Raw genomic sequence first — 56,259 nt, forward strand, 5'->3', positions numbered from 1 at the left:
CTGATGGAACGCTCCTTCGAGCTGGTGAAGACCACCTCGCTCGCCGCGACCCTCACCTATGGCGAGCTGGTCTACAAGGCGATGGTGCTGACGACCCAGACCTACCGGCCGATGGAGATCTATTCCACCGTCGCGGTGATGTTCTTCTCGGTCCTGTTCCTTGCGAGCCTCGGCATGCGCATGGTCGAGGCCCGGCTCGCCCGCCGGCAGGTGCGCTGACCATGAGCTACTCCTTCCAGTTCGGCGAGATCCTGGCCAATAGCGACCTGCTGCTGCGCGGCCTCAAGCTCACCCTGGCTCTGTTCGCCCTCGCCTTTTCCGGCGCGCTGGTGGCCGGGTTGTTCATAGGGCTCGGCCGCGCCTCGACGCGCCGCCTGCCCAATCTCGCCGCCACCGCCTATATCGAGCTGTTCCGCAACACGCCGGTGCTGGTGCAGCTGATCTGGTTCTACTACGCCCTGCCGGCGCTTTCCGGCTGGCAGCCGACCGCCTTCACCGCCGCGGCACTCGGCCTGTTCCTCAACACCTCCGCCTATTGCGCCGAGATCTGGCGGGCGGGCATCCAGTCGCTGCCGACCGGCCAGTGGGAGGCAGGGCGCGCCATCGGCATGAGCGAGAGCGAGCTGCTGCGCCGCATCGTGGTGCCGCAGGCGGTGGCACGGATGGTGCCGGCCTTCACCAATCGCGGCGTCGAGCTCGCCAAGATGACCTCCATCGCCTCGGCCATCACCGTGCAGGAACTGATGTACGAGGCCAAGATGCTGAGCACCCAGACCTTCCTGCCGCTCGAGACCTTCTCGATCGTCGCGGTCATCTATTTCTGCGTCATCTATCCGGGAACGCTGGCCGCCTATGCGCTGGAGCGGCGCCTGACTTCAAAAGGGACCTGAGCGCCATGGCAGTTGCAAATCCGGCCGCGATCCTCGCCGTCGAGGGCCTGCGCAAGAGTTTCGGGCCGCATGAGGTGCTGAAGGGCATCGACCTCAGCGTCGGCGCCGGCGAGCGCATCGCCATTCTCGGCTCGTCCGGCTCGGGCAAGAGCACCCTCCTGCGCTGCGTCAACTTCATGGAGGTGCCGAGCGCCGGTCGCATCGTGCTCGACGGCCAGCCGGTAGGCCGGCCCGGACGCGGCGGCACCATCGAGGCGAGCGGGCGCGAACTGCGCCAGCTACGGGCCCGCGTCGGCATGATCTTCCAGCAGTTCAACCTGTTCCCGCACATGACGGTGATCGAGAACGTCATGGAGGGCCCGGTGACGGTGAAGGGGATGAACAAGACCGAGGCCCGGCAGAAGGCGCAGGACTATCTGCGGCGCGTCGGCCTCGCCGAGAAGGCCGATCAATATCCACAGCGTCTCTCCGGCGGCCAGCAGCAGCGCGTGGCGATCGCCCGGGCGCTGGCCATGGAGCCGGAAATCCTGCTGTTCGACGAGCCCACATCCTCGCTCGACCCCGAACTGGTCGGCGAGGTGCTGGACGTCATCCTCGGCCTGTCCAGGGAAGGGCGCACCATGCTGCTCGTCACCCACGAGGTCGGCTTCGCCTACCATTTCGCCACGCGCGTGCTGTTCCTGCACGACGGCCTGATCCACGAGCAGGGAACGCCCGACGAAGTGCTGAAGAACCCGCGCGAGGAACGCACGCAGGGATTCCTCAAGCGCTTCACCTCGTTTCATTTCTAGCAGGGACTGCCCGTCATGGTCGAAGAGAAGGGCGCGCAGACCCCTGTCGAGGATCCGCGCAACCGCGATCTGTGGATTTGGCTGAACGGCCGGCTGGTCAAGCGCGCGCAGGCGCTGGTGTCGATCTTCGACGCCGGCTTCGGCCTCGGGGACGGCGTGTGGGAAGGCATCCGCATGGCCCGCGGCCGGCTGGTGCTGGTGCAGGACCATCTCGACCGCCTTTTCGAGGGCGCCAATACCATCGCCATCGACATCGGCATGACGAAGGCCGAGCTGCTCGGCGCGCTGGAAGAGCTCTGCGCCGCCAACGACATGGCCGATGGCGGCCATCTGCGCCTCATGGTGACGCGCGGCGAGAAGCACACCATTCACCAGGACCCGCGCAACGCGCTGGGCCGGGCAACCATTGCCATCACCGCCGAATTCAAGCTACCGGACCCCGAGATCAAAAAAGCCGGCATCAAGCTGTTCACCTCCACCTTCCGCTCGTCGGCGCCGGACAGTTTCGACCTGCATCTCAATTCCCACAGCCGCCTGAACTTCATCCAGCCGCTGCTGCAGGCCATCGCCGCCGGCGCCCACGAGGCGCTGATGCTGGATCCGCATGGTTTCGTGGCGAGCTGCAACTCCACCAATTTCTTCATCGTCCGACGCGGCGAGGTGCTCACCTCCAGCGGGCGGTTCTGCTTCAAGGGCATCACCCGCCGCAAGGTGATCGAACTGTGCCGGCAGGAGGGCATCGCCTGCCGCGAGACCGATTTCACCCTCGCCGAGGCCTATAATGCCGATGGCGCCTTCGTCACCGGCACGTTCGGCGGCATCACCCCGGTGCGCAGCCTCGATGGCCGCGGCATCGGCACCGAACGCCCCTGCCCGCTCACCCGCCACCTGTCCGACCTCTATGACCGGACGTTCCTCAATGGCTGACGACGTGGTCACCGCCGCGATCAGCCGGTTCGCCGCCGAATTCGACGGCGGGGCGATCCCGGCCGAGACTCGCCGCAAGGCGCAGGACCACATCATCGACAGCATCGGCTGCGGCCTCGCCGGCATCCCGACCGACGTGGTGCGGCGCGTCCTCGCCGCCACCGCGGCGGAGGCCCGGCCCGGCCCCTGCCTCGTGCTGGGCAGCGAGCATGGCTTCGGGCCGGTCGCCGCCGCCTTCGCCAACGCGACCGCGATGAACGCGCTCGATTTCGACGACGGGCTGGAGGACGAGACCGGCAAAGGCATGGGTCATCCCGGCTCCTCCATCGTGGCGGCGGCGCTCAGCGCCTGTTTCGAGCGCCCGGTGTCCGGTGCCGACTTCATCACGGCGGTCGCCATCGCCTATGAGATCAACAACCGGCTGATCCGCGCCATCCAGCCGAGTATGGAACGGTTCCGGCAGGTCTATGGCGTCTGCCAGCACCAGTCGATCGGCGCCGCCGTCGCCTATGGCCGGCTCTGCGGCCTCGACGGCGCGGGCATGGAGAATGCGCTCGGCTTCGCCGGCACCTTCGCGACCGTGCCGAGCCTGCATAAATATAACTGGCAATGTCGGCCGCTCATCACCTTCAAGGACTTCGTCGCCCCGGCGGCGGAGGCCGGGGTCCGCGGCGTGAGCCTGCATCGCGCCGGACTGGTCGGGGCGAAGGCCGTGCTCGACGGGCCGTCCGGCCTTTGGCGCATGCTGGGATCGGATCGTTTCGAGCCGGAGCGGTTGACGGGCGAGCTCGGGACGCGATGGACGCTCGGCTTCAACACCATCAAGCCCTATCCCGCCTGCCGCTGGATGCATGCGACGCTCAGCGCCTTTGAAGCGCTTGTGGATATACACGCCGTCGAGGCCGACCGGATCGAGGCGATCACGGTGCTGACCGACGCCGCGCTGCTGCGCGACTTCATGGATGCGCGGCCGCTCAGCATCAACGACGCGCAATTCTCCTTCCCCTATGCCCTGGCATCGCTTGCGCTACGCACCGACCGCGCGCGCTGGTACGACGATGACCGGATGGCCTGCGCCACCCGCGACGCCCTCGCGGCACGGGTGACCGGCGCCGTCGATGCCGAAGCGAGCGCGCTGATGAGCGGTGCGCGCCGGCCGGCGGGAAGGATCGAGATCCGGCTCTCCGACGGCACGGTGCTGCGCTCGAAGCTCGCCGTCGATGCGCCGGGCGGCGTGAAGCTGCCGCTCGCCCCACCGGCGCTTGCCGGCAAGTTCCTCGGCAATGCCGCCGTGGTGCTGGATGGCGAGGGCGCACGCGCCCTGCTCTCACGAATGCAGGAACTCGAGAACCTCGCCGATGTCGGTGCCGCGCTTACTCGATCGGCACCGGGCCTGCATGGGTGCGCAGCGGCCGCTCCTCCATGAACACGAGGCCGACAAGGCCGATGGCAAGTGCCAAGGCCGCGGCACCGAACACGAAGCGGAACGCCTGGGTGAGCGCCGCCGCATCGATGGTGCCCTGCCGGAAGCCGTCCAGCAATTGATGGCCGGTAAGGCCGGAGGCGCCGAGCACGATGGCGCCGAAGGCGGCGGCAAGGACGACGCCGCCCAGCGAGCGGAAGAAATTCATCACCCCGGTCGCCGTGCCGATCTGCTGCAGCGGCACCGCGTTCTGCACGCTGACCGTCACCACCGGCAGAACCGTGCCGAGCCCGACCCCGGTGATCGCGGTGAGGCCGGCGAGCATGGCGATGCCCATGCCGCGCGGGAAAATCGCCAGCACGGTCAGCGCCACCACGGCGCTCGACAGCCCGGCCAACGGCACGCGCTTGTAATGGCGCAGGCGACCCATCACCCGGCCGGTGCTGGTCGCTCCCACCACCACGCCGGCGAGCAGCGGAATGAGCGCGACGCCGGATTCGCTCGCCGTGAAGCCCAGCACGCCCTCGAAATAGAAGGGCAGCTCGACCGACAGGCCGATCATGGTGCCGATCGCCACCGCCGCCGCGGTCACGCCAGGTCCGACGACGCGGTTAAACAACAGGGAGAGCGGGATCAGCGGCTCGCGGGCCAGGGCGAGCCGCAGGCCGAGCAGCACCCACAGCAGCAGCGAACCGCCGAGCAGGCCGAGGATGGGCGTCGAGCCCCAGCCATAGAGCTGACCGCCCCAGCTCAGCGCCAGCATCAACGCCATGGCGGCAGCGCAGAGCAGCAGCGCGCCGACCATGTCGAGCCGGTGCGGGTGGTGATGGGCCGGCAGGCGACGCAGCACGCCGTCGCTCATATAGGCGGCGCCGAGGCCGAGCGGCACGTTGATCCAGAAGATCAGCGACCAGTGCAGGTGCTCGGCGAAGAAGCCGCCCAGCACCGGCCCGGCGACGCTGGAGGTGATGAAGACGGTGGCGAAATAGCCCTGATAACGGCCGCGGTCGCGCGGGGCGACCATCAGGCCGATGATGGTCTGGGCGAGCGCGATCAGCCCGCCGCCGCCCAGCCCCTGCACCGCCCGGCCGAGAATCAGCCAGATCATGCCGGGGGCCAGCGCGCACAATACCGATCCGCCGAGGAACAAGCCGATGCTGGCGATCAAAACCGGCCGAGGCCCGTACATGTCGGCGAATTTGCCGACCAGCGGCGTCACCGCCGTGCCGGTCAGCAGATAGGCGGTGACGATCCAGGGCACGTTTTCCATGTCGCCGAACGCCAGCCCGATGGTCGGCAGGGCGGAGGCGACGATGGTCTGCTCCAGCGCACTGAGAAACATCGCCAGCATGACGCCGACGAGAATCGTCCGGATTTCGGCATGGCTGAGGCGCGCCGGCTCCTGGTCCGGCGAACGGGCATCCATCATCTGCGTCCTTCGCTGCTCCCCTGTCGGGGCGCGGCAAGATGGTCGCCGCAACGGCGATTGACAAGGGAGCAGCCACTGACCGTCGTCACACCATCGCGATCAAAGGTCGACGCGGCCCGGCTCAGCGTTTAGCGTCGCCTTTCCCGTTCCGGATGCGAGAATCGTGCGCAAACCCACCAAGCCGAAGATCCGCAAGCCAGCCCAGCCCCGCCTGCCCAGGGGCCTGCCGAGCAAGGAAGACCTCACCGCCTTCATCGCCTCTCATGGCGGCGAGGTCGGCAAGCGCGAGATTTCGCGCGCTTTCGGCCTCGACGGCAGCGACCGCATCGCGTTGAAGGACATGCTGCGCGAACTCGCCGAGGAGGGCGTCATCGGCAAGAGCCGGCGCAAGCTGCATGTGCCCGGCGCCCTGCCCGCCGTGGTGATGGCCGAAGTGGTGGAGCGCGACGAGGACGGCGAGCTCGTCGCCGAGCCGGTGGACTGGGACGAGGAAGAGAACGGAAGGCCGCCGCGCATTCTGGTGAAGCTCGCCCGGCGCGGACGCCTCGCCGGCCCGGCGCCGACCATCGGCGACCGGGTGTTGCTCAAGACCGATGAGATTCCCGAGGCCGAGGGGCGCATCCGCCATACCGGCCGGGTACTGAAGCTGATCGAGAAGGCACGCGCGCAGGTCCTCGGCATCTACCGCGCCGACCGTTCGCGGCCCGACAATGGCGGGCGCATCATTCCCGTCGACAAGCGCAACATGGGCCGCGAGCTCGCCGTGCCGCCCGGCGCGGAGGGCGAGGCGCAGGACGGCGACCTCGTCTCGGTCGAGATCACCCGCCACCACGCCTATGGCCTGCCTACCGCCAAGGTGAAGGAGCGGCTGGGTTCGCTGGCAACCGAGAAGGCGATCAGCCTCATCGCCATCCACGCCCACGGCATTCCAAGCGTGTTCCGCCGCGAGGCGCTCGCCGAGGCCGAGAGCGCCAAGCCGGCGACGCTGAAGGGCCGCGAGGACTGGCGCGAGCTGCCGCTCGTCACCATCGACCCGCCGGACGCCAAGGACCATGACGACGCCGTCCATGCCGAGCCGGACGAGGATCCGGCCAATGAAGGCGGCTTCATCGTCACCGTCGCCATCGCCGACGTCGCCCATTATGTGCACCCCGGCAGCGGGCTCGACCGCGAGGCGCTGGCGCGCGGCAATTCGGTCTATTTCCCCGACCGCGTCGTGCCGATGCTGCCGGAGCGCATCTCCAACGACCTGTGCTCGCTAAGGCCGCTGGAAGACCGCCCGGCACTCGCCGTGCGTCTCGTCATCGGTCCGAACGGCCGCAAGAAGACCCACGGCTTCCACCGGGTGATGATGCGCTCGGCCGCCAAGCTCGCCTATGCGCAGGCGCAGGCGGCCATCGAGGGACACACCGACGACGTCACCGCGCCGCTGGTGGAGCCGATCCTGCGGCCGCTCTATGCCGCCTATGCACTGGTGAAGAAGGCGCGCGACGCCCGCAACCCGCTGGAGCTCGACCTGCCGGAGCGCAAGATCCAGCTGAAGCCCGACGGCACGGTCGACAAGGTCCTGGTGCCGGAGCGGCTCGACGCCCACCGGCTGATCGAGGAATTCATGATCCTCGCCAATGTCGCCGCCGCCGAGACGCTGGAGGAACAGCGCATCCCGCTGGTCTACCGCGTGCACGACCAGCCCTCGCTGGAGAAGGTCTCGGCACTGCGCGAATTCCTGAAGACGCTCGACATCGCGCTGCCCAAGACCGAGACGGTGCGCCCGGCGCATTTCAACGACATTCTGGCCCGCGTCGTCGACACCGAACTGGCGCCGCTGGTCAATCAGGTGATCCTGCGCAGCCAGGCGCAGGCGGAATACGCCAACGAGAATTACGGCCATTTCGGCCTGCATCTGCGCCGCTACGCGCATTTCACCTCGCCGATCCGCCGCTATGCCGACCTGATCGTGCACCGGGCGCTCATCCGCGCCCTCGGCCTCGGGTCGGACGGCCTGCCGGAGAACACGACGCCGGAGCAGCTCGCCGAGATCGCCGCCCGCATCTCCGCCTGCGAACGGCGCGCAATGACCGCCGAGCGCGAGACCATCGACCGGCTGATCGCCCACCATATGGCGGAGCAGATCGGCGCCACCTTCAAGGGGCGGATCGCCGGCGTCACCAAGTCGGGGCTTTTCGTCGCGCTCGACGATACCGGCGCCGACGGCTTCATTCCGGCGGCGACGCTCGGGCAGGACTATTACTGGTATGATGAGGCCCGCCACGCGCTGATCGGCGAGCGAACCGGCGAAATGCACCGGCTCGGCGACCGCGTCGAGGTCAAGCTGGTCGAAGCGGCCCCGGTGGCGGGCGCATTGCGATTTGAGCTTCTGAGCAAGGGTGACTATGTAAAGCCCGGCAAGGGCGGCCCGCCCCGCAACGGCCCGCGCGGCATACGCCGTGGAGCGGCTCCCGTGCGGCGTGGTCCGCCAAAGTTCAGCAAGCGCAGATAGCGCCCAAGGGCACGGCAAGGAGCGCGCACCGCATGAGCTTTCAGCCAGTCCGGCCGGTCGGCCCGGCGATGAGGAACGGCTTTCGCATGCGCTGCCCCAATTGCGGCGTGGGCCCGCTGTTCCAGGGCTATCTGAAGGTCAACGAGCGCTGCGCCGCCTGTGGCGAGGAGCTCTGGCACCATCGCGCCGACGACGCCCCGCCCTACATGGTGATCACCATCGTCGGCCACATCATCGTGCCGGCGGTGCTGGCGGTGGAGATTGCCTGGCATCCCTCGCAATGGATCCATATGGCGATCTGGCTGCCGCTCACCCTCATCCTCAGCCTCGTCCTGCTGCCGCCGGTCAAGGGCGCTCTGGTCGGCTATCAATGGGCGCTACGCATGCACGGCTTCGATCCGACCAGCGAGGAACACGACGGCGTACCCCCGAGCCAGCGTGCCGCCGGACTCGTGCGCCCGACATGACAGTCCTCGACGTTTCCGCGCGGTTCCCGGACAAGCGAGCCGACGCCACCCATCCCAATCGGCGTCCGGTCGATGCGGCGACGCTGATCCTCATCGACCGCTCCGGCCGCAAGCCGCGCGTGCTGCTGGGCCGCCGGCATCCGGGCCAGAAATTCATGCCCGGCAAGCTGGTATTCCCCGGCGGACGTGTCGACCCGCAGGACCGCAACGTACCGGTCTACGGCATGCTCGACGCCCATTCCGAGCGCCGGCTGCAGGAACGGGTGGTGCGCCCCAGTTCCGCGCGCGCGCGCGCCCTTGCCCTCGCGGCCATACGCGAGACCTGCGAGGAGACCGGGCTCGTCCTCGGATCGCGCGAGGCCGGGGAGCCGGACGCCATGCCCGCCGGTTGGGACGCGTTCGGGCAGGCGGGGGCGTTTCCCAATCTCGAAGCGCTGACCTTCGTCGCCCGCGCCATCACCCCGCCGCGGCTGTCGCGCCGCTTCGATACGCGCTTCTTCATGGCCGACGCCGCCGAGGTCGCGCATCGGGTGCCGGACGTCGTCGGACCGGATTCGGAGCTGGTCGAACTCGCCTGGCTGAGCTTCGAGGAGGCGAAGAAGGCCGAGGTGCCGGTGATCACCCACGCCATCCTCGAAGAGGTCGAGACCCGCCTCGCCGCCGGCAATTCACCGCGCCTGCCCGTGCCCTTCTATGCGAGCCGCCATGGCCGGATGATGCGCGAGATGCTGGACTAAGACGGCGCGAAGCCCTAGACGCGACGGCCCGGTCCTCGCTGAGCCGCCCGTCCCATGCATGCCCACCTGCCCGCCGCCCGTACCAATTTCGCTTCCATCGCCGCGGCGATCGCCGCCATTTCGGTGGTCGGGCTCGGTCTCGCGCTGTCCATCCCCCTGCTCGCCTTCGAGCTCGACGCGCGTGGCATCTCCAGCACATGGATCGGCCTGAACACCGCGGTCGGCGGCCTCGCCACCATCCTGTGTGCGCCGTTCCTGCCGGATCTCGTGCGCCGCTTCGGCGCCGGCCCGATGATGATGGGCGCGGTGCTGCTCGGGGCGGCGAGCCTGCTGGCCTTCAAGGTCACCGATGCCTTCATCCTGTGGTTCCCGCTTCGCTTCCTGTTCGGCGCGTCGCTCTGCGTGCTGTTCGTGGTGAGCGAATTCTGGATCAATGCCGCCTCCCCCAGCGACAAGCGCGGCCTCGTCATCGGCATCTACGCGACGACGCTTTCGGCGGGCTTCGCCGGCGGCCCGGCGATCCTGTCGCTGGTCGGCACCAGCGGCTGGCCGCCATACCTGATCGGCGCCGCCTTCTTCGTGCTGGCCGCGATCCCGGTGATGATCGGCGCCGCGCAGGCGCCGGTGATCGAGAAGGAGAGCTCGCGCGGCATGGTGAGCCTGCTGTGCCTCGCGCCGGCCGCCACCCTGGCCGCCTTCATCTTCGGAGCGGTGGAGACGGGGCTCGTCAATTTCCTGCCGCTCTACGGCCTGCGTCGCGGCCTCGGCGATGGTGAGGCCGCGATACTCCTTACCATCGCCGAACTGGGGAATGTGGCCCTGCAGATCCCGATGGGCCTGATCAGCGATCGCATGGACCGTCGCAAGCTGCTGCTCGTCTGCGGTCTGATCGGGCTCGCCGGCGCGATGCTGATTCCCTTTCTCGCCATCGATGGAATCGCCATGATGGCGACGGTGTTCGTGATGACCGGCATCGTTGCCGGCCTCTACACGGTCGGCCTCACCCTGCTGGGCGCCCGATTCGATGGCGCAGCGCTGGCAACGGCCAATGCCGCCTTCGTCATGCTCTATTCCATCGGGCTGATCGTCGGCCCGGTATCGGTCGGCGCCGGCATGGGACTGCTGGGGCCGCACGGCTTTGCCGTCGTCCTCGCCGCTTTCCTCGCCTTCTACGTGCTGGTGGTGGCGTTTCAGGTCGCCCGCGATCGCTGAAGCGCCATGCCTTTCTTGACAATCGGGCGCCGATCAAGGATACGGACGGCCAACGAGCGGCGTCGCTGCCGCGCGAACCCGATAATTTCGACGCTGCCTTGCCGAACGGGGCGGCGTGCCACCTTTCCAGGAGACCGGTCATGGCCAAGGCGACGACCATCAAGATCAAGCTCGTGTCGAGCGCCGACACCGGCTTCTTCTACGTGACGAAGAAGAACTCCCGCACCATGACCGACAAGCTGGTCGTGAAGAAGTACGACCCCGTCGCGAAGAAGCACGTCGAATTCCGCGAAGGCAAGATCAAGTGATTTCGATCACCTGATCCGCCATCCTGACGGATGCGGCAGATATGAAGGGCGCCTCGCGGCGCCCTTTTTGTTTTGAGAACGGCCGTGATTCCCCCCGCTGATCGAAGCCTCAGCCCCTCGCACGCCAGGCGGCGCTCAGTTCACGCAGGCGTGGCCCGTCGCCGGCGAGCCTTTCCACCTCGATCCAGCGGTTCCATTCTTCCGCGAGGCTCCAGGCCGGATCGCCCACGTGGGCCAGCGGCAGCCGGTAATGCAGCGCGAAGCGTGGCTTGACCTTGCTGAGCATGCGCGTGCGGGTGCGATCCGGCGCCAAGGCGACCAGCAACGGGAGCAGGTCGAGCCCGCGGTGCCGGCTCGGATTGGCGGCAACATAATCGTCGCAAAAGGCCGCCAGGTCCGGCACATAGCCCGGATCGAGGATCCGCTTCACATAGGTCACCGGAAAGGACGGCGGCGCGTGCAGCCGCGTCGCCCATGTCGGGCGGCATCGGGCGCGCAGCGACGGCTCGAGCAGAACGTAGGCGCGCAGGATCGGCAGCAGCGCCTCCGCAGCGATGGCCGGCGGCTCGATATTGAAATGCAGCCCGAGGGCGTCGAACGGCGTCACCCCTCGCCCCGCCGCGCCGGCCTGCCGCAATATCCCAACCACGTGGTCGACCAGAGGCAAACGCCCGACCGCGACCGGCTCGGTCACAAGCTCCCGCGGAACGAACGGGTTCAGCGCGTGGCCGAGCCAGGTCGACAGCGGCGGCTGTATCCACGGCCGGGGATGGTCCTGGAGACGCAGCGGATGAACGTGGCGGATATCGAGCTCAATGCCGATCCTGCCGAGTTCGGCCGTCTCGACGTGGAACGCATAGGGATCCTCGCAGCGGGTGGTGCCGACCATGGCGGCGGCGAGCGCCTTCGCCGCTGCGCCCACGCCAAGGCGGGTAAACTCGACCTCCACCCCGACGCGGCGCGGCGTGCCGTCCTCCTTGGCGGGGACAGGCAGGGAGGCGAACGCGGCGTGGGTACGGGTCATGGATCCGGTCATTCCCTAAAGGCATGACCCACCCATTCTGGCATGAGCATGACGGCGGTGGAGGCGACGGCGGCAGGCTCAGGGATCGGACATCATCTTGGGCGTTCCGCAGGCCGGCGGCGCGCAATTGGGCACCGGCATCTCCGATACCGACCCGGAAGGCTGAGCCGCGTTCGGCACCGGCGTGCTGGGCCGCGGAGCCGCCACCGGCGGCGGTGCCGCCTGGAAGCCGGGAACGGGCTCGTTTGCGGCGGGGTTTCGCAACGCCGGATTGCCGGTGATCGGTACCGGGAGGATCGGCGCGGCGCCGCCAGTGCCGGTCTGCGCCGATACGGCGCCGGCCATTGCGAGCACCAGGACAGCGGATGCGGCGGCCAGGATGCGGGCGGGCGCTGTCGACGGCATGGCTTCCTCCTGTTTCGGAGCCAACGCCTCTCAGCCATATGCGTTCCGGTCCGCCAGGCCGCCGGCCGCTACGTCGTGCCGAACAGCTTCCCGAGATCGACGCTTCGGCGGGTATCCCGATCCAGATCAAGCCGATGCTCCACATTCGCCAGATGCTCATCCATCAGTGCGGCCGCCCGCGAACCGTCGCCGGCGGCCAAGGCATCGAGGATCATCTGGTGCTCGTGATGGGAGCAGCTCGGCTTGCCCGGTTTCTCGTAGACCAGGATCACCAGGGCCTCGCGGGTGATGAGTTCGCGCAGGAAGCGGAGCAGGATGGCGTTGCCGGCGATTTCGGCGAGGCGCAGGTGAAATTCGCCGGATAGCCGCACCATTTCCGGCCAGTTGCGCCCGACCTCCGCGGCGATCTCGGCTCGGATGTGATCTTCGAGCGCCGCCCGGTCGGAGCCGGCGAGGCGACCGGCGAGCAGGCGTATGATGGTGTCCTCGATGCCACGGCGGGCGGCAAAGATCTCCCGCGCCTCCCTCGGCGTCGGCTGGAACACCGAGGCGCCCTTGTTCGGCTCGATGGTGAGGAGCCCGGCATAGGCGAGGCGGGTGAACACCTTGCGGATCCGGGCGCGGCTGACGCCGAAGATCTCCCGCATCTCATCCTCCCGCAGCCTCGTGCCGGGCGGCAGGTCCTGTGCCGCGATGGCGGCGTGGATGCGGTCGTAAATGACGTCGTCCGACGTCGCGCCGAGATCGGCTTCGTTTTCTCCCATCTCGGTCCCGCTCATCATCGCTCCGCCGCCTATCGTACGCCGCCGGATGATGTAGACATTCCGAGCATTGCTTGTCGAGAAAGATGCTCAATTTTCTGGCAAATGGCGACAGTTATTGTACATATTATGATCTTGAATTGTCGACAATATTAAATACGATTATCGACATATTGGATGCAATAACGGCCTCGGCGCCGAATTCGGCGCTCGCGAACGAAGCGTCGGCCCGGCCGTCGATCCCCGGTGATGCAGGCTTCCCCAACGACAGAAGCAGCATCGGGGCCAATTGCCCATGTGGAGATCGCCGTGACCACCCTGTTCAGGAACGTCCATCTTCTGCAGCGCGGCGACGGCAAGGGCCTGTCGGCCCCCGTGGACGTGCGGGTGGAAGATGGACGCATCGCGGCGATGGGTAACGACCTCGATGCACCGGACGGCACGCGCATGGTCGACGGCCACGACAAGCTGCTGCTGCCGGGCCTGATCAACGGACATTTCCATTCCCCGGTCAGCCATATGAAGGGCCGGCTCGACAGCCTGCCGCTCGAGATCTTCATGCTCTATGAGAGCCCGTCGCTGGAGGCGTTGCGCCCGAGCCCGCGGGAAGCCTATCTGCGCACCCTGCTCGCCTGCGCCGAAATGCTGCGCAATGGCATCACCTCGGTGCAGGACGATGCCTTTTTCCTGCCCGAACCCACGGCCGACATTATCGACGCGGTGATGCAGGCCTATGCCGACAGCGGCATGCGCGTGAACCTCGCGCTCGACGAGCCTGAACTCGCCGAACTCGACAAGCTGCCCTTCCTGCGCGACCTGGTTCCCCCCGATCTGTGCGCCGACCTCTCGGTGCCGCGCGATACCGCCTTCCTGCTCGACGCCTATCGCCACCTGCTCGGCCGCTGGCACGGTGCGGAAGGCGGCAGGCTACGCGCCGCCGTCTCGTGCTCGGCGCCCCAACGCGTGTCGCCACACTATATGCGGACCCTCGACGAGATCAGCCGGACGCACGGGATTCCCTATTTCGCCCACATGCTGGAAACCAAGCTCCAGCGCGTGCTGGGCGAGGAACGTTTCGGTGGACGATCGCTGATCCGCTACGCGGCGGACGAGGGAATCCTGTCCGATCGCCTCAACGTCATCCACGCCATCTGGGTCGACGACGCCGATCTCGATCTCCTGGCCGAAGCCGGCTGCACGGTCGCCCACAACCCGATCAGCAATCTTCGGCTCGGCAGCGGCGTCATGCCGTTCCGGCGCCTGCGCGCACGCGGCATCCCGATCTGCCTCGGCACCGACGAAGCGATCGCCGACGACAGCGTCAACATGTGGCCGGTCGCCAAGATGGCTGGCCTGATCCACAACATCGCCTCCCCCGACTGCGCACAATGGCCGAAGGCGTGGGAAGTGCTCGACTGCCTGTTCGCCGGTGGCGCGCGGGCCATGGGCCTGGAGCATGAGCTTGGTGCCGTCGAGCCGGGCCGCCTTGCCGATCTCACGCTGATCGACCTGCACACCCTCGCCTTCACACCGCTCAACGATCTCGCGCGGCAGCTCGTCTATTGCGAGGACGGCCGTTCGGTGGTGGCGACCATGGTAGCCGGGCGCTTCGTGTTCGAAGCCGGACGTTGCAGCACCATCGACGAGGCCGATCTGCTCGCGGAAGCGGGCGAGTTGTTCGCCCGCCGTCACCGGGCGCTCGAAGAGGCGGCCCATGCCGCCGGACGCCTGCGCCCCTATTACGAAGCCATGGTCGCCAAGGCCGCCAGCCGCGATGTCGGCATGAACCGCTGGGTGTCGGACACGAGGACGGCGGCATGAGGATGGACGCGATGCCGGCCCGCCACGGACGCTACGACCTCTCTCCCATCACGCGGCGGCCGGATTATTGCTGGCCGAACGGCGCGCGCCTCGCGCTCTATGTCGCGGTGGGCATCGAGGATTATGCCTTCGGCACCGGCCGCAGCGAGGACATCCTGCCGGGCGCCGCGCCCCCCGACCTCGTCAACGCCTCCTGGCGCGACTATGGCAACCGGGTCGGCGCGTTCCGGCTGTTCGACGCCCTCGCCGGCTATGGCATTCGTCCGGCGGTACTGCTGAACACGGCGGTCTATGACACCGCGCCAGCGGTGATCGCGGCGGCGCGCGATGTCGGCGCCGAGTTCGTCGCCCATGGCTGGGCCAATTCAGACTGCCTCGCCGGCATGACGCCCGCCGAGGAGGCGGATTATATCGCCGCCGTCCGCCTGCGGATCGCCCATGAGGAAGGCGCCCCGCCCACCGGCTGGTCGAGCCCATGGCTGGCGCACAGCCCGCAGACGCTGGACATCCTCGCCGCACAGGGCTTCCGCTACCTCGCCGACCTGCGCGCCGACGACCAGCCGATGCGGCTGAATACGCGAACGGGGTCGTTGCTCGCCCTGCCCTATGCACTGGAGCTGAACGACAGCACGACGCTGATCGGCCGCCAGCACAGCGCGCGCGAGTTCGCCGACATGATCGTCGACGAGTTCGACGAGATGCTCGACGCCTCGGCCCGCCAACCGCTGGTGATGAGCATCGTGCTGCACTCCTTCATCACCGGCCAGCCGTTCCGGCTGCGGGCGCTGCGGCGGGCGCTCGATCATATCGCGGCGCGGCGCGAAGGCCTCTGGATCACCACGCCCGGCGACATCGCCGCCCGCGTCTGCGCCAGCGAGGAGCAGCCGGTGCCATGACACGCATCCTTCTCGTCAACCCCAATACGACCCAGGCGGTCACCGACACCGTGCTCATCGAGGCCCGGCGTTGCGCCGGGCCATCGACCATTGTCGAGGGCATCACGTCGGAATTCGGCGCGGCCATCGTCTCCACAGAAGCGGAAAACACTATCGCGGCGCATGCCGCGCTGGACCTGCTGGCCCGCCACCATGCGGGCTTCGACGCCGCCGTCGTCGCCATGTCCTTCGACGCCGGCGTCTTCGCCGCGCGTACGCTGCTGCCGATTCCCGTGGTCGGCCTCACCGAGGCGGCGCTGCACACGGCCTGCCTGCTCGGCCGGCGGTATGGGCTGGTGCTGCTCGGCCGCGTCAGCCTGCCCCTCTATGAGGACGTCATCGAGCGCATCGGCTTGCGCGGCCGGCTCGCGGCCATCGAGACGGTGGAGGTCGCCTCGGCGGCGGATTATCTCGACCGTCCCGCCATCGACGACGCGATCCTCGCTGCCGTGGAACGGCTGGCGGCTGGTGGCCGTGTCGATGTGGCAGTGGCCTGCGGTGCGGCGGTGGCAGGCGTCGCCCATCGGCTGCGCGAGCGCGCTCCCCTGCCGCTTCTCGATGGCGTCGCCCCCGCGCTGGCACAGGCGGAGATGCTGGCCCGGCTGCATCCGCGACCGCCGCGCCGGCCGGCGCGCCTCGCCGCCGGATCGCCGGCGAAAGGGGTTTCGCCAGCCCTGAGCGCACTTCTCGACGACCCGACCTAAGCGTCCGCCGCCACGTCAACACATACCGAGACCGAGGACCCGAACCCATGCTGCACCGTCGCCTCCGTTCCGCCCTTGCCACCACCTGCCTTGTCGCCGGACTTGCCGCCGCGGGCACCTACCCCGCCGCGGCGCAGACCGCGAGCTGGCTGACCCAGACACAGCAACAGAATGCCCAGTACCCCGCCGAGACCAAGGCGATCGAAAAGATCACCGCCGACGGCGTGAAGGTTACCCGCAACGAGTTCCAGGTGCTGGGGCTCAACCTTGCCGATGCGCTGCGGCTCGCAAGCTCCGGCACCTTCCAGGTGGTGACGACGCAGATCGGCAGCGCCGCCAAGGATGACCCGTTCCTCGAGGGCATCGACCTCGTCGGCGTCTCGACCGACATGGGCGAGCTGCGCACCGCGGTCGACGCCTATCGCGAGCCGTTCAACAAGCGCCTCGGCGAACGGTTCGGCGTCAAGGCGATGGCGATCTGGCCGTTCGGGCCGCAGGTGTTCTTCTGCAACCAGAAGGTCGAGACGCTGGCCGACATGAAGGGGCAGAAGGTACGGTCCTTCACCGCCTCCATGTCGACGCTGCTGACCGAGCTCGGCGCCGCGCCGGTCACGCTGAGCTTCCCGGAAGTCTACCCGGCGCTGGAGCGCGGCGTCGCGTCCTGCGGCGTCACCTCGCCGACCTCGGCCAATACCGGCAAGTGGCCGGAAGTCACCAAATACCTGATGCCGCTTTCCGTTTCCGGTTCGGTGCAGGCGCATATCGTCAATCTCGAATGGTGGAACAGCCTGCCCGCCGACAAGCAGACCGCCCTCACCGCCGATTTCAAGGCGCTGGAGGACGACCTCTGGACGCTCGCCACCAAGACCAATGCCGACGCCTTGTCCTGCTCGACCGGCGGTCCCTGCGTCGGTGGCATCTACACCAAATACGACATGACGCTGGTGCCGGTCTCCGATGCCGACAAGGCGAAGGTGAAGGCGATCGCGCAGGACAAGATCCTCGGCAGCTGGGCGAAGCGTTGCGAAACCGCCTATGCCGGCTGCACCGCGGTGTGGAACGACAGCGTCGGCAAGGCGCTCGGCGTCAAGATCGCTGCGCCGTGAGGAGATTCGGTGAGCCGTGCCGCGACTGGCGGCCGGCTCACCCCCCATTCGACACCGACCTCAGTCCGTTTGGAGATTCGCGTGGAACAGCCCGCCGTCCGGCCTCCGGTTGAAAATCCCGTCGTGCGTGCCGTTGAGCGGCCGATCCGCGCGATGCAGATCGTCATCGGCTGGGCTCTCGTCACGCTGTGCTTCGCCACCGCCTACGAGATCCTCGCCCGCCGGCTATTCGGCTTCTCGCTTCAGGGCGTCAACGAGATCGGCGCCTATATGCTGGCGGTGGGAAGCACCTGGGGATTCTCCATGGCGCTGCTCCAGCGGGCGCATTCGCGGGTCGACTTCCTGTTTCCGCGCTTCCCGCGGCCATTGCGCAACGTCCTGAACCTGATCGCCGCCGCCACGCTGGCCGGCTTGGCCGTGTTCTCCGCCTGGGAGGGCTGGAGCGTGCTCAAGGACACGCTCCGCTGGCAGGCCCGCGCCAGCACGCCGCTGGAGACGCCGCTGTGGATCCCGCAATCGCTCTGGCTGTTCGGCCTCATTGTGTTCGCCGGCCTCGCCACCGCGCTCGCCATCCATGCCGCGATCCTCGCCGTGCGCGACCGGCGGCGGCTCGACCAATTCTACGGCCCGCCCTCGCTGGAGGAGCAGATCGAGATCGAGACGCAGGGAACCCTCCCGAACGGCACGCTGCCGCACGATGGAAAGGCAGTACTTCAATGATCAGCATCGGCATCGTCGTCTTCGGCTTCCTGGTGATGGTCGCCCTGCTGTTCCTGGGCCTTCACGTCGCCACCGCCCTGTTCCTGACGGCGGTTACAGCTGTCGTCGTCTATTTCGACGGCGTGCATCTCAAGGTCTTCGGCAGCCAACTATGGAGCGCGATGGAGGACTACATCCTCCTCTCCATCCCGCTCTACATCCTGCTCGGCGAGATCCTGGTGCGCAGCGGCATGACGGACAAGATGTACGCAGCGCTGGCGCCATGGCTCAACCGGTTGCCCGGCGGGCTGCTGCACACCAATATCGGCGCGTCGGCGATCTTCTCGGCGGTGTCGGGCTCGTCGGTCTCCACCGCCGCCACCATCACCACCGTCGCGCTGCCCTCGTTCAAGAAGCGCGCCTATGACGAGCGCCTGGTGCTCGGCTCCATCGCCGCCGGCGCCTCGCTCGGCAATCTCATTCCGCCGGGCATCGCCTTCATCGTCTATGCCTCGCTCACCAATACCTCGGTCGCCCAGCTCTACGCGGCAGCGCTGGTGCCGAGCCTCATCCTCACCGGGCTGTTCATGGCGGTGATCGTGGTGCTCTGCCTCGCATGGCCGGGCCTTGCCGGCGCCCGCGAACCCGACGTTCCCTATGGCGAGCGCGTGCGGCGCATGATCGACCTGATCGGCCCGGCGGTGGTGTTCGCCATCATCATGGGTTCGGTCTATACCGGCTGGGCGACGGTGACGGAGTCGGCGGCGCTGGCGGTGGTGGCGACGATGATCATCGCCGGCCTGCAGAAGCGCCTGTCGATCCGCATGCTGCACGAGTCTTTCGTGGCGACGGCCAGCCTGACCGCCATCACCATGCTGATCCTGGCGGTCGCCTTCTATCTGAACTATGCGCTCGGCCTGTTGCAGATCACACAGACGCTCAGCACCTGGGTCGCGGGCCTCGGTGCCAGCCAGCTGCTGCTGAAATGGGTGCTGGCGATCTTCTACGTGCTGCTCGGCATCTTCTTCGAGACCCTGCCGATGATGGTCGGTACCGTGCCGGTGCTGTTCCCGATCATCGTCGCCGCCGGCATCGACCCGGTATGGTTCGGCGTCTTCATCGTGCTGATGTGCGAGATGTCGCTTCTCAGTCCGCCCGTCGGCATGACGCTCTATGTCATCCAGACCGTGCGGCGGGAGGGCAATATCGGCACGGTCTTCGCCGGCACCATCCCGTTCGTCGCCGCCATGGTGCTCATGATGGCGCTGCTGATCCACTTTCCCGGCATGGCCAATTGGGCGGTGCAGGCGGTACGCTGAGACAGCGGGGGCAACTCGCTTCCCTGCCGGGCGTCGAGACCGGCGAGGACAGGCGATGCATTCCGAAAAGACCGGACGGCATGCGATGCGGCACGCTCATCCCAATGTCGAGCGCCGCCGCGATCAAGGCGGCCGCGCCATTTGGTGTCCACGCTCCGGTTGCGCTCCGTAGGGCGGCGACACGCCACCGAGGAAGCCTCGCCATGATGAACCGTCGTGAATTCGCCTCCCTGCTCGCGGTCGGCACCGCGACGACCCTGCTGCCGCAGCTGGCGTCGGCAGGAAACGTCCCCGTCGCACGAAATGTCGTGCTGGTGCACGGGCTGTTTGCGGACGGCTCATGCTGGTCGGAAGTCATTCCCCGGCTTCAGGCCGCGGGGCTCGGCGTGACGTCGGTGCAGAACCCGCTGACCACATTGGACGACGCGGTGGCGGAGACCCGCCGCGTTCTCGCTCGGCAGGATGGACCCACCGTACTAGTCGGGCATTCCTTCTCCGGGATGATCGTGACGGAGGTCGGCGTCGATCCGAACGTCTCGGCGCTCGTCTATGTGGCGGCGCGCGCGCCGGATGTGGGCGAGGACTATGCCGCGCTGGCCAAAACCTTTCCGACGCCGCCAGCCTCGGCGGGCATCGTCTTCGACGGGGACGAGGGGCGGCTCACCGAGGCCGCCTTCCTGCGCGATTTCGCCGGCGACCTCCCGGAAGCGCGGGCGCGGCTGCTATATGCGGTCCAGCAACCGTTCCACAAGGCGCTGCTGGCCGGCCGGACCACCAATGCCGCCTGGCGGTCCAGGCCGAGCTTCTACGCCGTCTCGACCCAGGACCGGACGATCGATCCCGACCTGGAGCGGTTCATGGCCAAGCGCATGGGGGCGACGACGATCGAGGTGCCGTCGAGCCATCTGTCGCTCATATCGCACCCGCAGGAAATCGCCGGCCTGATCCTGCAAGCCGCCGGCCGCCGTCACGGCATGACGGGTGGCGAATAGGAGAATGTCGCCATCAACAGGGTGGCCACGCACAGCACGATCGGGAAATGGAAGGCGAATTGCATCGAGGTGTAGCCGATCAGGTCCTTCGCCTTCAATCCCAGTATGCCGAGCAAAGGCAGCATCCAGAACGGGTTGATGAAGTTCGGCAGCGTCTCGGCGATGTTGTAGACCATGACGGTCCAGCCCAGATTGGCCCCGATGTCATTGGCCGCCGCCATCAGATAGGGGGCTTCGATGACCCATTTGCCGCCGGCGGAGGGGATGAAGAAGCCAAGTACCGAGGAATAGGCGCCGATCAGCACCGAGAAGGACCATGGGTCCGCCGACGCGCCGACGAACCAGCTCGCCAACGTGTGGGAGAGCGTCACGCCCTGCGCGTCGGGGGCGGCCGTCAGGATGTGCGCGATGCCGGCATAGAACGGGAATTGCAGCATCACGCCGGCCACGCTCGGCATGGCCTTGGAAAAGGCGGCCAGCAGGCTGCGCGGTCGCCAGTGCAGCACGACGCCCAGGAAAAGAAAGACAAAATTATAGGTGTTGAGCCCGGACAGCGTGATGAGCGGGTTACCGGCCCGGAAGGCCTGCCACGCCCAGCCAAGCGCGAGCAGCGCGACGAAAATGGTCAGGATCGGGCTGACCTCCAGGAAATCGCCCGGCCGGCGAGCAACCTCGGATTCCCTGAGTTCTTTCGTCTTTTGGTCGCCGTCGAGCACGATGCCGAGTTCGGCCGCGGTCTTCACCGCGCTCTCGCGCGGCGCGGTGACATAGCAGATGCTGGCGGACAGCAGCGTTACCAGGAGGATCATCACCCCATTTTGCCAGGTGAGGATGGTCTGCGAAAAACTGATCACGCCGGTGATGGGCAGCAGCGCGGCCGGAATGCTGGCGGCATTTGCCTGAAGCTGCGCGGCCGATGAGGTGATGCCGAGCGTGAACCCGCAACCCAGGCCGAGATAACCGGCTGCGCCCGCGGCCCGATAGTCCAGCCGCATATCGGTTCGGCGCGCGATCGCCCTCACGAGCAGGCCGGAGAAGATAAGGCTCAGGCCCCAGTTCAACAGCGACAGGGCGATGCTGACGACGCCGATGAACACCACGGCGCCCCGTGCCGTCCGCGGCACCGCCGCGAGGCGACGCAGCAGGGCGGCAACCGGCGGCGACACCGCCACGACGTAGCCGCCGATGGCGACGAAGGCCATCTGCATGGTGAAGGGAATGAGATTCCAGAAGCCGTCGCCGAACGCATGGCTGACGGCGAGGGGAGATGCTCCGTGCAGCATGGCGCCGAGGGCAACCACGACGACCGCCGTCAGCACGAAGACATAGGCGTCGGGGAACCATCGCTCCGAAAGATGCACGAATTTTTGTGAGAAACCGCGCAGTTCGGTGCCGGTGTCGACACGCGCGAGCAAGGGAGCCCGCTCCCCGATCTCCGTCATAAAGCGTCCCGCCCCTGCGCCATGTCTGCCCGTGAGTATCCCGGAATGCGGGACATGGGGCAACGGCGGGCGATGATGCTCGGCGCCGTGCGCACAGATGTCGCTCCGTGCGTGCTGCGTACCTGCAGTTGAACCGGCAGGCGGCACATCAGCCGCCCGGCAATATCGATCCGTGAACAGGCTCTGTCAGGGGCGCCGGCACGTAGCTGCCTGCTGCCTGAGAAAAACGCCGGCAGCAGGCGGGCGCGCCGGCGCGAGGTTCGGCCATCGAATTCCCGGCATAAGGTGGAAGGTTCAGTGCCCGCCTTCCACCTTCATGGCACCGAACTCCTTCTTCTCGGCGATGAAGCGCGCGGCGAGGACCAGTGCACCCATGGTGAACTCGCGGCCGTGCTCGGCGATCATGCGCTCGGCGAGGGCGGCGATATCCTCGAAGAACCTGTCCTTGCTCTCGGCGATCTTTTCGGGCGAATTCATGTTGTCCTCCTGTCGGTCTATTTGAACATCGGTGCGGGCAGATCGATCACGCCGGCCCAGCCTTGCCCGGCGTGGTAGGCGAGATGCTCGCCATCGGCGGACCAGTGCAGATCGCGCAGGCCACCTGGGCTCGGATCGCGGATGACGAGTTCGTCGCGGTGTCCAATCGCCACCACCACGATCATCCCGTTCTCATAGCCGACCGCCACCAATGGCCGATGAGGATGCAGCCGCGCGGCCTCCACCGCCACGAGGCCCGAACGGCCGGTGGCGATGGTCTTCGGCCGATCCGTCCCGTCCCCGTCCGCGATTTCCCAGACGATGGCGCGGAAGGCGCCGCTGGTGGCGAGCAAGCGCGAATCGGCGCTCCAGTCGAGGGAGCGGACCGCCGCCGGATAATCTGGGAGCCGCAGCACCCGCTGGCTGGCGGCCTCGATGAGCGCGGCGCCGCCATGCTCAAGCCCAACGGCAAGCCGCGAGCCATCCGGCGACCAGGAGAGCGTCTCCACTGCTGCGATGTCGACATCGAAGCGGTCCCCGGCTTCGCCATTCTGGTCGACGATCATGATGCCGGTGTCGAGGCCGAGCGCCACGCGGCGTCCGTCCGGCGACGGCGCGAGCGCACGCAGCCGCCCGTCATACTGCGCCACGGCGCAGGCGGTGCCGCCATGCGGATCGTAGCGCGTCACTGTGCCAGCCGCCGCCACCAGAGCCCGGCCGTCTTGGGTCGGGACGATCGCATCGACAGGGCCGCTATCCATCTCGACCCAGTTTTCCGTCCGTCCGCCAGGTTCCACCTGCACCAGGCGGCCGCTGGCGCCGCCGGCCAGGAACCCGGCCTGGCCGAATGCCGCCAGCCTCACCGGCGCGACGTCCACCGGCACGATGGCAGGCAGCGACACCGTGCGGGCACGCGGCGATATGGTGGAACGCCCGTTCTCGATCGACATCCGCCAACGCACCATGGCGGATTCCGGATCGTCCATCGAAGCGATGGCGAGCGTACCGTCCGCCAGCGCGAAAGCCGCGCTGAGGCCGGCCCGGTCGAACAGCCCGGCCTGCACCTCCGCATCGAGCCGCCATTGCCGGGCGAGCAGGGCGAAGAGCGGCGACGTTTCGGCTTCCATTGTGCTCATGACACCCTTCCCTGCATCGTTTCGTTTATCCCTAGGCTCAACCGCCGCCGAGCCGCCGATCCACCGCGTCGAGCTGCCCGTTCCACTCGGCCAGGTCGGCTTCGTCGGCGGCGAGCAGGGCATCGGCCGCGTCGCGCTGTGCTATCGCCTGCGCGAGACGATCCGCTGAAGCACCGGCCTGACTTTGCGACAAATCACGCTCGCATTGCATCACTTCGAGCTCCAGCCCGCTGAAGGCCTGCCGATTCCGCAGCTGGCGCGCGTTCAGCCGCGCGATCTGCTGCACGATCTCCAGTCGCTCGATCAGCAAGGTCCGCAGTTCGTCGGGATCATTCATGCGCGGCTCCCGGCGAAATGGCCCGCGCGGCGGCTGGACACGGTCCCCGGCCGGGCGAGATAGTGGCCGCACGCCAACAGGAAGCCGCCACCATGTTCGAGGCCATCGGCACGCCGCTCTTCTCCGCCCTCGCAGATGGCGCCGAACGACAGCTCGGCGCCGGACACGACTGCACGCAGGCACTGCGGCAGGCGGCAACGAGCGGGACGGCGGCGGATTTCGCTCTCGCCGAGGCCTCGCTCAAGGCATTGCCGGAAGCGACGCGCGACAGCCTGATGGCTTCGGCGCACCGAAGCTTGCGGGAGAATCCCGCCAATCTCCTTGGCGCCTTCGCCGCTGCAGGCGCGCCCGGGTGGATGCATTGAACAGTGCCGGGACTAGCCATTCGAGCCGCCCTCCCCGCCCGACCGCGGGCCGTCAACCTCGGCCAGAATGTCGTGCAACCCGCCGAGGCCGGACATGAAATGCAATTCGGCGGTCTCGATATGGCCGCGCAGGCTGTCCCAGATATCCGCCCGCAGCAGATGGGTTGAATCGCCGCCGAAACGCTCGAAGGCCTGCAGGTCGAGTTGGTGGGAGAGAGCAAGGCCGTTCACCACGAATTCGGTGAGTTCGCGGCCATGGGTCTCGACGAACAGGCGCAGGAGCGGGTGATCGCCGTAGCTGACACCGTTGCTGGCAAGCGCCTCTTCGATGAACGACTGGAAATGCCGCGACAGCAGGTCGAGGCTCTCACCACGGACGCGCATGGTGAAGACGATGTCGCGCGTGGCATTGTCGAGAATTCTCGACGCGAGCGCCATGGACCGGGGGACGCTCGCCGAACGATAAGGCCGCTCTGTCATCGGATGCCTCGACATTCCATCCCGTGTGCGAACCGCGCGAGGCGGATCTATTGGCTGGCCCGGTATTGCTGGAGCTTGCGGTAGAGCGTGCTGCGGGAGATCCCGAGCCGATCGGCGGCGACCGAGGTATTGCCACCCGAGGCGACGAGGGTCCGCTCGATCAGCCGGCGCTCGGTCTCGTCGATCCGCGCAATCCCGTCCCCGCCCGCCGCGCCGGCCGGCACCGGTTCTGCCGCCACGCTGCCCTCGCGCAGGTTCTGCAACTCTTCGATGAAATCCTCGGGGAAACCGTCGATACCGACCGTCCGGCTCGCCGACATCAGCGCGAGGCTTTCGACCAGATTGCGCAATTCGCGCACGTTTCCAGGCCACTCGTAGCGTTCGAGCAAGTCGAGCACGCCCGGCTGGAAGCGCAGCGGCTCGGTGCCGTGGTCGTCGGCGATCTGACGGTTGAAATGGTGGATCAGCAAACCGATGTCACCGTGCCGGTTGCGCAGCGGCGGGATGGTGATCTTGACCGCACCGATGCGGAAATAGAGGTCCTTGCGGAAGCGCCCCTCGGCCGCCTCCACTTTCAGGTTGCGGTTCGTCGAAGCGACAAGGCGCACATTGATCGGGCGCGGCCGGCTCTCGCCGATGCGGTAGACCACTTTTTCCTCAAGAATGCGCAGGAGGTAGGGCTGCAGGTCGAGCGGCATCTCGCCGATCTCGTCGAGGCTCAGCATGCCGCCATCGGCAACCTCGAAGCGGCCGGCGCGACCCTCGCGCGTCGCTCCGGTATAGGCGCCCGGCGCATGGCCGAACAATTCGCCGCCGAGCAGTTCCTTCGACACCGCGCCGCAATTGAAGGCGACGAAGGGCTCCTTGCCGGTCTCCAGTCCGACGGCATGGATCAGCTTGGCGAAGAGCTCCTTGCCGACGCCGGTCTCGCCCTCCAGGAGGATCGCCGTCTTGCCCTGGGCGGCGCGCTCGACCCGCTCGATCGCCTCGATCAACACCGCGCTCTCGCCGACAATGGCCGCCCGTGCCGCCTTCAGCGCCTCGCGCACAACATTGTTCGAGGCGCGGATCGACGGCGCCGGAGGCGCGGTCGGCCCCAGCACCAGTACCGCACCGGAGAACGCCCCGTCGAACATCAGCGGTTCCATGCGCTGCGCATCGACGCCGGGAATGGTAACGGCGGCGATATTGTCCGGCCAGGCATCGCCCTTGAAATCGACCAGCCGCTCGCCGAGCTTGAGATCGGCACCGGGATTGGCGCTGCGCCAGCGCGCCGCGGCGGTTTCGCTATGGTGGATGACGCGGCCGAAACGGTCGAGGATGACGAATCCGTCACTGCGCCCTCCGCCCTGCAGCCGCGACAGGCACAGTTCGAGCAGCCGCATGCGTTCGAGCCGCATCTGGTCGGCAAGCGCAAGCTCGACATGGCTCGCCGCCATCATCCCCAGCGCAATATTGTGGCGATGGAAGATATCCTGCGGGCCAGAGAAATCGATGACGCCGACAATGCTGCCGTCGAGCGGATTGCGGATCGGCGCGCCGATGCAGGTCCAGGACTTCACGCCCTCGCAGAAGTGCTCAGCGGCGCGGACATAGACCGGCTTTCCCGTGACCAGCGCCGTGCCGATGCCATTGGTGCCGGTAACGGTCTCGTCCCAGTTCGCCCCTACCTCGAGGCGGATGTCGTGGGCGGCGTCGATGGTGCGGGGATCGCCGCTGGTCTCGATGATCACGCCCTGATGGTCGGTGACGACCACCATCGTCGCCGTATCGCCGAGTATCTCGGCGATACGCTCGAACGTCTTGCCCGCTGCCGTGAGAAGATCACCATTGTGACGGCGCAACCCGTCCACTTCGTCGGTGGAGGCGATCAGCCCGCTGCCGCGTCCCCGCGCATCGACGCCGGAGCGCACGCTGCGCTGCCAGGAACGCTCGATGGCGCTGCGGACGAGACCGCCGGCCGAAGGTATCGGGTCGGACGCCAGGAAACGCTCCCACGCCTTCATCGTGGCCGCGGCATCGTAAGGCGTGGCTATGTTGGCCGAATGCTCCTCGTCCTCCACCACCCCTCCCGCGCGAGCGGGCGGCAGAGATGATTTGAACTGGAGCGGCGGCTTGACCATGGGCGCTTCCGTCTGCATCCGACTATCCCGTAATCGCGCGCGGGCCAGCGTTCCCCGCAGAACGCACCGGCGGCTTCATCGATGGCACCGGCTCAAAAGGCTTCCGGCGCGCCGAAGCCGAGACGTGCGGCAAGCGCCTGCTTGAACGGCTCGTCCACCTCGTCGTCCCGCAGCACCATGCCGTCGAGATCGGCCAGCACCTCGAGAAACTCGTCGGCCAGCGGATCGAAAAAGCCGTTGGCACGCGTGGCGAGGCAGAAGACACGCCCCTGCACCCGCCGCCGGATGTCGCCGAGGAACAGCACCTGGCGGTTTGTCTCCTCGTCGACGACGACGACGCGGTTGTTCAGGCTGATGCGGATATAGGGACGCACCGGTGCGCTTCGCGCCGTCGACGCGTAACCGACGAAACTCTTCCGGTCATGCTCGGCGACCGAAACCTGGGCGTTCCGGGCCTGCTTGATGTCTTGCCAACGCCCTCCGGAGAGATGGTTGGCGAGGCTGTCAATAGTCGCGCGGTTACTTTCGATGAACTTCTTGGCGGCGACGTCCTCTTTGCGAGGGCCGTCGTTCTTGGTGATAATATATACCACTCGTCCCTCCCGGCATTTTTATGCTGGCTTCGCATTACTGAATGTAACATCCAGATAACACACGCCGCTTTATTGTCCGTTTTTTAGCACGCTTCAAATCTAGCGTCACCCGTCAGGCCAAACCGTCGGGTCCGGGCGGGCCGGATCCGACGGGACGGTCCCATGCTTCAGGCAGGCACCGCCGCATGCCGCGTGACGCCCATGCGGAACAGCGCGCCGGCGAGCACGGCGCCGAGGCACGGGGCCACGAAGTAGAGCCAAACCTGCGACATCGCCGACGGGCCGGCGAACAGCGCCGGGCCGAAGGAGCGCGCCGGATTCACCGAGGCGCCCGAGACGGCGATGCCGGCGAGATGGATGGCGACCAGCGTCAGGCCGATCACAAGGCCGGCATAGATGGCGGAGGCTCCCTGTTGGGTCGCGCCGAGGATGACGGTGAGGAACAGGAAGGTCGCCGTCGCCTCGAAGATGAAGGCCGACAACATGCCGTACTTGGTCCAGCCGTTTTGCGCGAAACCGTTGGCCGCGGCATCGAATCCGCCGACACGCCCGGAGGCGATGACATAGAGCACCGCCGCGGCGGCAATGCCGCCGAGGAACTGCGCGATGATATAGCCGACGAAATCGCTCATCGGCAGCCGGCCGGCCACCACGGCGCCCAGGCTGACCGCGGGATTGAGATGCGCGCCGGAAATGGGCCCGATCGCATAGGCCATGGCGACCACCGACAGGCCGAAAGCGAAGGCGACGCCGAGCAAGCCGACCTCCTCACGCATGAAGATGACGGTGGCGCAGCCGAAGAATACCAGTGTGAAGGTGCCGATGAACTCGGCGATATATTTCCTCATGTCCATTTCCTTTGATGTCGTTGTCGCCCGGCTGCTCCAGACCGGGGCCGGCGTGAGATCGATGCGAATTGTGCCCGAATGCGCTCGGGGGACGGCCCGCCGGGCGGACGGAGGCCGGCGGCGGGACGTCATGATCATGCGCGGCCGAGCCTCTCGGCGCCGCCGCCGAGCGCCGGGCCGGCGGTCGGGTCGACATAGTCGGTAATGTCGGCCACCAGCGTGTTGGTGGTGAGCACCAGCGTCGCGACCGAGGCGGCATTGCGCAGCGCGGTATAGGTGACGCGCACCGGATCGACGATGCCGGCCGAGATCATGTCGGTCATCTCACCGGACGCCGCGTCGAAGCCGACGCCGTCCGGCGCCGCCATGAGCGTGCCGACGATGGCCTCGGGGTCGTAGCCGGCATTGCGGGCGATGAAGGCCGCCGGGCGGGAGAGCGTCTCGCGCACCAGCCTGATCCCCTCCCCGACATCGCCGTTGAGATTGCCGAGCTTGGCCGCGATCACCGGCGCGCATTGCAGCAGCGCCGTGCCGCCGCCGGCGACGATGCCCTCCTCCGCCGCTGCGCGGGTGGCGCTGAGCGCGTCGTCGATGAGCTGGATCTTGCGCTTCTGCTCGACCGGCGTCACGCCGCCGGCATAGATCACCGCCGTGCCGCCCGAGAGCTTGGCAAGCCGCTCCTTCAGCTTGTCCTGCTCGATATTGGGCGGGGCGAGTTCGTGCTGGCGGGCGACCTGCGCCTTGCGGGCGGCGACTTCCTCGGGATCGCCGCCGCCGCGCACGATGACAGTCTCGCGGGCGCTGGCGCGCACCTGCCGCGCGGTGCCCAGATCGTCGAGGGTGACGTCCTCCAGCCGCCCGCCGAGATCGCGGGCGATCACCTTGCCGCCGGTGATGATGGCGAGATCGTCCATCATCGCCTTGCGCCAATGGCCGTAGTCGGGCGGATTGACCACCAGCACCTTGCCGCGGTTGCCGTCGCCAAGCAGGGTGACGACCACTTCGGGCGCGATCTCCTCCGCGACGATGACCAGCGTGCGGCCCGTCTGCGCGACCGCGGAGCGGATGCCGGCAATCTCCTGCGGCGAGCGGATCTTGAGGTCGGTCAGCAGGATGTAGGGCTCGTGGAGCACCACCTCCATCTTTTCGACATCGGTCACCATGTGATGGGAGATGTAGCCGCGGTCGAACGACATGCCCTCCACCACGTCGAGCGTGGTCTCGATGGTCAGGCCGTAATCGGATGAGACGATGCCGTCGAGACCGACCCGGTGCAAAGCCTCGGCCACCAGGCTGCCGAGATGGGGATCGGTGGCGGCGATGGTGGCCACCGCTTCCAGCATATGGCGCTCGGAAGCCGGCCGGGCACGCCCCTTCAGCGTTTCCACCACCAGGTCGACGGCGGTGTCGATGCCCCGGCACAGGTCGACGGGTTTGGCGCCCCGCTCCAGCGCGGCGACACCGTTCTGTATGAGGCCGTTGGCCAGCACCATCGCGGTGGTGGTGCCGTCGCCGGCGACCTCGTTGGTCTGCATCGACACTTCGCGCACGACCTGCGCGCCCATGTTCTCGAAGCGGTCAGGCAGTTCGATCTCCGAGGCGATGGTTACGCCGTCGCGCGAGACGATGGGCGTGCCGATCGGCCGGTCGACCATGGCGTTCATGCCTTTGGGACCGAGCGTCGCCTCGACCGCGGCCGCCAGTTTGCCAACTCCGCGCGCGAGCGCGCGACGCGCCTCGCCATCATGCAGGATCATCTTTGCCATGGCTGTTTCCTCGTCATTTTGATTGCTTGTTCGGGTCGGCGTCGCGGCTGGCTTTCACCGCCGCGGTTCAGTAAGGGCGGGACGCGGCGGCTCCCGATGCAGCGTGTCCGCCGGCGCCGGCATGGAGGGCGCAATTGCCGCAGCAGCCCGCCGATCCGCCACCGCAGGCATGGGTAGCCGGCGTGGGGGGCGTCTCCCGCGGCCCTTCTTCGTAACGCGCGTCGAGAAGGCCGCGGCACAGGGCGCCATTGGCTTCCATATTGATGCGGACGGCTCGCAGCGACCGCATGTAGACAGGCAGATCCTCGACAGCGAGCGCCCCGCCCTCAAGCGTGACGAACGCCGGGTCCCCGGGCCGTGCGGCCAGGCCTCGCCCGAGCAGGATGTCGCGATAGCGCGGCTTCTGCCGCGCGCCCTCGGGATCGGCGATGACGGCTCGATCCAGGGCGGACAGATCCATCGCCACGATGGCGGCGTCCGACCAGCCGGCACGTCGCAGGCCGATGATCACCGCTTCCTGTCGCCGCTGGAAGGCCTTGCGCAGGAAGGTCTCGCGCAAGTCGTCCAGCGTGCCGCCGACCTGATAGTCGCGGAAGGCATCGGCGAAGGACAGGCCGAGATGGGTGCCGCGATTGACTTCCTCGGCGCACATATGATCGGCCAGATGGGGATGGACCTCCCGCACCCATGGCAAGCCACGAACCGAGCGGGCGATGTCGTCCGCCATCAGGAAGGCGAAGTTCGGCGAGCACCAATAGGTCGGCAGGCGAAAGCCGACATCCACCCGGCCATCGCCGCTGATGGTGACGTCCTCGACGAAACCGAGATCGACGATGGACTCGTCGAGTTCCGGGTCCATGACACCGGAGACCCGGTTCCACACGACGGCGATGCGCGGATCGCCGCCGAACAAGTCGGTGCTGGAGCGGCGCATGGACCTACTCCGCCGCAACCGCGAGCGTCGCGTTCTTGAGCTTCGCCTTCTGCGCCTCGACATCGACATTGTAGAGCCGCGCGGCATTGAGGCCGAGGATCTTGCGCTTGGCCTCACGGGTGAGGTCGACGCCGTGTTCCTGCTTGATGTCCTCGGGGATCTCGAAGTTCCAGAACTTCTCGATCAGCCAGCGCGGCGTCCAGATCGCATAGTCGCTGCCGAACAGGATCTTGTCCTCGCCGACCCAGAACAGCAATTCGCTGATCACCTCGGCGAAGTAGCGCGGACGCGAATGGATGAAGGGCAGCGCCACGGCGAGACCGCCATAGACATTGGTTTCCTGCACCGCGATCCAGCAGAAATCGTCCAGCCGCGGCAAGCCGCAATGCTCGATGATGAAGTTCAGGTCCTGGAAGTCGGTTGCCGCGTGGTCGACGTCGTGAACGTCGAACGCATCCTTGTCGAGCGGGATGATGGTGGGGCCCTTGTGGACATGGACATTGGTGATGCCGAGCTTCTGGCACAGCTCCAGGCAGCGATAGGCATTCGGGTCGGTGAGCTTCCAGCCGCGGGAATCGCCCTTCCACTCCGCAGTGTAGAGTTTCACGCCCTTGATGCCGTAGTTCTCCTTCATGAAATGGATGTATTCGAGCGCCCTCTCGCCATCGCGCGGGTCGAAGGCGCCGTTGACGATGAAGCGCTCCTCACGTCCCTTCACCATTTCGAGATTGCGCTCGATGGTGTTGAAGCCGTTCTTGTAGAATTCGCTCAGATAGGTCGACTGCACGATCGCCATATCGTCGGGGCCGTCGACGAACAGGTCGTTATACATCTTGTCGGCGCTGTATTTCTCGAACTGCTCCTTGGACCACAGCTGGTCCTTGGGGCTCAAAGCGGTATGGTAGGCATAGAAGCAATCGATGAACTGCCTGCCATGGATGTTGGCCTGGTTCTCGGCGCTGCCGTCCCAGAAATGCGTGTGACCATCGATGACGAAGATCTCTTCGCCGTCCGGCGTCCTGAACATTGTCCCTCTCCCCTTGAGCGGATTTCGTGAGCGCCCTTTGGCGCATTGCGTCGATCCTCATCCGGGCCGGGCGGCCGATCGCCTGCCGGCCCGGATGCGGAAGCTCACTCGATGTATTGGCGGATCTCGTCCATGTCGCCGAACAGGGTGACGGTGTTGTCGTCGACCCGGATCATGCGTCCGTAGTGGGTGGAGGTGTTGACCTCGAAGATCTCGGCATTCATCTCCTTGCCGAGGATCTCGCTGATCTCGTCCATCTTGAAGACGAGCTTGCCTTCACCGTCGATGCGGATCAGCGCCGGCTGATAGGTGATGGTGACGTTGGGCTTCTGGCCCATGAACTCGGCGATGGCGCGGGCCTCGACGCTGTCATTCATGGTGACGCCGCACTGGTGTGAAATCGTCTGATCGAAGACGAGATCGCCCATCTTCTGGAAGATGTTGTGGTTGGTAGCCGACCGGGACATTACGGACATGGGCGTCACTCCTTGGGAAGTTCGAGGCCGAGTTCGCCCAGGATCTTCCCGATGCGCTCGACCGACTGCGCGCGCGCATCGGAATACTGGACAGGCTTGGAATGCGGCTGCGACCAGATCGGCTGCAGGCCGGCGGACGCCTTGTTGGCGAGCGCGACGTGCTTGCGCAGCCAGGACTGGAACAGGCCCTTGTTGTGGTTGCCATGCTCGGGGTCATGCGCCAGCAGGTGGAACAGGTCGATGGCGTTGGCGAGGTTGCGCTCGTAATCGGCTTCGGCCGCCGAGATCACCGGCGGGGTGATGAAGTCGCCATTCGGCGAGGCGACCTGCATCAGGAAGCCGCTGCGGAACAGCTCGCCGACCAGCGGCTCGAACACGATGTTGATGGCGAAATACTGCTCGAGATAATCCGACGAGCCCATGATGGACTCGACCGCCTCGCGCGTGCCCTGCCAGATGCCATCTTCCAGCCAGGTGCGCTTGCCGGCCTCGTCGTCGAAATTGCCGATATCCATGCCGATTTCGGCAAGATAGAGCGTGATGTCCTGCGAGAGGCGCAGCTTGTACGACGAATTGGTCAGCGTCGCGTTGTTGATCATCTGCGTGTAGCCGTAGCGCTGCGCCTGCATCAGCGAGGTGCCGAGGCCGAACTCCACGTGCTTCCACGCACCGAGGTGGTTCTGCAGCACCTTCACCCATGCCTTGTCGAAGTGCTTCGGCGCTCCCGACTTGCGACCGTTGGCGATCACCGCCTGCACCATCGCCTCGATCTTGGACTGGCGCTGGTAGTGGGTGCGCTCCCATTCCTGGTCCGGTGCGCGGAACAGGTGCCAGTTGGAACTCAGCGCGGCGGTATTGTCCTTGGAATAGGCGCCGCGCCCGTTCGGAAACGAGATGATCCAGTCCTGCAGAAGATAGCGCTCGGGATCGGGCTGGACGTCGACGGTGACGTCCTCGTAGTGGGTCGCGCGTTTGCCGCGCGGTTCGAAGTAGCGGTACTTGCGGCTGTCGCTATCGGCAAAGATCGCCGAACCGGCCGCCCCCGATTTGACCGGCGCCGTTTCTGTGGCTGTCATGGTGGTCCTCCCAATTTTAAAGGCTTGTGGCAAGTCTTGAATCTGTCGGCGTTCAGGCATGCGCCAGCTGTTCGGTGGCGTTGGAAGCTGGTGTGAACTTGTCGAAGAAGATCCGTTCGGTCGGAACGTCGTTCATCTGCAGGACCGGCACGAGAGCCTCTATCATCGGCTCCGGGCCGCAGGCATAGACGTCGATGTCCTCGCCGAAGGACAGGCGGCGCAGATGGGCGTTCAGCACCTCGTGGATGAAGCCGCGCTCGCCGGTCCAGCCGTCGTCGTCGTCGGCGCCGGACAGCGCCGGGATGAAGCGGAAGCGGGGATGCTCCGCCGCAAGACGCGCGAATTCGTCGAGATAGAACAGGTCCTTGGCGGTACGTGCGCCGTAGAAGAAGTGGACCTCGCGGTCCTCCCCGCTTTCGAGATGGTCGTGAAGGATCGACCATAGCGGCGACATGCCGGAGCCGCCGCCGACCAGAATCAGGGCTCCTCCCTTGTCTTCCCGTCGGAAGCAGGTGCCGTAGGGACCGCGGACGTCGATCCGGGTTCCGGGCCGGAGTTCTCCATCGAGGCGGGAGGAGAATTTTCCGTTGGGATATTTCTTGATGATGAAGGCGAGCTCTTTGCCCTGGACCGGCGTATTTGCCATGGAAAACGAGCGCGTAATCGTCTCTGCCCCCGGGAGCGTGATGTCGACATATTGGCCCGCCCAGAATTTGAGAGGCTGATCGAGCACGATCTCCAGGCGCCTGATGTCGTGGGTCAGCTCGACGACCCGCGCAACCTCAGCGCCGATGTTCCGAACCGGTATCGATTTCGACAAGATCTCCTCGTCGAAGTTGAGGAGATCGACCTCGATGTCCGAATAGGCCAGCGTCCTGCACAGCAGGATGTGGTTCTGGTCCCGCTCCATCTCGTTCAGCGCGAAGGTGGAATACGGCTTGAGCTCGACCTCGCCCTCGTTCAGCACGCATTTACATGCCGCGCACCGGCCCTCCTTGCAGCCATGCGGCAGGGCGATGCCCTGGCGAAAGGCGGCATCGAGAACGGTTTCGCCCTCTTCGACCTCGAATTCGACGCCGACTGGACTCAAGCGGACGGTATAGACGTCGCCCATCGTGCGACCTCCCGGTATGTTGTGGAGCGCCCTCGGCCGATGCGGGACCGGGCGTTGCCCGGTCCCGCCCCGACGGTCAGTTGCAGGGGTTGATGGTGAAGCCGGCGCGATACTCGGCGAGGTGCTTCTCGCGCTGCTCCGGGCTCATCTCACGCAGGGTGATGAGCGGACTCTTGATCGTGTGCCCGCGCACATCGTCCAGCGTCCACATCTCCTTCTCCTCGAAGCGCAGATGCGGCTGCGGGATCAGGGTCTTGCCGTCGGTGCGCACGAATCCGAGATCCTTGATGGCGTCGGCCAGGTCCCAGTCGTGGTAGCAGCTCTCCCATTCGCGCCGGCCGCTGAAGCGGCCCATCGCCGGGGTCGGACGGCCCTGGTACTCGCTCGCGAAGGCTTCCACCGCGGTCCAGCGGTCGAGTTCGTGGGCGAAGGTGTGCAGCTTGCCGTCGATCGTGTCGGTGACGATGTCCTCCCGAACGACGCAGGGAACCATGCTGCTCCAGCAGCGATGCGGGTAGACATACCCGGTATCGGTATTGAACAGCATGTTGGTCTGGCCGCGATGCGACAGCTTGGAGTACCACTTCCAGTACTCGCCGAACTGCGCGTACCAGCCTGGATACTTATGCTCGAACCACTCGAAGTCCTTGTCGGTCTGCGCTTCGATGCGCCAGAAATTCACCGGCCAGCCGACCGAGAAGAACTGCGCGATCTTGTGGACGTAATGCTTCTCGGTGATCCGCTTCCAGGCGGCCTGCACGTCGTCGTGATGGATCTTGATGCCGTACTTCTCGAGCGGCAGCATGTAGGTGCGGTAATAGTCCTCGAAGATCCAGCGATGCCACATCTCCGCGTAGGATTCCTTGTTCTTGTCGCGGTTGGTGGTGCCGTATTCGATGAAGGTGCCGATAGCGGCGTCGACGATGGCGTGGTTCTGCCAGAAGGCGTAGCGCATGTCGCGCTCGAGCAGCAGGTGGTTCTCCGGCTCCTTCAGCATCGACATCAGCATCGAATGGCCGTTGCCGACATGCCGGCTCTCGTCGGACTGCACGGACAGGAACACGGTGGGCAGCGCGTAGTCGCCGTTGCGGGCGGCTTCCGACGGCATGGCGACGAACAGCGTGTTGGTGAACGCCGTCTCGGCGACGACCGTCAGGTAGACATTGGCCGAGGTGATGGCGTCGCCGGTGATGAAGCCTTCACCGAACTGGCGACCGATCGTGGTCGCGTAGCATTTGCCGAAGGCTTCCTCGGTGATATCGAACCCGGCCGGGTCGATATAGTTCTCCATGTACCACTTCTTCAGGTTCATCTGGATGGTCGAGTGACGGAACTCGTCGACCATCTGCATGGTGAAGCCGGTACGCAGGTCCTCGCCGGGTGCGAGGCGGCCGACCATCGCCATGGAGCGGGCCGCCGAGATTTCCGGGAACGGGATGATCGCCAGGAACAACTTCATCCATTCCACCCAGCGCGGCTCGACATTGCGGAACATGTCGCCGCGCAGGGCAGCGTCGAGCGCGCCATAGACCCGGTTGTCCTTTTCTTCCTGCATGGGGAAGTAGGACCGAAGCACCTGCTTCATCGGATCCTTCGGGGCCTTGGTGATCTTGTAGTCGGTCGGGAAGGTCATCGCCTCCTGCACATAGGAGGGGTTCCACCCGAGGTCGGCGATCTTCTTCGCCGCATCGGCGACGGAGATGCCTTTCTGCGACGTAATCTTGTTCAGGGTCAGCGTACTTGTCATTTTTGCCATCCTGCTCTTGGAGCCACGGTCAACTTCCTCCCGCCGGGCCATGAACGGCTGTTGGCGCCGCCTGGCCGGCCGGGTTTCGGACATGAGCAAGCCTTCGCCCGTCGCTCGCGCGACGGCCGTCTGGGCTTGGGCAAAGGTGCAAGACACCGGGATCGACTGTTGGCGTGACGGATGTGGGACGGCGATCCTGACCCGACCGCCCCATGCCCGCCGGCCCGGCTCATCGCCGTGCCGGCAGCCTCCCCCGGACTTCTTCCCTTCGTTCTTGTCGCGGCCTGTCCCGTGGGACATTCAGCATTGTTCTAATGTTAAGAGAGCAAATGCCGTGCCAATTCGCCGCATTAGGTATTTTAACGACTTTTCAGCGACAGCACTGTTTCCGATCCGTGGAATTGAAGTGTTTTGCGAATCGGACGTCAGGAAGTGTTTCATTATGCGAATATGTTGCAGTGCCGAATAATTGGTAAAATTTGCTTACGTATCCGGCCACTATGCTGCGATGCACATATCTATTGCTAGATGGTCAGGCGCGGCCCTAGTCGTTCAGGGCACAAGCACCGCGCGACCGTGGATCTTGCCGGCGTTGAGATCGTGCAGCGCCTGGTTCGCATCCGCGAGCTTGTATTCGGCAGTTGCCAGCTCGACGAGGCCGCGATCGGCCAGCGCCATCAGCTCGGTGAGCTCGGCCCAGGTGCCGACCAGATTGCCGATGATGTTGCGCTCGGAGATGATGAGGTCGACGGTCGGGATGCGGATGTCCTCGCCATAGCCGACGATGTAATAGCTGCCCATGGGCCGCGTCATGGCGAGCCCCTTGGCCGTGGTGCCCTTCTCGCCGACGAAGTCGATCACCGCTTCGGCGCCGACGCCGTTGGTCAATGCCAGCACCGCCTCGACCTCGTTGCCGTCGGCCTTCACCAGGTGGTCGGCGCCGCTCTTGCTGGCCAGCGCCAGCGAAGCGTCGGACTTGTCGACCACGATGACATCGGCGGCGCACATCGCCTTCAGGCACTGGATGCCGATATGGCCGAGACCGCCAGCGCCGATCACCACGCAGCTTTCGCCGGGCAGCAGATGCCGGGTGGCCTTCTTCACCGCCCGGTAGGCGGTCAGGCCGGCATCGGCATAAGGTGCGACTTCCCTAGGCGCCAGCGAGCGCGGCAGCGGAACGATGTTGCGCTCGGATGTGCAGATGAACTCGGCATAGCCGCCGTCGCAGTCGAGGCCCGGAAACTTGCCCGGCCCGTGCATGTCGAAGCCGCGGCGGCAGGCGAGGCAGGTGCCGCCGGTGATCTTCGGATGGATGATGACCGGATCGCCCTTCTTCAGCCCCTCGACCTCCTTGCCGACCTCCTCCACCCAGCCGGCATTCTCATGACCCATGATCAGCGGCAGAAGCTGGTCACCGTTCGGGTCCATGTGCGGCATCCACACGCCTTCGATGATGTGAAGGTCGGTACGGCACACGCCGGCGCCACCGATGCGGACGATGACGTCTGTCGACTTCACGATCTTCGGATCGGGGACATTCTCCTCCGCTACCCAGCGGTCGGCCGTGAGGGTCTTGTCATAGGTTTTCAGCACTTGCGCCTTCATGGCGTCCTCCCGTTCTTTTTCGGCGCCCGCATCCGTCGCCGTCGAAACATGCCATCGCAGCAAGCGTGCCACGCTGCATTCTCTCACCTCATCAATGCTTTACAGGATGACGACCTATTCTCGACCGTTCAGTTGCTGAACAGGTCAACGCGAGAAGTGTCCAGTTTCTGGATATTGCTTTCCGGTTCCTTTGCGCGGAACCTGCAGCAAAACGACAAGAATGCGGAGGACCACGCCAAATGCCGTCCCTCTCGAACATGGATCGCGCGCGCACCGCGCTAGAGGCGGGCGGCCGTTTTCCCGCCGGCGCCCTCGCGCCCGAGATCGCGCGGAGCTGGGAGCGCTGCATCGCCAACGGTCTCGATCCCGCCCGGCGGCCGGACGATGTCGTCATTTCATTTTCCGAGGTTCGCTCCCGGCGCGAGGAGCGCGCGCTGCTCCGGCGCCTCGCCCTCGCGCAGATGCAGCTGCTGCACGAACAGATCGCCGGCTCGGATTTCATGATCGCCTTCGCCGATGCCGGCGGCGTCGTTCTCGATACGCTGAGCGACCAGCATTTCGCCGACAGCGAAGCCGGCCGCTCTATCGTGCCGGGCAGCCTGTGGCTGGAGAGCGGGCGTGGCACCAACGCGCTCGGCCTCGCTCTCGTGGAGCAGGCGCCGGTCGCCATCTATGGGCGGGAGCACTTCTTCTCCTGCCATGGCCACCTGAGCTGCATGGCGGTGCCGATCTTCGATCCGGCGGATCGGCTGGTCGGGCTGCTCGACGCCTCCAGCGCCAACGAGGCGCGCCAGCAGCATACCCACGCGCTCGTGCGCATGGCCGCCGCCGCGATCGAGAACGGGCTGATCGTACACGGCCATGCCGACGTGCTGCTCCTCGCCCTGCATCCACGCGCGGAATATCTCGACACGCTGTCGGCCGGTCTCATCGCCTTGTCGCCGGACGGCGAGGTCGTCTCCCTCAACCGCGCGGCGCGCGCCCTGCTCGCCGGGCTCGACGCGCTACCCGGCCAGGCCTTCGGCGCGCTGTTCGCGACCCGGTTCGGCGGCGTCGTCGACGAGTTGCGCGCAAGCGGCGTCGCACGGATCCGCGATAATGCCGGCAGCATGCTCTATGTCGCCTGCCGCCGGTTCTCCGCCCGCTCCGCGACGGGAGACGCGCAGGTCTCCCCGCGCCGCAACGCCACCCCTCTCGCGCCGATCCGGCCCGCCCCCCTCTCCGACTTCGTCTGCGAAGATCCGGTGCTGCGGCGGCGGATGAAGGGACTGCACGCCGCCGTCCGCAACCGCCTCGCCGTGCACGTTCACGGGGAGACCGGCACCGGCAAGGAGCTGATGGCCCGCCATGTCCATTCCCTCAGCGGGCGGACCGGCGAATTCGTCGCGGTCAATTGCGGCGCGGTGCCGGAATCGCTGTTCATCGCCGAGCTGTTCGGCCATGACCGCGGCGCCTTTACCAATGCGCGCAACGAGGGCGCCCCCGGCCTCGTGCGTCTTGCCGACAAGGGAACGCTGTTCCTCGACGAGGTCGGCGAGATTCCGCTCGCGGCGCAGTCCGCGTTGCTGCGCTTTCTCGACACAATGGAAATACGCGCCGTCGGCGGGACGAAGGCCATTCGTGTCGATGTTCAGATCGTCTCGGCCACCAATCGCAGCCTCGAAGCGGCGGTCGCTGCCAAACAGTTCCGTGCCGATCTCTACTACCGGCTCGGCGGCTTTCCGATCCATCTGCCGCCGCTGAGGGAACGCCGCGACTTCCAGGACATCGTGCAGCACCTCCTGGCACAGCAAGGTCACGACATCGTCTTGGACGACGCCGTCCTCGACAGACTGCAGCGTTACCCATGGCCGGGAAATATTCGCGAGCTGCAGAACTGGATCCGAAGGGCCTGTCTCGATGGTGCCGCGATTAATGACGCCGCCATCGCCCTCGCGGCTCCCACGCCGGAAATATGTCCCCATTGCACCGGCACGATGCTGGCCAGGACCAAGTGCCGCCAAATTCGCGAAACCTATGCAAAGACCGACATGAACGTGCAACTGACGGCGCGTTTACTGGGGATTTCGCGCACCACCGTCTACAAGCACATCGATAGCGCGGCGGGCTGAAAGCCCGGCGCGAGCCGGCGGCAGGGATCGCCGCACTCAGACGCGGATGCGTCCCGTCGCAAGGCCGTAGAGCGCCATCACCGCGCCGGCCGCCGCTATGGCGAAGAGCAGCGCCTCGAACGGGGTGAAGACGCGATGGCCGCGCTCCTTCTGCGCGATCAGGAACAGGATCGTACCGGGGACATAGATCAGCAGCGACAGAAGCAGGAACTTCAACCCGCCGGCATAGACGAGCCCGGCCGTGTACACGGTGGCGAGCGCCGCGCGGGCAAGATCGGCGACACGGGCACCGCCTCTGCCATCATAGGCTTCGCCGATCCACGCCAGCTTCAGGCCATAGGCCGCGACCAGCAGATAGGGCAGCAGGATCATCGACGAGGTGAGCTTCAGCGCCAGCAGGAAAGCCTGTTCGGCGAAGAGGGTCATGACGAGGAAGAACTGCACCAGCACATTGGTGAGCCAGAGCGCCGCGAAGGGCACCTTGTTGCGGTTCTCCGCCGCCAGGAAGGCCGGCATGCTTTCCATCCGCGCCGCAGAGAACAGCACCTCGGCCGCCAGAAGCGACCAGGAGAGATAGGCGCCGAGCACCGAGATGATCAAGCCGACGCTGACGAACGCCGCTCCCCACGGGCCGACCAGCGCCTGCAGCACGCCGGCCATCGACGGATTGCGCAGGGCCGCCAGATCCGGGCGCAGCAGCACGCCGTAGGACAGCATGGTCACCATCACCAGCAGGCAGAGCACCCCGAGGAAGCCGAGCAGCGTCGCGAGGCCGACATCCGAGCGCTTGCGGGCATAGCGGGAATAGACGCTGGCGCCCTCGATTCCGACAAAGACGAAGACCGTCACCAGCATGGTGCCGCGTACCTGCGCGAACAGCCCCTCGCCCTCCAGCCCCGGCCCGCCGTGGAAGTTGGCAGCGAAGATATCCGCCTTGAAGCCGACGCCGACGAAGACGAGGAAGATCAGGATCGGAATGATCTTGGCGATCGTGACGACGGTGTTGAGCGTCGCAGCCTGCTTCACCCCGCGCAGTATCATGAAATGCACGATCCACACGCCGAGCGATGAGATCGCCACCGCCACCACGGTGTTGCCGTCGCCGAAGATCGGAAACAGCGCGCCGAGCGTCGACTTGATCAGTACCCAGTAGGAGACGTTGCCGAGGCAGCAAACCGTCCAATAGCCAAGCGCCGAGAGAAAGCCGAGATAATTGCCGAAGCCGGCCTTGGCATAGGCGTAGACGCCGGCGTCGAGCTCCGGCTTGCGGCGCGACAGGCTCTGGAACACGAAGGCCAGCATCAGCATGCCGCCGCCGGCAATGGTCCAGGCGACGAGTGCGCCAAGCCCGCCGGTGACGCGGCCGAAGGTCTGCGGCAGCGAGAAGATGCCGGCCCCGACCATCGAGCCCACCACCATCGCACTCAGGGCCGGCAGGGCGAATTTCTGATCGGTGGGCGCGCTCATCTCGGAACTCAATCCTGTCGGTTCTGCGGTGCAGGCGGCGGCTGGGATCGCATCAAAGGCAACGGGACGGCGCGGCGCCAAGCCGAACCGTCCCGGAAACAGGTTGTTTGTCGACAGGCGGCGGCTGATGGCTTGCCGACGCCGATCCGGTGCGTGGATTCAGTAGTCCACGGCGTCGCGGATGATCGGACAGGTCATGCAATGGCCGCCGCCACGCCCGCGGCCGAGCTCCGATCCATCGATGGTGACAACCTCGATGCCCGCCTTTCGCAGCAGGGTGTTGGCATAGGTGTTGCGGTCATAGGCGAACACGACGCCCGGCGAGGCGCAGACGAGATTGGCTCCCGAATCCCACTGGGTGCGCTCGCGCATATAATCGTTGCCGCCGGTCTCCACGACACGCATCTCCTTGAGACCCAGCGCGTCGCGTACGGTCTCGACAAGGCCGCCCTTGTCCTTGCGCAGCTCGACGCCGCCCTTGCCGTCCGGCCGGTAGGAGAAGCACTCGATCTTGTCGACGATATCGGGATAGAGCAGCACGCAGTCACGGTCGGCGAAAGTGAACACCGTGTCGAGATGCATCGCCGCGCGCAGCTTCGGCATGGCGGCGATGATGACGCGCTCGGCGCCGCCCTTCGCGAACAGTGCGCCGGCAAGCTGGCTGATGGCCTGCCGCGAGGTGCGCTCGCTCATGCCGATCAGCACGTTGCCCTTGCCGATCGGCATCACGTCGCCGCCTTCTAGCGTGGCGAGACCCCAATCCTGCGTCGGGTCGCCCCACCACACGTTCATCTTGCCGGCAAAGTCCGGGTGGAATTTGTAGATGGAGGTCGTGAGGATGGTCTCCTCGTGCCGCGCCGGCCAATAGAGCGGGTTCTGCGTCACGCCACCATAGATCCAGCAGGTGGTATCACGGGTGTAGAGGGTGTTGGGCAGGGGCGGCAGCAGGTATTCGTTGACGCCGGCCGCGTCGCGGATCAGTGCCAGCGTCTCGCCGCCGATGGTCTCGGGGAATTCATAGGTCGACAGGCCGCCGATCAGCGTCTCGGCAAGCTGCCGGTTCGGCAAGCCATCGAGATAGGAGCGCACCTCGTCGACGAAGCCGAGGCCGATCTGGTTCGGCACCACCTGATGATCGAGGATCCACGCCTTCGCCTCAGGGATGGCGACGGTCTCGGCAAGCAGGTTGTGCATCTCCACCACGTCGATGCCGCGGTCGCGCATCTTGGTGATGAAGTCGAAATGGTCGCGCTTGGCGACGTCGACCCACAAGACGTCATCGAACAGCAACTGGTCGCAATTGCTGGGGGTCAGGCGCTGATGCGCGCGACCGGGCGCGCAGACCATCACCTTGCGCAGCTGGCCGACCTCTGAATGGACGCCGAAACTGATTTCCATCGTCGCGCTCCTCTTGGCTTTTCTTGTCAGGGTGTGATGACGCCGGTCAGCAGGCCGTAGGTTCCGACAAGGCCAGCGACCACGGTGACGGCGAAAACGATGAGCTCGGTCGGCGTGAAGAGCCGCGCCTTCTGCTCGCGTCGGGCCCAGAAGTAGAGGAGGATCGTGCCCGGCACGAACAGTACCGCCACCAGCAGCACGTATTTCAGGCCGGCGGCGACGAACATGAACAGCGTGTAGACGACCGCGATCCAGGCGAAGATCTGGTCGCGGCCGCGCTCGTCCGGCTTCTTCTCGTAACCCACGCCGCTGCGGGCGAGCAGCACGCCGTAACCCGCGACGAGCAGGTAAGGCAGCAGCGCGGTCACGCTGGTCATGTCGAGCATGAAGTTGAAGGCGTCGCGCGACCAATAGGTCGAGATCACGAACAACGAGACGACGATATTGGTCAACCAGAGCGCATTGGCGGGCACCCGGTTGCCGTTCTGCGCCGCGAACATCTTTGGCATGTCCTGCGACTTGGCGGCGGCGAACAGCACTTCCGCACAGATCAGCGACCAGGCGAGATAGGCGCCGAGCACCGAGACCAGGACGCCAATCGAGATAAAGACCGCGCCCCAATGCCCGACGACCAGTTCGAGGGCGCCGGCAAGCGAAGGCTGCTGAACCCCTGCGATCGCTGCCCGCGGAGCCGTGGCGTAGGGCAGGAGAGTGATGGCCACCATCAGGCCGGTGACGGCGACGAAGCCGAGAATGGTGGCGGACCCGACATCCGAGCGCTTCTTGGCGAAGCGGGAATAGACGCTCGCGCCTTCGATTCCGAGGAAGACGAAGACGGTGATCAGCATCGTGTCGCGCACCTGCGCCAGCAGGGTCTTCTCCGGCATGCCGACGCCGCCGAAGAAGTTCTCGGAGAATTGCGTGTAGTTGAAGAAGAAGATGAAGGCGAGGATCGCTACGATCAACGGTACGATCTTGGCGATGGTCACGATGGTGTTGACGAAGGTGGCCTGCTCGACACCGCGCAGGATCATGAAGTGGAAGGCCCAGATGCCGATCAGCGATACGATGATCGCTATCGCGGTGCTGCCATCCCCGAACATTTCCGGGAAGAAGCGCCCGAGCGTCGATCCGATCAGCACCCAGTAGAAGACGTTGCCGAGGCAGCTTCCGAGCCAGTAGCCGAAGGCCGACAGGAAGCCCATATAGTCGCCGAAGCCCGCCTTGGCATAGGCGAACACACCGGAATCGATGTCGGGCCGCTTCTCGGCGAGCGCCTGGAACACCCGCGCCAGCATATACATGCCGGTTCCGGCAATCGCCCAGGCGATAATGGCGCCGAACGGGCCCGTTGCCGTAGCGAACCGGCCCGGCAGGTTGAAGATGCCCGCCCCGACCATGGAGCCGACGACCATGGCAGTGAGGATCGGAAGGGAAAGTTTGCCGGTCGACGTGTCCGCCATGATGCGCCTCACTAAAAAGAATTGGATTCGGCATGCTTGTGACGAGTAGGCACTCGGGCGATTGGACATATTTCAGTATATTTTTCTCCGATCCATCAATCAAATCGCCATTTTCATTAGCAGATGCGCCAATTTTTGCTGCATTGCAAAAATATTTGTATGAAAGTGCATCGGTAAATCTTCATTTTTGATCGTAATTACGATCCGTTTCCGACCGCTAGGTTCGGCATGGCGCGTGTCACACCTTGGCCGCGCGCGAAGTGATGACCGTGTTGCGAGATGGAAGGAGCCGCCATGCCGTACCCCGCTCGACGCAAAGCAAGCGGGCCGGAGCCGGCCCCGACGCTCCCGAGACCGTCCGGCTTTTGTGATTGGTCCCGACCGGCGGAGGCGATGAGCGGAAAGGGATGCAAGGGCGCCGTCCATCGCGGAGACAGGACGGTCTGTCTCGCATGAAAGGGCAGTGGGTCGAACCCGGGCGTGACAACTGGATATAGCCGGTGAAAAAGCGCAGTATCGCGCGATATTGCAGTCCTCAGATGAGCGGTTCGCTGGCCGGCGTGAAACGCGACTTCAGAACACCACTCGGCGCTTAGAACCATGGACGAAAGACGAAAGCTGGAGATCGATTTCCGGGCTCTGCGGTCCGGGCTGTGCATCGGCGAATTCGTGCGTTCCAGCGAATTGCTCGGTCCGGTCGACGACCTGATTGCCGCGAAGGAGCACGGCTATCGTCGGATCGACGATTTCACCCTGCTGCATCTGCTGAATTTCGAAGCCGGCAGACCCTACAGCCTGCACCATGCCCGAACCGACCTTGTCTGCTTTCAGGCCAGCATTTCGGGCCATTATAACCGCTGGATCGGACAGCGGATGGACCTGGTCAGCCCACACGGATTGCACATCAGCAACGTTCCGCGTTCGATCTCCGACGTCGAGGCAGGCGCCAGGCTTCGCGGGGTACTCATCGTCTGCGATCGGCAGCATCTGATCGACCGCTACCGCATCAATACCCATCACATTCCGCCGGCCTATCGCCCGATCTTCCTGTCGAAGGCCGGAAGCCCGGAGGTGCTGAAGCTGCCGCTCTCGGCGATCGGCATCGGGCTGGTCGACCAGATGCTTTCCTGCCGATACGCAGAACCGCTGCGTACGATCTTTCTCGCCGCGAAAACCGTGGAGATCATCTGCGACATCGTCTCGCAACTCCACGGCCTGCGCCGGCGCTCGACGATGCATCCCATCGGCGACCGCTCGAAGACCCGGGCGATCGAGACCGCGGCGGAGATCTACCGACGCGAGCTCGGCAATCCACCGACGATCGAACAGATCGCCCAGCGCGTCGGCCTCAACCGCAACGAGCTGACCAGCGGCTTTCGCGAATTGTTCGGCCGTACGCCGCATGCCTATGCACAGGTGCATCGCATGGAGCGGGCGCAGGAATTGTTGCGCGGTGGGCAGCTGTCGATCAGCGAGATCGGCCGACGCGTCGGCTATGAGGGCTATGCAAGCTTCGCGCGCGCCTATCAGGCGCATTACGGCTACGCCCCGTCCGTTGCCGATCCCCGGATGTGGGGCTCGCAGTAGTACCCGGCCTGTCCGGCCCGCGTCAGGCGATCGGCTCGTGGGCGGTTTCCGGAATATGCCAGATCGTCAGCAAGCTGACGGCGCTCGCGACGATCACATAGCCCGCAGGCGCCAGCGGGCTATCCAGCGCCGCCGTCAGCCAGACGGCGACGAAAGGGGCGAAACCACCGAAAACGGCCACGGCCAGGGCGTAGGAGACCGACGACCAGCGCGAGCGGTCCCGGGTCGCGAACAATTCCACCGAAACCGCCGGGCCCGGCCCCGAATACAGGGCGATGGCCGCACCGAGCAGCAGCTGGATGCCGATGATCAGCGGCAGGCTGCGAAACTGCGCGATGCTCCAGAGGGTCGGGATCACCAGCACCATGACGAGCATGCAGGAGCTCATCAGGAACGGCCGGCGGCCATAACGATCCGACAGCAAGCCGACCAGGGGTACGAGCAGGGTGATGACGAGCGTCGAGAGCGTGTTCGCCCAACTGGCCGCGGGGGCGCTCAATCCACCCTGCTTCTGCGTGAAAAGCGGCATGTAGATGAGGAAGATGTAATAGCAGACCGTCCAATGCATAGTGAAGCCGAAGACGGCGAGGCCGGGCCGACGGATCCGCGTCAGCGCGGGTTCCTCGGGGCCTCTCTCCACCTCGGTTCGGCGATAGACCGGGGTTTCGTCGATGCCGGTACGCAGCCAAAGCGCGACGACGCCGAGCACCCCGCCAAGCAGGAACGGAACCCGCCACCCCCAGGATGCCATGTCCTCGGCCGGCAAAATGCCGACCAGCACGGCCGTGACGGCGCTCGCCAGGCCGCTGCCGAGGGCAACCGTGACCGAGAGAAAGCTGGTGGAAAAGCCACGACGCCCCTCGGGCGCCGATTCCAGCAGGAAAGCGGCCGCCACCCCCCATTCGCCGCCGGCCGAGAAACCCTGGGCCAGACGAGCCGCAAGCAACAGCGCGGGGGCGAGCGGACCGATCTGCGCGTAGGGCGGGATGAGGCCGATGGCGAGCGTCGCCGCGGCCATCAGGCTCGCCGCCGTCAGCAGAGCGGGCTTGCGTCCCCTGAGGTCGCCGAGGCCGCCGAGCACGAGCCCGCCCAGCGGCCGTATCACGAAGCTGACACCGAACACCGCCAGCGTCGCCAGCAGGGCCGTACGACCACCATCCTGCGGAAAGAAGGCCTGCGAGATATGGATCGCGAGAAGGCCGTAAACGGCGAAATCAAACCATTCCAACACATTGCACAGCAGAACGCCGAAAACGGCCCGGCGATGCCTGCGCACCGAGAAAATGGCGGAAACGGCTCTCACCGCAAACAGGTCCCGGACGGGGGATCGATAATGCAGGAATTCAAGGACAGGCTCATGGATGCGTGAGGGTCGCCAGCTCTCAAGGGAGCACAGACGGCGACCGGTTGGAAGCCGGCAACATTCCCAAAGCCCGGACAAGCGTTGCCGATGCATCGGGCATTCCTGGCGGACCCGATTTTTCCGCCAGGACGCTGAAGCCGATGCGGTGAGCCACCCGCCTGCCGCCGCACGGAACAGGGCAGTTCGTCAGAACTCGACGCCTCCCGGCAACTCCGCCGCCAAGGCATCGATGGCGAGGCGGACGCGCAACGGCAGATGCGGCGTCTGCGGCCAGAGCGCATGGCTCTCGAACACCAGCCGCGGCACCTCGGCCAGAACCGGAACCAGCACGCCCGCGCGCACCCGTTCACGGATCAGCCAGCAGGGCAGCCAGGCGAGGCCATGGCCGGCGACCGCCGCCTCGGCGATGGCGTCGAGATCGTCGAACCGCATCCGGCTCGGCGGGGTGGTCTCGATCGGCTTGGCCGCATCCCGCGGAAACAGCCAGGGGCGCACGCGGCCCGCGCGGCCATAGGTCACCGCCTCATGACGGCACAGGTCGTCGAGACTGGCCGGCGTGCCGTGCGCCGCGAGATAGGCCGGCGAGGCGCACACCGTCATGCGCTGCAGGCCGATGCGCCGCATCATGAGGCCGGCACCGTCGCCGACCGGGCCGTTGCGAATGGCGAGGTCGAAGCCGTCCTCGATGAGATCGACCGGCCGGTCGCTGAAGGACAGGTCCAGTTCGAGCTTGGGATGCACCGCAGCGAGATTCGCCAACACCGGCGCCACGCAGCGGCGACCGAACAGCACCGGCATCGTCACGCGCAGACGCCCCACCGCCTCGCGGCGGCCGGATTCCAGCGTCGCCTCGCCGGCCCGGATCTCCTCGAGCGCTTTCAGGCAGCGCTCGAAATAGATCTGGCCATCCTCGGTGAGGCTCTGGCTGCGCGTGGTGCGATGGAAGAGCCGGACACCCAGCCGCGCCTCGGTTCGCGCGACGGTCTTGGCAACCGCCGAGCGGGTAAGATGCAGCCGCTCGGCCGCCGCCGAGAAACTGCCGGTCTCGACCGCCGTTACGAAAACACCAATGCCGCCCAAGAGGTCGCTCATCCGCTATTGGGTATCCTATGGAACCAATGATAGGAATTCTTATCACCACCGATGCCGTTTCATCAACGATAGGCTCCTTTCATCACAGGAGATCGTCGATGACGGAAATGATGAAGCGTTGGGAAATGCCTGCTCTCGGCCGCGAAAACCTGCGGCTCGTCGATATGCCGGTGCCTTCGCCCGGCCCCGGCGAGGTGCTGGTGAAGGTGGCGGCGGTATCGCTGAACTATCGCGACAAGCTGTTGATGGCGAGCGGAATGGGTCTCGACCTTTCCTTCCCTTTCACGCCGGCGTCCGACATGGCGGGAACGGTGGTTCAGCGCGGAGACGGCGCCGACCGCCTCGCACCGGGTGACCGCGTGATCGCGACCTTCGCGCCCGGCTGGATCGACGGCCAGCCGCTGGGCAATGCCCGCACGCCGCCCTATCGGACGCTGGGCGGGATTTACCCTGGTGTCCTCTCCACCTATCTCGCGCTTCCTCAGGACTGGCTGGTCGCGGCCCCGACCTCTCTGGACGACGCCGAGGCGAGCACGCTCCCCTGCGCCGGCCTCACCTCCTGGTTCGCGCTGGTCGAGCACGGCAAGCTGCGGGCCGGACAGACGGTCGTGGTGCAGGGCACCGGCGGTGTCGCCATGTTCGGGTTGCAGATCGCCAAGGCGCACGGCGCCGAGGTGATCGTTACCTCCGGCAGCGCGGCCAAGCTCGAGCGGGCACGGGCGCTCGGCGCCGATCACGGCATCGATCGGGTTGCCGAGGATTGGGTCGAGGCAGTCTGGCGGCTGACCGGGGATCGCGGCGCCGACCATATCCTGGAAACCGTCGGCGGGGCCCATCTCGGCCGGTCGCTCCAGGCGGTCGCGCTGGGCGGACAGATCGCCATGATCGGCGTGCAGGAGGGCTTCGAGATATCGGGACCCGTGGGGCCGCTGCTGCTGAAGGGCGTGACAGTCCGCGGCATCGCGGTAGGACACCGGCGGGCGCTGGAAGGCCTCGTCGTCGCCGTCGACCGCACGGGGTTGAAGCCGGTCATCGACCAGCGCTACGGCCTCGCCGACCTGCCGGCGGCGCTCGACCACCTCGATCGCGGGCCGTTCGGCAAGATCGTCATCGAGATGGCATAAGCGGACGTCAAGCGGGCTCGCGGACGGGCGACGACATTGCCATCCACCGCATGAGATGTGCGGCATAGTCGTCGCCCGCCGCATTGAGCGACGGCTCGTCGAGCTTGTTGGCCCTGTAGAGGAAGAACGGCGCCGCCCATGGCAGGCCGCAGCGATGCGCGGTGGCACGCAGCGGCGCCAGCAGCGCTTCCAGCGGCAGGAGATTGGCCCCCTCCGGCTGATAGGCCGCCTCGGTATTGCCGGCGGTCGCCGAAACCAGCAGCGGCTTGCCTTCCAGCAGGCGCCCTTCGGCGGAATAGGCGATATAGAACATGCGCGTCAGCACCGCATCCTGCCAAGCCTTCAGCAGCGGCGGCGGAGCGTACCATTGGATCGGGAACTGCAGCACGATCCGGTCGGCAGCGAGCAGCCGGGCGACTTCGGCGTCGGCGTCGATCTCGCCGTGGGGATAGAGCGCCTGCATGTCGACGAGTTCGACATCCGCCAGCCGCGCCGCCCTCCGCGCCAGCGCGCGATTGGCCTGCGAATGGGCGATGTCGGGGTGAAACAGCAGGATCAGGGTGCCGGCCATGTCAGGTCTCCTCTCGGTTGATTCGAAAGGACGATGCCGGTGCCGATAAAATCACTCCAATAGATAATAAATATACGATATTATTTTCTGTATGAATTTGCGAAACATCGACCTCAACCTCCTGGTGGTGCTCGACGCATTGCTGGACGAAGCGCATGTCTCGCGCGCGGCGGTGCGGCTCGGCCTGTCGCAGCCGGCGACCTCGGCCGCCCTCGATCGCTGCCGCCATCTGTTCCGCGACGTGCTGCTGGAGCGCGGCCGCGGCGAGATGCGGCTATCGCCCGTGGCCGAAGCGCTGCGGGAGCCGCTGAAGAACCTGCTGGCGCAGGCCGCGATCCTGATCGACCCACCCGCCATTGCCCTCGCGGATATCCGCCAGGCGCTGCGCATCGTCATGGCGGACCATCCAGCCATCCTTCTCGCCGGCCCGCTGCACCGCCACCTCGCTCGTACCGCTCCCGGCATCGATCTGGTGATCCAACCCTGGCACGGCGCCGCGGCCGCGCTCGACGCTCTGGCCAAGGGAACGGCCGATCTCGCGGTCTCTGTATTCCCGAAGGTCGACGCCACCTTCCGTCGCAGGGAGCTGTTGCACGAGCACTATGTCGTGGTGATGCGCCGTGATCATCCGGCCGCCGCGTCGTTCGATCTCGACGCATGGCTGGCCTTTCCGCATGTCGTCGTCTCCGGGCGCGGCGATGCGCGCGGCGCGCTCGACGAGGTGCTGGCGACGCAGGGGCTACGGCGCCGGGTCGGCATCGTGGTGCCCAGCTTCGCCATGGCGCCGCCACTGCTGGACGATTCCGACCTGATCGCCATGCTGCCGAGCCGCTGCGTGCCGACGGAGGCGCCCTCGCGCTTCGCGGTGCTCGTGCCGCCCATCCCGGTCGAGGGGTTCGCCCTCCACATGGCCTGGCATGTACGGCGCGACGGCGACATAGCCGTCGGACATGTCGCGGCGGCGATCGAGACGCTGATCGCCTGACCACCCTCCCCCCGCCAGCGCCGTCAGCGGGCGCAGGCGTGTCGCGTGGTCTGCGACGCTCGGGTCGGCTTCGCACCCATGTTCACCTGAGATAAACCGGCCGGTATGCCGCGCCACATTCAGACACGACGATCCTGTCGAGCCCTCGCCGGCCGCGCTCAGCCGGGCAAATCCGACGGTGCGACAACGTCCGCGATCAGCTGCATCGGCTGCGGCCTACCGAGGAAATAACCCTGCCCCTCCGTGCAGCCGGCCAGCCGTGCGGCGTCCAGCTGTTCGGCGGTCTCGATGCCTTCGGCGGTCGTCGTCATGCCGAGCCGCAGCGCCAATCCGGCGATGGCGTCGACGATGGCGGCGCTGTCCGCCCGCTCCGTCATGTCGTGCACGAAGGAGCGGTCGATCTTGATCTTGTCGAGCGGAAACAGGCGCAGATGGCTGAGGCTGGAATAGCCCGTGCCGAAATCATCGAGCACGATCCGCACGCCGAGGTCGCGCAGGCGCCGCAATGCATCGAGGTTGCGCTGGTCATTGGCGAACAGTGCCGTCTCGGTAATCTCCAGCTCCAGCCGGCAGGGTTCGAGCCCGGTCTCGTCGAGCACGTCGCTCACCGCCTCGGCAATGTCGCCCAGGGCGAGCTGGACGGGCGAGATGTTGATCGCGATCTTCGGCCCGTCCCGCAGCTGCATGATATCGGCGCAGGCGCGGCGCAGCACCCAGGCGCCGATCTCGACGATGAGCCCGGTTTCCTCGGCCAGCGGAATGAAGGTGGCCGGGCTGATGAGGCCGCGCCGCGGATGCCGCCAGCGCAGCAGGGCCTCGAAGCCGCAAAGCCGTCCCCCGGCCAGTTCGTAGATCGGCTGGTAAACCAGCGCGAACTGCTTGCCGGGCAGGGCATCGCGAAGATCGGCCTCCATCTCCAGCCGGGCGCGCAGATGCGCATCCATCTCCGGCACGAACACGCAGGACATGCCCCTTCCCCGGGCCTTGGCCTGATAGAGCGCGAGGTCAGCCTGCTTGAGCAGCGCGTCAGCGTCGGCATCGCCATGCCCATCGGCCACGGCGATGCCGACGCTGACGCTCATGACGATCGTATGCCCGAGGATGTTGTAGGGAATGCTCAGCGCTTTGACGATATGCGCACTCAGCCTCTCGGCCTCCTGCGGCTGCGCCGGCGCGAGATTGATGACGGCGAACTCGTCGCCGCCCAACCGGGCGACACGCTCCGTATGGTCGACGCAACGACTTAGCCGCTCGGCGACAGCGCGCAGCAGCGCATCGCCGACGGGATGGCCGAGCGTGTCGTTGACATCCTTGAAGCGATCGAGGTCGAGATAGAGCAACGCCATGCGCAACCCCTGTTCGGCCGCGATGTGGAGCGCCGCCTCGATATGGTCGCGGAACAGCACCCGGTTCGGCAGCCGGGTCAGGTCGTCGTGATGGGCGAGGAAACGGATCCGGCTCTCGCGCTCGGTCAGCGCCGCATTCTGCCGCTGCGCCTCCACCGCCGCCTCATTGGCGCGCGCGTTCGCCTCGGCAAGCTCCGCGAGCATCGCCTTGAGGGCCGTGATATCGGTGCGGATGCCGACCATGCCGCCATCCGCCGTGCGCCGCTCCTTGACGAGGATCCAGCGTCCGTCCGGCAGGCTCCGCTCCACCGAACCGCTGCCGCGCCGGTGCCAGTCGACCATCGCGGCGACGAAGGCATCGATGTCCTCCCCGGCTTCGGGGAACTGCCCGATCTCGGCTCCCTTTCGCACGATGTCCGGGTAGCGCTTTCCCGGCACCAGGTAGGGATCGACCAGGGAGTAGAGATCGCGATAGCGCTGGTTGCAGGTCACGAGCCGGTCCTGTTCGTCCCACATGACGAAGCCGTCCGACATCGCGTCGATCGCGTTGACAAGCACCGTCGCGGCCCGCGTGCGCTCGGCATCCGCCCTCTCGCGCTGGCGCAGGGCCACGAGCAGCGCCATCGTGAAGGCGCCCAGCAGCAGCGCCCCGATCGCGACGGCAGCGAGCGTGCGATCGCGGTCGCGCCGCCAGTCCGCCAGCACGATTTCGCGATCAATCGTGAGCACGACGCGAATGTCGCCGTAGAGCGAGGCGCGCACGACGGCGAGACGCGGGCCGCCCTCACCGTCCGCGGCCACGATGAAAGCCTTGCCATCCGCCGGCCGCAGGCCCAGCGCAGAGGGTCTCACCCGGCCGGTCTGCACTTCGTCATGCGGCAGGGCGGCGATAAGCTCGCCATTGGGCCGCTCGAGCATGATCTTCACGTCGGGGACGATGCCGGTCTCCGCCAGGAACTCCATGAGCGTCGGCAGCGGCACTTCGGCCACCGGAGTGATGCCCTCCCAGTCGGGGACGCTACGGGCGACATACAAGGACCAGTCGCCGGTGATGCCGTTGCGCACCGGCCCGACCAGAGACGTCGGTTCGTCGCTGAGAGCAGCGGCATCGAAGGGCAATTTGCGTCGCGCATTTCGCGAACGGGCGGCTGCCAGTATGGTGCCGTCCTGCCGCACCAGCAGCAGGTCGTGATAGGCGAGGGTCTGGAAGTTGAGTCCGCGCAGGATTTCACCGGCCACCTGAATGTCGAACGGCGAGGCTTTCGCCGCCGCAAACAGCGTCGACAGGCTGGCGAGCGCGCCGTGGACCTGGAGGAACTGGCGGTTGAGCGCATTCTCGATCGCCTGGGCGGAGCGTTCGAGAGACGTCTCCGCCGCATTCAGCGCGGCGCGTTCGGCGCGATCGAGAAGAACGGCCGTCCCCGCCGCCATGATCAACAGAATGACGGTCGCTCCGGCAACGATGGTCAGTTTCAGACGGTGCCAAATCATCGAGCGCAATCGATTGTCATGCACACGCCTCACTGCGGCGCGACATGGATGGCGTGGATCGGCGCGAGATACTTGTTCCAGGCCCGCACGCAGGCTTCGCCGCAACGTTCGATCCAGCGCGGCAGCACCACCTCCTTCAGCAACTGGTGGCGCCGCGCCTCGTCCGCCGGCGAGGTCGGCACCAGCGTCATCGGCCGGCGCGGCTTTTCCCCGCAGGACGCAGCGCCCGCATCGCACGCGAGTCCGCGCTGGGTATCCGCATCGGCCTGCTCCCAGATCCGCCGCTCCAGATCCGCGACGCCGACCCGAATGGTTTCCCGTGCATCGGGCGGCAGTGCCTCCCACGCCGCCGCATTGGCTCCGAACAAGGACAGTCCCCAACTGAGCGCCATGGTGTGGACATGGGTGGTGATGTCGGGCAAGCCGATTTCGTAGCCGCTCAGCGTGCCGGTGAGCGCACAGTCGACGACGTCGGCGCGAAGGGCGTTCGCTATTTCGGCGAAAGGCACCACCACGGGCACGGCTCCCAACGCCTTCATCAGCTCAAACTGGCCGATCGAGGACGTGCGGACCTTGCGGCCCGCAATGTCGTCGAGGCTCGTGAAAGCCTTGTTGCAGAATAGAACCTGCGCCGGATAGGTATAGATGCCGAGCAGCTCGATATCGTAGCGCTCCCGCAGGACTTCTCTGAGATGTTCGCGCAGGAGACCTACCGAGCGGCGCAGCGTCGCCATGTCGGGGTTGAGCACCGGCAAGTCTACGGCGTTGAGCTCCGGCTCCTCGCCAGCCGCGACGCTCAGCAGGGCGGTGCCGAAGGGCACCACGCCGAGGCGCATCAGCTGCAGCATTTCCTGGCCGCGCAAGCCACCCCCATCGAAAGGCTTGATGGTCGCGGTGATGCGACCGCCGGAGCGCTCGACGATCTCCTTCTCCCAGAAGGGTTTCTCAAACTTGGCGAACTGGGTCACGCCGGCCAGGCCGCCGACGATCTGAAGCTTGACGGTGCCCTCCTCGGCCGAGGCGGCAGGCGCCGCGCACAGACAGGCGGCGAAAGCCAAAGCAATCCGGTTCCATCGACGCCCCCTCGCCGGCATGACTGTCGACGCGGTCCCCGCTCCTCGCTGCGCAGTCATCTGCCTGCCTTCACGCCCCTATCGCACGATCAGACAATAGGCGCGATCGTTGCTTCGCGGAATAGTCAAACAACCGCCTTACACCACTGTGCGAACAGGTGATCCGCTGCCCGCCGAGCCGGCACGGTGCCCGCGGGCGATGATGATCACGAGGTGGCGAGCCAGATGGTGACACGCCGGGAAAAGGGGCGCGGGTCCACCAGCCGACGTTACAGCCGGCATCCGCATTTTTACCAATCTCTACTTGCCGAGGCGGCGACGAGCGGGGACAAGACAGATGGAAAAGCAAGACGGCGCGACGCGTTCGCGGCCGGTTCCCCCCGTTTTTGCGGCCGCCGGTAACAAAGGCACGAGCGCCTGCGTAGAGGATGACATCGGGTGAATCGGTCGGCTCGGGAGGAGGAATGGACAGACTGGATGCGCCGCGCCATCAAGGGCGACGCCCAGGCCTATCGCCGTTTCCTTTCCGCTGTGACGCCACACCTGCGCACCATGGCGGTGCGGCGCTGCCGGGAATTCGGGGCGCCGCCCAGCGAGGCGGAAGACGTGGTGCAGGAAGTCCTGCTGGCCGTGCATCTGAAGCGTGGCACCTGGGATCCGGCGCGTCCGATCGGCCCGTGGCTGTCGACCATCGTACGTCACAAGCTGATCGACAGCTTGCGCCGTCGCGGCCGGCATATCGTCGTGCCGATCGAGGAGGTCACGGCGACGCTGGAATCCGACGAACGCACCGACGCCGCCGACCGGCTCGATGCGGAACATATGCTGGCCCGGCTGAAGGAGCCGCAGCGTGACATCGTCCGCTCCATCTCGCTGGAGGGCGCGGGCGTGAGGGAAACGGCGGCACGGCTGAAGATGAGCGAGGGCGCGGTGCGGGTCGCGCTGCACCGGGCGCTGAAATCGCTGGCCGCCCTCTATCGGAGTGACGTGGGTGAAGACGGATGAGCTGATCGGCCTGCTGGCGGAGGACGCGCCGGTGCGGATGCGCCTCGGGCGCATGCTGGCGCTGGCGCTCGCGGCGGGCATTCTCGTCTCGGGCGTGCTCCTCGTCACGACCGTCGGCCTGCGTCACAACCTCGCCAGCGTGCTCGGAACGCCGCGCGTGCTGTTCAAGATCGGCTTCACGATCGGT

At 66.3% G+C, this 56,259-nt stretch carries 52 protein-coding genes (2 of these 52 cut by a window edge); 24 read left to right on the forward strand and 28 right to left on the reverse strand.

The window, feature by feature from the left end:
• The 5 genes in view from AC1RU4_RS10975 to AC1RU4_RS10995 are tightly spaced (at most 15 nt apart) and all read left to right on the forward strand, a layout consistent with a single transcriptional unit that may run on beyond the window.
• A protein-coding gene (locus AC1RU4_RS10975; RefSeq protein ID WP_492891118.1) for an amino acid ABC transporter permease crosses the window boundary here: on the forward strand, nt 1–219 show its 3' portion. Its footprint begins 453 nt before the window's first position; only the last 219 of its 672 coding nucleotides appear in the window; the start codon falls outside the window, past its left edge; the stop codon is at nt 217–219.
• A gap of 2 nt (nt 220–221) precedes the next feature.
• A complete protein-coding gene (locus AC1RU4_RS10980) occupies nt 222–890 on the forward strand; it encodes an amino acid ABC transporter permease (protein ID WP_492891119.1) in 669 nt (222 codons plus the stop codon).
• A 5-nt stretch (nt 891–895) separates the two neighbouring features.
• Nucleotides 896–1,681 (forward strand): amino acid ABC transporter ATP-binding protein, encoded by a 786-nt coding sequence (locus AC1RU4_RS10985; protein ID WP_492891120.1) that lies wholly within the window; start codon nt 896–898, stop codon nt 1,679–1,681.
• Between the two features lie 15 nt (nt 1,682–1,696).
• Nucleotides 1,697–2,608: an aminotransferase class IV gene (locus AC1RU4_RS10990; protein ID WP_492891121.1), complete on the forward strand. Its 912-nt coding sequence runs from the start codon at nt 1,697–1,699 to the stop codon at nt 2,606–2,608.
• Complete coding sequence (locus AC1RU4_RS10995) at nt 2,601–4,034, forward strand: MmgE/PrpD family protein (RefSeq protein ID WP_492891122.1); 1,434 nt, start codon at nt 2,601–2,603, stop codon at nt 4,032–4,034. The genes AC1RU4_RS10990 and AC1RU4_RS10995 overlap by 8 nt, the downstream gene beginning before the upstream one ends.
• On the opposite strand, the gene AC1RU4_RS11000 is transcribed toward AC1RU4_RS10995, so the two are convergent.
• A complete protein-coding gene (locus tag AC1RU4_RS11000) occupies nt 3,982–5,457 on the reverse strand; it encodes an MDR family MFS transporter (protein WP_492891123.1) in 1,476 nt (491 codons plus the stop codon). The genes AC1RU4_RS10995 and AC1RU4_RS11000 overlap by 53 nt on opposite strands.
• Nucleotides 5,458–5,623: 166 nt before the next feature.
• Between AC1RU4_RS11000 and rnr the strand changes: the two genes are divergently transcribed.
• The 5 genes from rnr (at nt 5,624) to rpmG (ending at nt 10,684) form a co-directional block, all read left to right on the forward strand.
• A complete protein-coding gene (gene rnr, locus AC1RU4_RS11005) occupies nt 5,624–7,960 on the forward strand; it encodes a ribonuclease R (RefSeq protein WP_492891124.1) in 2,337 nt (778 codons plus the stop codon).
• 32 nt (nt 7,961–7,992) lie between these two features.
• Complete coding sequence (locus tag AC1RU4_RS11010) at nt 7,993–8,427, forward strand: DUF983 domain-containing protein (RefSeq protein ID WP_492891125.1); 435 nt, start codon at nt 7,993–7,995, stop codon at nt 8,425–8,427.
• Nucleotides 8,424–9,164 (forward strand): NUDIX hydrolase, encoded by a 741-nt coding sequence (locus AC1RU4_RS11015; RefSeq protein ID WP_492891126.1) that lies wholly within the window; start codon nt 8,424–8,426, stop codon nt 9,162–9,164. The genes AC1RU4_RS11010 and AC1RU4_RS11015 overlap by 4 nt, the downstream gene beginning before the upstream one ends.
• Before the next feature lie 54 nt (nt 9,165–9,218).
• The gene (locus AC1RU4_RS11020; RefSeq protein WP_492891127.1) at nt 9,219–10,376 is read left to right on the forward strand and encodes an MFS transporter; all 1,158 of its coding nucleotides are present in this window, start codon (nt 9,219–9,221) and stop codon (nt 10,374–10,376) included.
• 140 nt (nt 10,377–10,516) lie between these two features.
• The gene (gene rpmG, locus AC1RU4_RS11025) at nt 10,517–10,684 is read left to right on the forward strand and encodes a 50S ribosomal protein L33 (protein ID WP_013166321.1); all 168 of its coding nucleotides are present in this window, start codon (nt 10,517–10,519) and stop codon (nt 10,682–10,684) included.
• A gap of 109 nt (nt 10,685–10,793) precedes the next feature.
• Here rpmG and AC1RU4_RS11030 read toward each other — a convergent pair whose 3' ends face one another.
• The 3 genes from AC1RU4_RS11030 to AC1RU4_RS11040 form a co-directional block, all read right to left on the reverse strand.
• A complete protein-coding gene (locus tag AC1RU4_RS11030) occupies nt 10,794–11,708 on the reverse strand; it encodes an amidoligase family protein (protein ID WP_492891128.1) in 915 nt (304 codons plus the stop codon).
• 78 nt (nt 11,709–11,786) lie between these two features.
• Nucleotides 11,787–12,113 (reverse strand): hypothetical protein, encoded by a 327-nt coding sequence (locus AC1RU4_RS11035; protein WP_492891129.1) that lies wholly within the window; start codon nt 12,111–12,113, stop codon nt 11,787–11,789.
• A 68-nt stretch (nt 12,114–12,181) separates the two neighbouring features.
• Nucleotides 12,182–12,892, reverse strand: a complete 711-nt coding sequence (locus AC1RU4_RS11040; RefSeq protein ID WP_492891130.1) for a GntR family transcriptional regulator — start codon at nt 12,890–12,892, stop codon at nt 12,182–12,184.
• Nucleotides 12,893–13,183: 291 nt separating this feature from the next.
• Here AC1RU4_RS11040 and AC1RU4_RS11045 point away from each other — a divergent pair, with 291 nt between their 5' ends.
• The 7 genes from AC1RU4_RS11045 (at nt 13,184) to AC1RU4_RS11075 (ending at nt 20,450) form a co-directional block, all read left to right on the forward strand.
• Nucleotides 13,184–14,695: an amidohydrolase family protein gene (locus AC1RU4_RS11045; RefSeq protein WP_492891131.1), complete on the forward strand. Its 1,512-nt coding sequence runs from the start codon at nt 13,184–13,186 to the stop codon at nt 14,693–14,695.
• Nucleotides 14,692–15,591: a polysaccharide deacetylase family protein gene (locus AC1RU4_RS11050; protein ID WP_492891132.1), complete on the forward strand. Its 900-nt coding sequence runs from the start codon at nt 14,692–14,694 to the stop codon at nt 15,589–15,591. Before AC1RU4_RS11045 ends, AC1RU4_RS11050 begins: the two co-directional genes overlap by 4 nt.
• Entirely contained in the window at nt 15,588–16,334 is a 747-nt protein-coding gene (locus AC1RU4_RS11055) for an aspartate/glutamate racemase family protein (protein ID WP_492891133.1), read from the forward strand. Before AC1RU4_RS11050 ends, AC1RU4_RS11055 begins: the two co-directional genes overlap by 4 nt.
• A gap of 47 nt (nt 16,335–16,381) precedes the next feature.
• Nucleotides 16,382–17,440, forward strand: a complete 1,059-nt coding sequence (locus tag AC1RU4_RS11060) for a TRAP transporter substrate-binding protein (protein ID WP_492891134.1) — start codon at nt 16,382–16,384, stop codon at nt 17,438–17,440.
• A gap of 123 nt (nt 17,441–17,563) precedes the next feature.
• Complete coding sequence (locus AC1RU4_RS11065) at nt 17,564–18,160, forward strand: TRAP transporter small permease subunit (RefSeq protein WP_492891135.1); 597 nt, start codon at nt 17,564–17,566, stop codon at nt 18,158–18,160.
• Entirely contained in the window at nt 18,157–19,458 is a 1,302-nt protein-coding gene (locus AC1RU4_RS11070) for a TRAP transporter large permease (protein WP_492891136.1), read from the forward strand. The genes AC1RU4_RS11065 and AC1RU4_RS11070 overlap by 4 nt, the downstream gene beginning before the upstream one ends.
• 203 nt (nt 19,459–19,661) lie before the next feature.
• Nucleotides 19,662–20,450, forward strand: coding sequence for an alpha/beta fold hydrolase (locus AC1RU4_RS11075; protein WP_492891137.1), 789 nt, complete (start codon nt 19,662–19,664; stop codon nt 20,448–20,450).
• On the opposite strand, the gene AC1RU4_RS11080 is transcribed toward AC1RU4_RS11075, so the two are convergent.
• The 4 genes from AC1RU4_RS11080 to AC1RU4_RS11095 form a co-directional block, all read right to left on the reverse strand.
• The gene (locus tag AC1RU4_RS11080; protein WP_492891349.1) at nt 20,426–21,892 is read right to left on the reverse strand and encodes a short-chain fatty acid transporter; all 1,467 of its coding nucleotides are present in this window, start codon (nt 21,890–21,892) and stop codon (nt 20,426–20,428) included. The genes AC1RU4_RS11075 and AC1RU4_RS11080 overlap by 25 nt on opposite strands.
• 294 nt (nt 21,893–22,186) lie before the next feature.
• On the reverse strand, nt 22,187–22,369 hold the full coding sequence (locus tag AC1RU4_RS11085; protein ID WP_492891138.1) for a hypothetical protein: 183 nt from the start codon (nt 22,367–22,369) through the stop codon (nt 22,187–22,189).
• Nucleotides 22,370–22,386: 17 nt separating this feature from the next.
• A complete protein-coding gene (locus tag AC1RU4_RS11090) occupies nt 22,387–23,505 on the reverse strand; it encodes a WD40 repeat domain-containing protein (RefSeq protein WP_492891139.1) in 1,119 nt (372 codons plus the stop codon).
• Nucleotides 23,506–23,542: 37 nt separating this feature from the next.
• Nucleotides 23,543–23,842: a hypothetical protein gene (locus AC1RU4_RS11095; RefSeq protein ID WP_492891140.1), complete on the reverse strand. Its 300-nt coding sequence runs from the start codon at nt 23,840–23,842 to the stop codon at nt 23,543–23,545.
• Nucleotides 23,843–23,934: 92 nt separating this feature from the next.
• On the opposite strand from AC1RU4_RS11095, the gene AC1RU4_RS11100 reads away from it, so the two are divergent.
• Nucleotides 23,935–24,207 (forward strand): hypothetical protein, encoded by a 273-nt coding sequence (locus tag AC1RU4_RS11100; protein ID WP_492891141.1) that lies wholly within the window; start codon nt 23,935–23,937, stop codon nt 24,205–24,207.
• Nucleotides 24,208–24,219: 12 nt separating this feature from the next.
• Here AC1RU4_RS11100 and AC1RU4_RS11105 read toward each other — a convergent pair whose 3' ends face one another.
• The 12 genes from AC1RU4_RS11105 to AC1RU4_RS11160 form a co-directional block, all read right to left on the reverse strand.
• Nucleotides 24,220–24,645 (reverse strand): hypothetical protein, encoded by a 426-nt coding sequence (locus AC1RU4_RS11105; RefSeq protein ID WP_492891142.1) that lies wholly within the window; start codon nt 24,643–24,645, stop codon nt 24,220–24,222.
• Between the two features lie 89 nt (nt 24,646–24,734).
• Complete coding sequence (locus AC1RU4_RS11110; RefSeq protein ID WP_492891143.1) at nt 24,735–26,810, reverse strand: sigma-54-dependent Fis family transcriptional regulator; 2,076 nt, start codon at nt 26,808–26,810, stop codon at nt 24,735–24,737.
• Nucleotides 26,811–26,902: 92 nt separating this feature from the next.
• The gene (locus AC1RU4_RS11115; protein WP_492891144.1) at nt 26,903–27,403 is read right to left on the reverse strand and encodes a hypothetical protein; all 501 of its coding nucleotides are present in this window, start codon (nt 27,401–27,403) and stop codon (nt 26,903–26,905) included.
• Between the two features lie 167 nt (nt 27,404–27,570).
• Nucleotides 27,571–28,251, reverse strand: a complete 681-nt coding sequence (locus AC1RU4_RS11120) for an aquaporin (protein WP_492891145.1) — start codon at nt 28,249–28,251, stop codon at nt 27,571–27,573.
• A 134-nt stretch (nt 28,252–28,385) separates the two neighbouring features.
• Nucleotides 28,386–30,017, reverse strand: coding sequence for a molecular chaperone GroEL (locus tag AC1RU4_RS11125; protein WP_492891146.1), 1,632 nt, complete (start codon nt 30,015–30,017; stop codon nt 28,386–28,388).
• Nucleotides 30,018–30,084: 67 nt separating this feature from the next.
• On the reverse strand, nt 30,085–30,951 hold the full coding sequence (locus tag AC1RU4_RS11130; RefSeq protein ID WP_492891147.1) for a metal-sulfur cluster assembly factor: 867 nt from the start codon (nt 30,949–30,951) through the stop codon (nt 30,085–30,087).
• A gap of 4 nt (nt 30,952–30,955) precedes the next feature.
• Complete coding sequence (locus AC1RU4_RS11135) at nt 30,956–31,978, reverse strand: amidohydrolase family protein (protein WP_492891148.1); 1,023 nt, start codon at nt 31,976–31,978, stop codon at nt 30,956–30,958.
• Nucleotides 31,979–32,082: 104 nt separating this feature from the next.
• On the reverse strand, nt 32,083–32,454 hold the full coding sequence (locus AC1RU4_RS11140) for an MmoB/DmpM family protein (protein WP_492891149.1): 372 nt from the start codon (nt 32,452–32,454) through the stop codon (nt 32,083–32,085).
• Nucleotides 32,455–32,459: 5 nt separating this feature from the next.
• Entirely contained in the window at nt 32,460–33,530 is a 1,071-nt protein-coding gene (locus AC1RU4_RS11145) for an aromatic/alkene monooxygenase hydroxylase subunit beta (RefSeq protein ID WP_492891150.1), read from the reverse strand.
• Nucleotides 33,531–33,582: 52 nt separating this feature from the next.
• Nucleotides 33,583–34,644: a 2Fe-2S iron-sulfur cluster-binding protein gene (locus AC1RU4_RS11150; protein ID WP_492891151.1), complete on the reverse strand. Its 1,062-nt coding sequence runs from the start codon at nt 34,642–34,644 to the stop codon at nt 33,583–33,585.
• A gap of 76 nt (nt 34,645–34,720) precedes the next feature.
• Nucleotides 34,721–36,391 carry an aromatic/alkene/methane monooxygenase hydroxylase/oxygenase subunit alpha gene (locus AC1RU4_RS11155; protein ID WP_492891152.1) on the reverse strand — a complete coding sequence of 557 codons (1,671 nt, stop codon included), beginning with the start codon at nt 36,389–36,391 and terminating at the stop codon, nt 34,721–34,723.
• Between the two features lie 552 nt (nt 36,392–36,943).
• The gene (locus AC1RU4_RS11160; RefSeq protein WP_492891153.1) at nt 36,944–37,996 is read right to left on the reverse strand and encodes an NAD(P)-dependent alcohol dehydrogenase; all 1,053 of its coding nucleotides are present in this window, start codon (nt 37,994–37,996) and stop codon (nt 36,944–36,946) included.
• Between the two features lie 239 nt (nt 37,997–38,235).
• On the opposite strand from AC1RU4_RS11160, the gene AC1RU4_RS11165 reads away from it, so the two are divergent.
• Nucleotides 38,236–40,107 (forward strand): sigma-54-dependent Fis family transcriptional regulator, encoded by a 1,872-nt coding sequence (locus AC1RU4_RS11165; protein ID WP_492891154.1) that lies wholly within the window; start codon nt 38,236–38,238, stop codon nt 40,105–40,107.
• A 36-nt stretch (nt 40,108–40,143) separates the two neighbouring features.
• On the opposite strand, the gene AC1RU4_RS11170 is transcribed toward AC1RU4_RS11165, so the two are convergent.
• From AC1RU4_RS11170 to AC1RU4_RS11180, 3 genes are all read right to left on the reverse strand, one after another.
• Nucleotides 40,144–41,574: a basic amino acid/polyamine antiporter gene (locus AC1RU4_RS11170; RefSeq protein WP_492891155.1), complete on the reverse strand. Its 1,431-nt coding sequence runs from the start codon at nt 41,572–41,574 to the stop codon at nt 40,144–40,146.
• A 159-nt stretch (nt 41,575–41,733) separates the two neighbouring features.
• On the reverse strand, nt 41,734–42,972 hold the full coding sequence (locus AC1RU4_RS11175) for an arginine deiminase (protein WP_492891157.1): 1,239 nt from the start codon (nt 42,970–42,972) through the stop codon (nt 41,734–41,736).
• 26 nt (nt 42,973–42,998) lie between these two features.
• Nucleotides 42,999–44,435 (reverse strand): basic amino acid/polyamine antiporter, encoded by a 1,437-nt coding sequence (locus tag AC1RU4_RS11180; protein ID WP_492891159.1) that lies wholly within the window; start codon nt 44,433–44,435, stop codon nt 42,999–43,001.
• 600 nt (nt 44,436–45,035) lie between these two features.
• On the opposite strand from AC1RU4_RS11180, the gene AC1RU4_RS11185 reads away from it, so the two are divergent.
• A complete protein-coding gene (locus AC1RU4_RS11185) occupies nt 45,036–46,022 on the forward strand; it encodes a helix-turn-helix transcriptional regulator (RefSeq protein ID WP_492891160.1) in 987 nt (328 codons plus the stop codon).
• Nucleotides 46,023–46,044: 22 nt separating this feature from the next.
• Here AC1RU4_RS11185 and AC1RU4_RS11190 read toward each other — a convergent pair whose 3' ends face one another.
• Together AC1RU4_RS11190 and AC1RU4_RS11195 are read right to left on the reverse strand one after the other, a co-directional pair.
• Complete coding sequence (locus tag AC1RU4_RS11190; RefSeq protein WP_492891162.1) at nt 46,045–47,325, reverse strand: MFS transporter; 1,281 nt, start codon at nt 47,323–47,325, stop codon at nt 46,045–46,047.
• 246 nt (nt 47,326–47,571) lie between these two features.
• A complete protein-coding gene (locus AC1RU4_RS11195; protein WP_492891163.1) occupies nt 47,572–48,477 on the reverse strand; it encodes a LysR family transcriptional regulator in 906 nt (301 codons plus the stop codon).
• Nucleotides 48,478–48,575: 98 nt separating this feature from the next.
• Here AC1RU4_RS11195 and AC1RU4_RS11200 point away from each other — a divergent pair, with 98 nt between their 5' ends.
• Entirely contained in the window at nt 48,576–49,601 is a 1,026-nt protein-coding gene (locus AC1RU4_RS11200; protein ID WP_492891165.1) for a zinc-dependent alcohol dehydrogenase family protein, read from the forward strand.
• Between the two features lie 7 nt (nt 49,602–49,608).
• Here the strand turns inward: AC1RU4_RS11200 and AC1RU4_RS11205 are convergent, their stop codons facing one another.
• Nucleotides 49,609–50,172, reverse strand: coding sequence for an NAD(P)H-dependent oxidoreductase (locus tag AC1RU4_RS11205; RefSeq protein ID WP_492891167.1), 564 nt, complete (start codon nt 50,170–50,172; stop codon nt 49,609–49,611).
• 91 nt (nt 50,173–50,263) lie between these two features.
• Between AC1RU4_RS11205 and AC1RU4_RS11210 the strand changes: the two genes are divergently transcribed.
• On the forward strand, nt 50,264–51,157 hold the full coding sequence (locus AC1RU4_RS11210) for a LysR family transcriptional regulator (protein WP_492891168.1): 894 nt from the start codon (nt 50,264–50,266) through the stop codon (nt 51,155–51,157).
• 158 nt (nt 51,158–51,315) lie between these two features.
• On the opposite strand, the gene AC1RU4_RS11215 is transcribed toward AC1RU4_RS11210, so the two are convergent.
• Together AC1RU4_RS11215 and AC1RU4_RS11220 are read right to left on the reverse strand one after the other, a co-directional pair.
• Nucleotides 51,316–53,994, reverse strand: a complete 2,679-nt coding sequence (locus tag AC1RU4_RS11215) for a bifunctional diguanylate cyclase/phosphodiesterase (RefSeq protein WP_492891170.1) — start codon at nt 53,992–53,994, stop codon at nt 51,316–51,318.
• 29 nt (nt 53,995–54,023) lie between these two features.
• Nucleotides 54,024–55,052 carry a TRAP transporter substrate-binding protein gene (locus AC1RU4_RS11220; protein ID WP_492891171.1) on the reverse strand — a complete coding sequence of 343 codons (1,029 nt, stop codon included), beginning with the start codon at nt 55,050–55,052 and terminating at the stop codon, nt 54,024–54,026.
• A gap of 453 nt (nt 55,053–55,505) precedes the next feature.
• Here AC1RU4_RS11220 and AC1RU4_RS11225 point away from each other — a divergent pair, with 453 nt between their 5' ends.
• Nucleotides 55,506–56,072: a sigma-70 family RNA polymerase sigma factor gene (locus AC1RU4_RS11225; RefSeq protein WP_492891173.1), complete on the forward strand. Its 567-nt coding sequence runs from the start codon at nt 55,506–55,508 to the stop codon at nt 56,070–56,072.
• Nucleotides 56,059–56,259: the 5' end (the start) of an NrsF family protein gene (locus AC1RU4_RS11230; protein ID WP_492891174.1), read on the forward strand. 435 nt of this gene lie beyond the right edge of the window; only the first 201 of its 636 coding nucleotides appear in the window; it begins with the start codon at nt 56,059–56,061; its stop codon lies beyond the right edge, outside the window. Before AC1RU4_RS11225 ends, AC1RU4_RS11230 begins: the two co-directional genes overlap by 14 nt.

This window comes from Ancylobacter sp. GW821-FHT10E12, from assembly GCF_058809335.1.

What these genes read in the sequence shown, in the direction of transcription:
- AC1RU4_RS10980 (WP_492891119.1), top strand. Translation starts at nt 222, where the DNA reads ATGAGCTACTCCTTCCAGTTCGGCGAGATCCTGGCCAATAGCGACCTG.
- AC1RU4_RS10985 (WP_492891120.1), top strand. Translation starts at nt 896, where the DNA reads ATGGCAGTTGCAAATCCGGCCGCGATCCTCGCCGTCGAGGGCCTGCGC.
- AC1RU4_RS10990 (WP_492891121.1), top strand. Translation starts at nt 1,697, where the DNA reads ATGGTCGAAGAGAAGGGCGCGCAGACCCCTGTCGAGGATCCGCGCAAC.
- AC1RU4_RS10995 (WP_492891122.1), top strand. Translation starts at nt 2,601, where the DNA reads ATGGCTGACGACGTGGTCACCGCCGCGATCAGCCGGTTCGCCGCCGAA.
- AC1RU4_RS11000 (WP_492891123.1), bottom strand. Translation starts at nt 5,457, where the DNA reads ATGGATGCCCGTTCGCCGGACCAGGAGCCGGCGCGCCTCAGCCATGCC.
- AC1RU4_RS11010 (WP_492891125.1), top strand. Translation starts at nt 7,993, where the DNA reads ATGAGCTTTCAGCCAGTCCGGCCGGTCGGCCCGGCGATGAGGAACGGC.
- AC1RU4_RS11015 (WP_492891126.1), top strand. Translation starts at nt 8,424, where the DNA reads ATGACAGTCCTCGACGTTTCCGCGCGGTTCCCGGACAAGCGAGCCGAC.
- AC1RU4_RS11020 (WP_492891127.1), top strand. Translation starts at nt 9,219, where the DNA reads ATGCATGCCCACCTGCCCGCCGCCCGTACCAATTTCGCTTCCATCGCC.
- rpmG (WP_013166321.1), top strand. Translation starts at nt 10,517, where the DNA reads ATGGCCAAGGCGACGACCATCAAGATCAAGCTCGTGTCGAGCGCCGAC.
- AC1RU4_RS11030 (WP_492891128.1), bottom strand. Translation starts at nt 11,708, where the DNA reads ATGACCCGTACCCACGCCGCGTTCGCCTCCCTGCCTGTCCCCGCCAAG.
- AC1RU4_RS11035 (WP_492891129.1), bottom strand. Translation starts at nt 12,113, where the DNA reads ATGCCGTCGACAGCGCCCGCCCGCATCCTGGCCGCCGCATCCGCTGTC.
- AC1RU4_RS11040 (WP_492891130.1), bottom strand. Translation starts at nt 12,892, where the DNA reads ATGAGCGGGACCGAGATGGGAGAAAACGAAGCCGATCTCGGCGCGACG.
- AC1RU4_RS11050 (WP_492891132.1), top strand. Translation starts at nt 14,692, where the DNA reads ATGAGGATGGACGCGATGCCGGCCCGCCACGGACGCTACGACCTCTCT.
- AC1RU4_RS11055 (WP_492891133.1), top strand. Translation starts at nt 15,588, where the DNA reads ATGACACGCATCCTTCTCGTCAACCCCAATACGACCCAGGCGGTCACC.
- AC1RU4_RS11060 (WP_492891134.1), top strand. Translation starts at nt 16,382, where the DNA reads ATGCTGCACCGTCGCCTCCGTTCCGCCCTTGCCACCACCTGCCTTGTC.
- AC1RU4_RS11070 (WP_492891136.1), top strand. Translation starts at nt 18,157, where the DNA reads ATGATCAGCATCGGCATCGTCGTCTTCGGCTTCCTGGTGATGGTCGCC.
- AC1RU4_RS11075 (WP_492891137.1), top strand. Translation starts at nt 19,662, where the DNA reads ATGATGAACCGTCGTGAATTCGCCTCCCTGCTCGCGGTCGGCACCGCG.
- AC1RU4_RS11080 (WP_492891349.1), bottom strand. Translation starts at nt 21,892, where the DNA reads ATGACGGAGATCGGGGAGCGGGCTCCCTTGCTCGCGCGTGTCGACACC.
- AC1RU4_RS11085 (WP_492891138.1), bottom strand. Translation starts at nt 22,369, where the DNA reads ATGAATTCGCCCGAAAAGATCGCCGAGAGCAAGGACAGGTTCTTCGAG.
- AC1RU4_RS11090 (WP_492891139.1), bottom strand. Translation starts at nt 23,505, where the DNA reads ATGAGCACAATGGAAGCCGAAACGTCGCCGCTCTTCGCCCTGCTCGCC.
- AC1RU4_RS11095 (WP_492891140.1), bottom strand. Translation starts at nt 23,842, where the DNA reads ATGAATGATCCCGACGAACTGCGGACCTTGCTGATCGAGCGACTGGAG.
- AC1RU4_RS11100 (WP_492891141.1), top strand. Translation starts at nt 23,935, where the DNA reads ATGTTCGAGGCCATCGGCACGCCGCTCTTCTCCGCCCTCGCAGATGGC.
- AC1RU4_RS11105 (WP_492891142.1), bottom strand. Translation starts at nt 24,645, where the DNA reads ATGGCGCTCGCGTCGAGAATTCTCGACAATGCCACGCGCGACATCGTC.
- AC1RU4_RS11110 (WP_492891143.1), bottom strand. Translation starts at nt 26,810, where the DNA reads ATGGTCAAGCCGCCGCTCCAGTTCAAATCATCTCTGCCGCCCGCTCGC.
- AC1RU4_RS11120 (WP_492891145.1), bottom strand. Translation starts at nt 28,251, where the DNA reads ATGAGGAAATATATCGCCGAGTTCATCGGCACCTTCACACTGGTATTC.
- AC1RU4_RS11125 (WP_492891146.1), bottom strand. Translation starts at nt 30,017, where the DNA reads ATGGCAAAGATGATCCTGCATGATGGCGAGGCGCGTCGCGCGCTCGCG.
- AC1RU4_RS11130 (WP_492891147.1), bottom strand. Translation starts at nt 30,951, where the DNA reads ATGCGCCGCTCCAGCACCGACTTGTTCGGCGGCGATCCGCGCATCGCC.
- AC1RU4_RS11135 (WP_492891148.1), bottom strand. Translation starts at nt 31,978, where the DNA reads ATGTTCAGGACGCCGGACGGCGAAGAGATCTTCGTCATCGATGGTCAC.
- AC1RU4_RS11140 (WP_492891149.1), bottom strand. Translation starts at nt 32,454, where the DNA reads ATGTCCGTAATGTCCCGGTCGGCTACCAACCACAACATCTTCCAGAAG.
- AC1RU4_RS11145 (WP_492891150.1), bottom strand. Translation starts at nt 33,530, where the DNA reads ATGACAGCCACAGAAACGGCGCCGGTCAAATCGGGGGCGGCCGGTTCG.
- AC1RU4_RS11150 (WP_492891151.1), bottom strand. Translation starts at nt 34,644, where the DNA reads ATGGGCGACGTCTATACCGTCCGCTTGAGTCCAGTCGGCGTCGAATTC.
- AC1RU4_RS11155 (WP_492891152.1), bottom strand. Translation starts at nt 36,391, where the DNA reads ATGACAAGTACGCTGACCCTGAACAAGATTACGTCGCAGAAAGGCATC.
- AC1RU4_RS11160 (WP_492891153.1), bottom strand. Translation starts at nt 37,996, where the DNA reads ATGAAGGCGCAAGTGCTGAAAACCTATGACAAGACCCTCACGGCCGAC.
- AC1RU4_RS11165 (WP_492891154.1), top strand. Translation starts at nt 38,236, where the DNA reads ATGCCGTCCCTCTCGAACATGGATCGCGCGCGCACCGCGCTAGAGGCG.
- AC1RU4_RS11170 (WP_492891155.1), bottom strand. Translation starts at nt 41,574, where the DNA reads ATGAGCGCGCCCACCGATCAGAAATTCGCCCTGCCGGCCCTGAGTGCG.
- AC1RU4_RS11175 (WP_492891157.1), bottom strand. Translation starts at nt 42,972, where the DNA reads ATGGAAATCAGTTTCGGCGTCCATTCAGAGGTCGGCCAGCTGCGCAAG.
- AC1RU4_RS11180 (WP_492891159.1), bottom strand. Translation starts at nt 44,435, where the DNA reads ATGGCGGACACGTCGACCGGCAAACTTTCCCTTCCGATCCTCACTGCC.
- AC1RU4_RS11185 (WP_492891160.1), top strand. Translation starts at nt 45,036, where the DNA reads ATGGACGAAAGACGAAAGCTGGAGATCGATTTCCGGGCTCTGCGGTCC.
- AC1RU4_RS11195 (WP_492891163.1), bottom strand. Translation starts at nt 48,477, where the DNA reads ATGAGCGACCTCTTGGGCGGCATTGGTGTTTTCGTAACGGCGGTCGAG.
- AC1RU4_RS11200 (WP_492891165.1), top strand. Translation starts at nt 48,576, where the DNA reads ATGACGGAAATGATGAAGCGTTGGGAAATGCCTGCTCTCGGCCGCGAA.
- AC1RU4_RS11205 (WP_492891167.1), bottom strand. Translation starts at nt 50,172, where the DNA reads ATGGCCGGCACCCTGATCCTGCTGTTTCACCCCGACATCGCCCATTCG.
- AC1RU4_RS11210 (WP_492891168.1), top strand. Translation starts at nt 50,264, where the DNA reads ATGAATTTGCGAAACATCGACCTCAACCTCCTGGTGGTGCTCGACGCA.
- AC1RU4_RS11215 (WP_492891170.1), bottom strand. Translation starts at nt 53,994, where the DNA reads ATGATTTGGCACCGTCTGAAACTGACCATCGTTGCCGGAGCGACCGTC.